A 57,671-nucleotide genomic window follows, 5' to 3' on the forward strand; every position below is an offset into this window, starting at 1 on the left:
GTCAGCCAAGTTCGTCATCGTGTAGTTAATCGGACTGCTTAGTAAGTACTGGCAGTAATCCAGTTTGGTGAAGCTCATGCCTCTAGTTTATGTCTGTCTCTGCGTAAGTCCTGCTAACGTTGCCCATCACCCGCCGCAGATGCCCTCTACATCAAACTGATACTTTTTTGGCGGCCGGTGTGCATGGGCGTTATCAGCCTGCGATCGCTTCATAGCTTTCTATCAATAGCGTCAGAATCACCTCGTTGTACCAGGAACCATCCACCCAAGAACCGTGAACTAATAGGCTACTTTCGATTGTGCCCATAAGTATTTCCACAAACACAGAGTTGGTCACAAAGCATTTTCGATAGAGTCAGCCCTAGTGATCCAATGTTGGCCATTACCCACCCCAGTTATGCTTCCGTTTCCAGTAGATCTCCTTTCAGCGATCGAAGTGTATGGGTTTTGTCACGTAGCATTTTGAGCCAACTGCTTCAATATTTTTTCAACTTCTCGTGGATTACGAACTCCTAGAAATCCTATCTCTTCAGTTCTTTGATCTCCATCATTGTCTCTCCAGTGCCGAATCATAATAACTACATCACCCGTTCCATCTGCTCTTTCCTTCCGATATACATCTGTTAATTGCTTAGGCAGATAGCTTCTAATAGTAGTAGACCAACCACCCTGAATTGAAATAGCCCGTTGATCCGTAACCAAGTAAACTGTTCTTCGTACTGCTTGCCATGTCCATAGGGGAGTAGACAGGATTCCAAAACCAATCAGAACGAAAGGTATACCGAAAAGAGCAAACAGATACTCAGGTTGTAAACCTGCTTGTAAATCGGGGAGTTTAAACCCCAATGCCCCCCACATCCAAAATATGGCAAAGCTAGTCCAGGGAATACCAAACAAAACACTCACGATTAGAGATGCTGTGATCAATTGAGGCACAGGCTGATCAACCCATCTTATAAATTCTCCGGGCTGAAGCTCGTCATCTATTTTTCTGCGGACTTCTTTTGGTATACGTAAGTTGCTTAGCATAACGGGTTCTTTGCTTGTTAGGAACCTTTGCGAGAAACTAACTTTTTAACTAACGTTCCCGTTTATCCGCTGCTATTAACTTTTAGAACTCGACTACTATCTCTATACAGTTCGTGTGCAACGGAATTGCGATGCAGCGACCTCGTACCGATGTCACCGATTTTCGTAATACGATCGCAATATAATCTCACTCATCACACATAAAGAGCGATTGGAATCTAACCTTACTCGACACATACTCTGAGCGATCGCAATTCAACTCATCCATCATCTATCTTTTGGCGATCGCTCTACATTTATGCTCTTAAATACTTCTGAATAAACCAACCCTTCATTGCAGTTCCAGCAGAAACGAGCAGAAACAACGCAGGCATAAGACGAGTACCAGAGAAGGTGAATAAAATGCCTGCAAAACCAATTACCCACGATAAAAAACTAATGGCAAACCATCTCAGGTTCAAGTGCTCAGAGTTGAGACTGGCTCTATAGTGATTTCGGATTAAAAAGAATTGAGCTAACCCCAATGGTAGCCCACCTAAAAATGCCAACAACGGCAGGCTAAATATTAGAATAAGTGCTCCTTGGCCGCGCGTGTCAACACCAAGCAGGAGCAGGAATAGATCGTGCAATAGCATTATGAAGCAGCCAACTGCACTAGTTATAAAGAACCATTGATACGCAAATTGTCGCCCTTGGAACTTCCAGAATAAGATTGCTCCTTGTAGAGCTCCCAGTAAAAGCCAATAAGCCAGATAAACTGCAAGCGATCGCCAAATATCAAAATAGGCTGGATACCAATCCAATTGATAAAATCGGAGTACACTTGCTACTAGGCCCAAGCATGCAGGGCTGGCTAAGCCCCAAAAAACTAAAAATCTATTCATTATTAATTTACATTCTGAATTTCAGGCTGGGAATTTGCACTTAGCATGGTCGCACAATAATCGGCATTAAATGAATAGGCAGAGTTTTTTTATATAAATTTAGGCTCAGTACACAAATCAAAAAACGATTCACGATCGCAACCTCTATGCCAAAGTTTTTATAATGTGATCGCTGCTATCCAATCTCATTCAACCCACACTCTAGGCGATCGCTCTTTAAAGTTCTCATCTCTTTCGTTGAGTATTCTTTAGTCTAGGGATAAGGGTCTTTAAAGACCTACTAAATCAACTGAGTCCTTGAACTTTCAGGAGACCAGATCAGAATGGAGAGTCCTGCGAGTCTGCTGAAAACAGAAGTGACAATCGCCTCTGAATCCAGCCGCGATCGCATACTTTTGGCCTCAATGCGTTAGCTCAATGAAGCTACTTTTTCAGTGCAGTTGCCCCATAGATAAAAATTAATTTTCTAGCATCTGTCTAGAGAAGTACTTAACTGCTTCACATAATGACCCATTTAAGTGTTGGGCGCTACGCTCGCCTAGACCTAAACACGATCAAGGTCATACAGACAAGGCTGTGTCTTGGGTCTGATTTTTCTGTTGTTCGATTGTCATAGCGTGGAAGCAATGGCTCAAGCAGTGTGACATCCTGTGGATTAACCACTTGCGGTAGTGCGGATATCTTTTCTAGGATGCTGTTGCCTTTGCTAATGTAGCGAAAGGAGGGAGACATGAGTGCTGAAGAACTGATGCAGAGATATGCAGCGGGAGAAAGAGACTTTAGTGCGATCGCGCTCAGTGAGGCAATACTAGAAGGTGCAGACCTGAGCGGTGTGTTGCTATCTGGAGCATCTTTGGATGGAGCGAATTTACGCCGAGTTAACCTCAGCCATGCCGACCTCAGTGGCGCAGACCTCAACGGCGCAGATTTGACCCAAGCAGACCTGAGCGGTGCAGATTTGAGAGATGCCATTCTTGACGGAGCTACCTTAGAAGGAGCCATTCTAGATGGCGCGAATTTAAGCCAGGCTGATCTAAAAGTTGCCAACATTGTCCAAGCCGACCTCAGCCATGCGCGGCTCAGTCAGGCCAATTTAAGTGGCGCGAATTTAGAGGGAGCTGACTTGAGTGGTGCAGACTTAGCGATCGCCGATCTTCACCAGGCCAACTTGCATCAAGCTGCCTTAGAGGAGGCCAATCTCAGTGGTGCAAATTTGGCAGACACGAACCTAGAAGGCACGATTTTGGAAGGGGGCGATAGCAATTTAGCCACTTAATACAGATGCTCCAGTTGAGGTGGCTTGTTGTCAGAGGGCGATCGCTCGTACGCTAAGGAACGTCCCGCAAGAGCATATTTTCATGGCCGCTCAAATTCGTGAACTCTATCCCGCGATCGCCCCCTATCGCACCGGAACTCTACAAGTTTCTGATCTCCATACCCTTTATTTTGAGGAATCTGGCAACCCAGAAGGCAAGCCTGTCGTGTTTCTGCATGGCGGGCCAGGAGGCGGCAGTATTGCCCGCTATCGTCAATATTTTGATGCCACCCAGTGGCGAATTGTCGTCTTTGATCAACGCGGATGTGGTCGCAGCACACCTCATGCAGACCTACGAGAGAATACCACCTGGGATCTGGTGGAGGATATCGAAAAACTGCGATCGCATTTAAGCATTGAGCAATGGGTTGTCTTCGGTGGCAGTTGGGGCAGTACGCTCTCCTTAGCTTATAGTCAAACCTATCCAGAACGCTGTCTGGGTCTGATTTTGCGCGGTATCTTTATGCTGCGCAAAAAAGAGTTGCAATGGTTTTACCAAGAGGGAGCCAGCTATATCTTTCCGGATGCTTGGGAAGCTTATCTGCAACCCATTCCCCCCGAAGAGCGTCATGACCTGATTGCGGCTTATCATCGGCGCTTAACTAGCCCAGATCTACAGGTGCGTTTAGAGGCGGCTCGCGCCTGGTCGGTTTGGGAGGCAAGCACAAGTAAGCTATATCCCGATCCGGATTTGCAAGCGAGATTTGCGGAGTATGACTTTGCGGATGCCTTTGCCCGGATTGAATGTCATTACTTTGTGAATCGTGGTTTTTTTGAGCCGGAAGACCAACTCCTACAAAATGTTGATCGGATTCGTCATATCCCGTCGGTAATTGTGCAAGGTCGTTATGATGTGGTTTGCCCAATGATCTCAGCTTGGGAATTGCATCGAGCTTGGCCAGAAGCAGAGTTTATTGTCGTGTCGGATGCGGGACACTCGATGATGGAGCCAGGAATTCGTACGGCATTATTAGCAGCCACTGACAAATTTGCTGCTCAACCTTATTAAAGGGTGTCAATTCAAGCAGCAAAAAAGTGAATGCTAGCTCCAAGCGAACTCAACAGCGATCGCTCAAATTTCTTCATCCGGAAAACTTTGTCTTTTTTTGGTAAAAAATCCGGATTCTTCAATTCTCTCTTGTAAAGATTTTGTGAAGCTTTGGAGAAGTGGAAGAGATTTTTTAGGTTGTCCGTCATTTAGATCGCTGCTGTCATGTAGTCATCCGGGAGAGCACTATGTATCGGACAAAATCGTACGCAGCCTACACAGCCCTCTGTGTAGCTCTAATCTCATCCTTCGCACCGTTGGCTCTGCCAATGTCAGCGATCGCCAATTCAGTTAGACCTCCGGTCAAAGATGGCCCAGGAGGTCGCACTTCCGGTGGTTCTCGCCCTGGAGATTGCTTGGGACGCAACTCTATTACGGCTTTGATTCCAGCTGCCCAAACTAAAAGTCTCACCACCGATCGATATCCCACGCTCTTCTTCCACGTTCCGCCGACGACTGCTAAAACGGCTGAATTTGTTTTGCAGAACGAGAACAAGCAACAGGTGTACAGAACTAAATTACGATTGGCTGCACAACCAGGCATTGCCAGCTTTAAGCTGCCAGCGGTTGTCACATCTGGGCTCACAGCAGGTAAAAACTATCGTTGGTTTTTCTCAGTAGTTTGTAATGAAGCGGCACCTGATAAATCAGGCAATCCCTTTGTGATGGGATGGATTAAACATGTGAATCCTAGTCCTGCTCTGGTGCAGCAGTTGCGGCAAGCTAGCCCACGCGATCGCGTTGCTCTGTATAAACAATCGGGGTTCTGGTACGAAGCATTGAGCACCTTGGCTCAGTTGCGTCGCTCCTATCCTCGGGATGCGGCTTTAGCTGCCGACTGGGCTAATTTATTGGGATCTGCGGGTCTCAATCGCGTGGCTCGCGAACCCTTAGTGCAGTTCTCCGCCCTCGAACCCATTGACATCGCTCAGAAGTAACAGCAAGTCTAGAGGCTAGGTTCCTCGCTTCTAACAACCCGTAGAGGCATAGCATTCAGCCATCAAAGTACAACGTTAGTCCTAAATTTTGATCTGAATGCTATGCCCCGTGCAACGTTCATGCCAACAACTAGCCACGCTCTACCTTGAAGGGTTTAGCATTTGGAGCGAGATCTTATGTTTTTGGCATCTCCATTTATGCCCCAATGCTAAACCCCTACGGACCTCTGGAACTTCTCCCTAGGAAAAACGGGTGCGATCGTGGGGGGCATCAAAATCAATAATGGGGCCTTTCGGAACGATGCCTGTAGGATTCACTTTGGGATGGCTTTTGTAGTAGTGCAGCTTGATGTGGTCTAGGTAGCAAGTGGGTTTGACTTCTGGATGCTGATAAATATCTTTGAGGTAGTTCCACAGATTGGGATAGTCTACGATTCGACGCAGATTGCATTTGAAGTGGCTATAGTAAACAGCATCAAACCGCAGCAGTGTGGTGAACATACAAATATCCGCTTCTGTCAGGCGATCGCCGCAGAGATATCGTTGCTGGCTCAATACTTGCTCCCAATGATCGAGCGCGTCAAACAACTCGGTAACGGCTTCTTCGTAGGCTGACTGTTGAGTGGCAAACCCGGCTCGATACACCCCGTTGTTAATTGGTTGGTAAATAGCATCAATGGTTTGGTCAATTTGCGATCGCAGATCTTCAGGATAGAAGCTGGTCTCCTTTTGGGCGATCGCGCCAAACTCTGTATCCAACATGCGAATGATTTCGCGAGACTCGTTATTGACGATAGCGTTGGTGTGCTTATCCCACAACACAGGCACTGTGACTCTTCCCGTGTAATCACGTTCTACCTTAAGATAAATCTCGCGCAAATATTTCGTCTGATTCACCGTGTCAGGGATAGAGCCTGGATAATCGGAAAAAAACCAACCTTCTTCTCCCATCACAGGATCAACAGCGGAGAGAGTGATCACAGACTCTAAGCCTTTCAGTTGGCGCATGATAGCGGTGCGGTGCGCCCAAGGACAAGCCCAACAAACATAGAGATGATAGCGATCGGGTTCGGCCTTAAATCCACTCGAACCATCGGCGGTAATTTGGTGGCGGAACGTTGTGGAGGGCCGTAAGAAGCGGCCTTGCGTATCTTCTTGCTCCCGCTCTGTCATCCATTGGCCTTTCACCAACATGCCCAAACCCATGCTGACCTCCTGCTGCGTCAATTGTAGTGACTCTGGTTCAAGCCACCTCTGCTTCTCCCTCGATTATGAACCACGGCAAAATTTTTGTTGGGTCTTATCTTGAACTGATGTCGTTAGGAGTGAGAGGCAGTTCTACAGTGAAGCAGGTTTGTCTTGCCGCACTCTCTACCTCAATGCTGCCTCCCAAATATTCGGTAAGTTTTTGGACTAAAGCCAGCCCTAAACCTGTTCCGCCTTGCTTCCAGGGATCTGTGCTGGGCACCCGGTAGAACTTCTCAAAAATGTGAGGTAACTCCGCCGCAGGAATTTCGACCCCAAAGTTAGTCACCTTGAGCTGTATCCGCCCCGACGCTGGATGAGCAGAAACGACAATTTCTTCACCGGGTGGGGTGTACTTACAGGCATTGTTCAACAGTTCTGCCAGAATCCGGGTGAGGCTGGAGGAGTGAGAAAGAATGGGGGGTAGACGAGTGGGTAATTCTAGCCGTAAGCGTTGCTCTCGCCCTCGAGCTCGGTCATAAAAGGGTTGGGCGGCTCCCTGAATCCACTCTTGAAGCTGCACAATTTCTAAAGTTAAGGGTTGACTGCCCACCTCCAAGCGCTGCAAATCAAGCAGGTCATTAATTAAGCTGATCTCTCGATTGCACTCATCCTGCAAGACCTGCAAGTAACGAGCGGTTTTACCAGAGGCTGAGTTCAGACAGTTTTCACGATTCAGGCTCAGCTCCAACATCTGAATTGCCATTTTGATGTTGCAAACGGGAGTTCTCAACTCATGAGAAACGGTGCTGAGAAAGTCGTCTTTGAGCCGATTTAGCTTTTCTAGCTCTCGCACTTGCGCCTGAGCTTCTTGATAGAGTCGGGCTTGACGGATGGCGATCGCGCATTGATTCGTCACTTGCTGCACCAAGCGAATCTCTAACTCACTAAAGGCTGCCTCTCTATCTCGAAACAGCCACAGATCCCCGATCGCGCCTTGGTCATCAAAAATGGGGCAGGCCAACATCGATACCCGATCCCGGCAAGGATTCGGTACGATTTCGCAAAATTGAAAATGTTGTCCTTGCAGGAGTTGGCTGTATAGTTCGGGAAAATCTGCCATTTTTAACACTCGTCCCCAAGATGCAGGGAGCGAGGTGGTGTACTCATAGCAGATCGTGGAGGTTGTATAGTTAGCGTCGTAGAGGGCGGTATCGCAGCAGGCGACTTGCAACACTAGCGCTAGTTCTTGCACTGCAGTTTGCAAGATCTGACCTTCGTCCAAGCTATCGCGCACCTTATCTGTAATCCGCTTCAGCATGGCCTCAAAGTTGAGCGCTTGCTGCAATTGGGCGGTACGCTCCATCACTTGAGACTCTAGAGCCGAGTTGAGCCGTTGCACTTGCTGATAGAGTTCCGATTGCTGGATGGCGATCGCCACCTGAGTTGCTAACTCCTCTAGGAAATTTACTTCTTGAGGCAACCACTGCCGAGGCGCAATACAGTGATGAGCAACTAACAAGCCCCACAACTGCTCTCCCTGCATGATGGGCACGACCAAGCTGGCTTTTACTTGCAAAGCCGCCAACATCTGCACATAGCAAGGGTCAACCTCGGCAGCATCTAGATCGGCAATGGCTCTGATTCGAGGATAGGGGGCAGGGCCACTAGGCGGAGTAAAACAGCGATCGTGAATCACCCGACCGAGGATAGGTTGGCAACCCTCTGTTACGGATTCCACACTCACGCATCCACTACCATCCGGGTTAAACCGAAAAATAATGGCTCGGTCAGTCTGGAGAAATTGCCGCACTTCTGCCACGGTTGTATCGAGAATTTCTGCTAGATCCAGTGACTGATGGATGCGTTGAGCAATGAAGCGCATGAGCCGTTCTCGCTCTGTTTGCTTCTGCAAAGCCCGCTCAGCTCGTTTCCGCTCAGTGATGTCCCGTGAGTTGGTAACAATTCCCAAAACTGAGGGATCAGCGAGCAAATTTATCCCTGTGGATTGGATAAAGCGCCAAGTTTCATCTTTGTGCTGAAAACGAAACTCAATCGAAAGCGAAGGTAATATGCCTGCAACTAAATCTTGAAAGGCTTGCGCTACATGTTCCACATCTTCGGGATGAATCAGTTCTAGAGCATTCCTGCCGACTAGTTCCTGAGGCGAGTGCCCCATAATTCGCTCCACCGCTGGGCTCTGGTAGCGCACCGTGCCATCAGCTTCCAGAATGGCAATGATGTCAGAACTGTTTTGAATCAGCGATCGCCACTTAGCTTCACTCTGAGCTAACGCTGCTTCTGCTTGTTGGCGCTGAGTAATGTCCCGGAAGCTCCAAACTCGACCGACAATCTGGTTGCCTAAGCGCTGTGGTTTAGAGTAGCGCTCAACTACTCTGCCATCCTGAAATTCAATCAGGTCGTTCACTTCCGCTTCAGGTTGCGTTTGTAAGGCTTGGATCTTTTTCAAGAAGACATTGGGGTCTTTCATTTGAGCGGCCAAGAATTGCAAGCGCTCCTCACCCCGCGAAGCAGCCATCAATTCATCTGAAATTCCCCACATTTCCACCAGTTTGCGGTTGGCACACAGCACTTGACAATCTGCGCCAATGGCCATGATCCCGTCGGCAGTAGACTCCAAGGTGGCACGGAGCAACGCCAAGGATTGCTCTAAGGCTGCCCCTGCTTGCTTATAAGCTGTAACATCATGAACCACCACACACAAAAATGACCAGTAGTGGTTGCTGACGACATGGGCACTCACTTCCACTTCGATCAACGAGCCATCCTTACGACGATATTGGCGCTCCCCGATGAAATACCGCTTCTGAGTCAGAATGTGTTGAATATTTCGCTCGATGTCCGCGCGATCGTGAGCCACCACATCGTAGAGCGTTAAGGTTGATAGCTCCTCAGCGCTATAACCCAATAAGCTTTGGCAGGCAGCGTTGGTTTCTAACAACCGTTTGGTTTCTACATCGACTAAGAAAATTCCTTCTGCTGCTTGCTCAACTACGGCTCGATAGCGTGCTTCACTCATTTGCAGCGCAATTTCTGCTTGGCGACGCTCAGTAATATCGAGCATAACGCCCCGCAACTGCATAGGCTGAGCATCAGGTACGACCGTGATCATGTCTCGAAACCAGATGACTCGGCCATCCTGAGCGATCATGCGGTATTCCAGCGTGTGGTTGCGTCGAGCTTGGGTTTCTCGTTGGCAAGTCGCCATTACCCAGGCGCGATCGTCTGGATGGATGTGATGGAGCCAAAACTGCGAATCGCTCAGCCACTCAGCCAGCGGATAGCCCAAAATTCGCTCAGCTTTAGGGCTGACAAAGGAGAACTGAAGGCTCTCGGCCTCGCCTTCCCAGACAATCCCTTCGACTGAGTCTACGAGGTGTTGGTATTGCTGCTGCTGCGATCGCTGCAATGCCAATTCTGTCTGTCGCCGCTCTGTAATATCCAGGCCAGTACCAACGACGTATTCGACTTTGCCTTCTTTACCTACAATAGCTGTGTTAGACCAAGCAATTAAGCGAGCGGAGCCTGCTTTTGTGATCCAATAGTTTTCATACTCGTTGGGAAATAATCCTGATCGTAATTGGCTAAATGCAGCTTTGACACCTGCAATCTCCTCTGGCAAAAGCAGAACATCCCAGAAAGGAATGCCCTTGACTTCTGCAAACGTGTATCCAGTCATTTGCTCACAGGCACGATTGAAGCGAACGATACGTCCCTGAGGATCCAGAACCACAATTAAGTTAACGACGGTATCAAGCACAGCCGCCACAAAGTTGCGTTCTTGCTGGAGTCCTGCCTCTACTTGCTTCCACTCAGTAATGTCTTCACACAATAGCCGCACTGCCGTTACGGGTGAATTGCTAGAGCGGCTATCGTTGAGGTTAGTGGTTGGTTCGAGGTTTGGTTGCATAAAAGCGTCTGGTTGCACAAAAGCTTTCACCCATATCACCCTGCCATCCTTACAAACCTGGCGCAATTCCCAGTATTGATACTGAGTCATTTCTGTCTTTGCCCCTGCTTGCAGAGGTATGACATTTTGTAAGTACTCATTTAAATTTATTCGGAGGAAATCTTGGTCATCCGGATGGAACAAAGTAAAAACTGAGTTGCCGATTAGCTCCTGCACGCTGTAACCCAGACATGCTGCTCCCAGGAGATTCACCGTTGCAATTGTGCCTGTGGCATCTAAATCAAGCTGAATCGAGCTGCTTTGTTGGTAGAACGAGCGATATGGCTGCACTTCCCCGCGAGTCAGGTGTGAACTGGTTGAAAATACCTGATACTTATCACCTAAGTTCGGCGGTGGCAACTCATCTGAAGCGGCGGATTTAGCCAAAAACTGGTACCAACGCGGTTGTTGATTAGAAGTCATTAGGTCAACTAACAGATGAGGTGCAGACTGAATGAGGATGCAAGATTAAGGTGACAGAGCTCCCACTAGCCACTCAGTCGGCTAATCAGGTTCACAAGTTGTGGTTGTCAGTCATATCAGTATGCCGAAATCCCGGAATAGCAGGTCCAAGACTGAGTTTTTATAAAACAGTTTAACGATATTTTCACGGATACCCTATTGTATCTATTCAACTGCCGACCTTGGTTTGCAGTTAATTAAGTTTTGATCGAGGAAAGCAAAGCTGTTGTAAGCTCGCTTGCTCTGGTGGAGTCAGATCCCGCCATTGACCTGGCTCTAGACCGACTAATTGGAGATGGGCGATCGCGACTCGTACCAAGCGTAAAGTCGGGAATCCGACAGCAGCGGTCATGCGCCGCACTTGGCGATTTTTCCCCTCGGTTAAAGTGATCTCCAACCAAGCGGTTGGCACATTTTTACGAAACCGAATGGGTGGCTCGCGAGGCGGCAAAGTAGGTTCTGTGGGTAGCAATTGTACCTGAGCCGGGCGGGTACGATAGCCTTGAATCACGACACCCTGGCGCAACTGGGTCAGAGCTGCTGCATCGGGAACTCGCTCTACCTGTACCCAGTAAGTCCGGGGGTGCTGAAACTGCGGATCGCTTAAGCGGTGCTGGAGTTGACCGTGGTTGGTGAGTAACAACAAGCCCTCGCTATCTCGATCCAATCGGCCTACCGGATAAATCTCTGGCACTGGAATGTAATCTTTTAGCGTTGACCGAGGCGCTACAGAGCTATTGTCTGTAAATTGCGTTAATACGTCGTACGGCTTGTAGAACAGAAGGTAGCGATAAGGCACGAAAATTAAGCCCAAAACCCAGACCAACTATTGTGCCTGATCATGTACCCGATCATTTGCCCAATCATTTGCCTGCTCAGGCTCGCACTTGTTGCCGTTCTGCTTGCAAAGCTACTTCTACTTTCTGGTATTCTGCCTCCAACTGCGCCAACCATTCATTCTGAATCGCGATCGCCACCTCTGGATTTAGAGATTCTATGGTTTGGCAAATCTGACAGAGCGTGATGGCACCTAAAGTAGTGCTGGTGATTCTAAGGGTGTGGAGGGCATGCTTCAAGGCTGTGGTGTCTTGGATGGTCCAAGCGGCGGCGATCGCTTGCAAGAGTTTAGGAGTGTCTTCCAAGTAGGTGTCGATCACCTCTTGCAACAAAGCTTCTGCTTCTTCTCCGCCTAATTCGCGGAGTTCCTCTAGGGCTTTTGGATCGATTACGACTGTAGATTCTACGGTTGAGTGATGTGTTTTCAATCCTGCTTGAGGTGGACAACGGAGTAACGCCTGAATTAGTTCTTCGGTCCGAATCGGTTTAGTGATATAGTCGTCCATTCCTGCCCGGAGACAGGCTTCGCGATCGCCCTGCATGGCATTAGCGGTCATGGCGACTAGTCGCGGTCGCTGGCTCGGTGACCATAATCGACAGATATGCCGAGTCGCGGTCAAACCATCCATTTCAGGCATTTGCACATCCATCAGCACGACATCGTAGGTTTGACGATGCAGCGCGTCTAGCACTTCCAAGCCATTGCCAGCGACATCGGCGCGGTAACCCATTTTTTCGAGCAGACGTAAGGCTACTTTCTGATTTACTACATTGTCCTCAGCCAGGAGTAGACGGAGGGGATGGCGATCGCCTAATCCGCGATCAAAAGTAGGAGCCGCCTGAGTACCGCTAATCGGAATCGGTTGGGCTCCCATCACTTGCAAAAGCGCATTGTAAAGCTGCGTTTGTTTTACTGGCTTTGTTAAAAAGGCAGCAAACTGGGCGGCGATCGTCTGAGCGTTACCTTCTGGGCGACCCAAAGATGTAAGCATCACCAACGGTAGGTATTGGCATCCGGGTAGCTTGCGGATTTCTCCTGCCAACGTGACACCATCCATCTCTGGCATCTGCATATCTAAAATGACCAGATCAAATACTTCTTGCCGTAGGCGATCGAGCGTGGCCGCTCCAGACTCAACTGTTTCAGGCAACATCTCCCAAGACTGCGCTTGCAAGGACAAAATCTGGCGATTGGTCGCGTTGTCATCCACAATCAGCAATCGCTTGCCAGCCAACTGATCTGGAGCGGATGCCACTTGGCTGGGAACTAGCTCTGGTACTGCTTGGGCTAAAAAGGTGAAATAGAATGTTGAACCTTGGTTTAACTGAGTTTCTACCCACATGCGCCCCCCCATCATCTGGGTGAGCCGTTGACTGATCACGAGACCTAGCCCAGTGCCACCATATTGGCGCGTGGTAGAAGAGTCTGCTTGGCTGAAGGACTTGAATAAGCGATCGAGGCGATCGGGCGGAATGCCAATGCCTGTATCTTTGACCGCAAAGCAGATCTCATATTTTTTGCTGTTGTCTTTTGGGGGCTGTCGCCGATCAATCCGCTGCAATCGTGAATGGGTGACTACCCCCGCCTTAACTGAAACCACGACTTCTCCAGCGTGAGTAAACTTGACTGCGTTACTCAGCAAATTAACCAAGATCTGCCGAATACGGGTGATGTCGCCGACCAAGTACTGAGGCACTTCTAGATCAATCCAGTAGGCTAGCTCTACATTTTTCTCCGAAGCTCTGGGAGCAAGCAGATCCAGGCACTCTTCAATGCAGGTGCGTAGTTGGAATGGTTGCTCCTCTAGCTCTAACTTGCCTGACTCAATCTTAGAGAAGTCCAGAATGTCGTTAATAATGGTCAGGAGGGCGTCGCCACTGCTGCGGATCGTTTCCACAAAGTCCCGCTGTTGCTCGGTCAATGGCGTATCCAGCAACAAACCTGTCATCCCAATCACGGCATTCATCGGTGTCCGAATTTCGTGGCTCATCGTTGCCAGAAACTCACTTCTTGCTTTTAGCAAGGAGTTAACCCTGAGGCGATCGTGCAGGACGACCGCTCCTGTGGTTACCGTAGCTAGGACCAAAGGAGCCGCTACTGGCACCCAGTAACCTGCTTCAAACAATAGCAGGCTGACCATACCCCAGCTCAAACAAGCACCGATCCAGATGCCAATTTGCTGACTGGTATTCCCACGACTCAGGATCCAACTGAGGCCAGGTCCAGCAACTAGTAACAACCAACTCCAGTCTTGAGCTGGACGGTGTAGCCAATTTTGCTGCAAAAGATTACTGACCACAGCAGCATGGAGATGGACACCACTAGCAGAGGGATTGCGATTGAAGGGCGTGGGCAGGGGATCAAAGCCGATCGCAGTCATGCCGACTAAGACAATTTTGCCCTGGAAAGCCGTGTCAGGCACTTGTCCCGCTAAGACGGCTGCATAGGAGTAGTGCTTGAGGCCACGCACTGAACCAGGCCAATTGACCCAAAGTGGTTGGTCTAAAGGTGGGAGGCGGACAGGTTCCTGAACTAAGGAATATACTTGCACCGTCGCTAAACCCAGAGCTAGCACTCCTCTGACTTGGGGTTTAATACTGCGAGTGACACCGTCGGCATCTTCTTGTTTGAGTACATGGCCGACATCAAGTGCAGCAGTCTTTAAAGGGGGACTAATGTGCAAGAGAGCGCCAAGATAGTCCCAACCTTGGGCTAACAGAACTTGGCCTTGATCCTGCATTGCAGCTGCTAATTGGGCATCTTGTGGGCTGGGTTCTGACAAAACTACGTCAAAGGCGATCGCGCTGGGTTCGGCTTTCGTTAATCGCTGCAATAACTGCGTGTGGTACTGGCGAGGCCAAGGAAAGAGACCAAATTTTTTGATACTAGGTTCATCGATCGCGACGATGACCACGCGCTCATCCCAGGCTTGGTCCCCCCGCAAGCGAAATAACAACCGATAGGATAATTGCTCTAAAGGCTGCCAAGCTCCTACTTCTAGTAGACCAACCACAATGAGAGCAGTGATGCCACCAGGTGACAGTCGCAACCCCCATTCACGGAACTGCCAATTCATAAATTTGCTGTTTCCCCAAGGGAGTTCTGACTACGGCCCGAATCCGGCGCTCTCGCGGCAGTGCAACTCTGACATCAAACTGACCTTCGCGATCGAGGCTCAGGGGTTGATCATTCACTAATACCAGATTAACAACATCCACCTGACCAGCAATTTGAGCTTGGTTGTTGCCAACGGCCTCTAGAACTTGGAGTTGCAACCGCGTGTCTTCCCGCAAAGGAGTCGGGGGTAAGGGGGCTTCTCCAGGAATGACTAAACTTTGAAACCCAGCTTGGATCGGCACGCTGGCTCCTTGAGCGATCGCTGCGACTTTACCTTCTAAGGTGGCAACCCCAGTTTTACCGTCTGGCTGCACACTCACCCCGAATTCCGTGCCACGAACTGCGCTTAAACCAGCGGGAGAAAGGATTTCTAGGCGGGACGCTGGATTGGTAAACTTTCTCACTTGGAGGCGGGCTTGTCCTCCAGTCACTTGCAGCTTGGTGACTTGTCCGCCAGTCGCTAGCCGCTCTAGCTGTAGTACGCGGATGTTTGTATTTTCTGCAACTTTAATGAAACCAATGCCAGTATCTACGGCTAAAACTGCACTAGACTTCGCGCCAGTTTGAATACCCTCTCCTACCGCTTGAATGCGACTGCCATTGCGAGCGGGTTGAGATTTTTGGCCTTGGTAGAGGCTGACTGTCCCTTGAATCTGCCGCACCTCCAACCAACGATTCACCCGCACCTTTAAGGATTGGGCGATCGCCAAGTCAGCAATGGTCAGCAGGCTAATTCCTAATACGAATAGGAGAAGTAATTGCACCCAAGTCCGTTTCAAAGCCAGTTCCTCAGTGTTCAGCTTATTGACGTGATTGACGACGTAGACACAAGCAATGGTCCCACAGGCTGTCTAGGTTAGTAATATGCTCAGGCTGGTGTAGCTCAATTTCGCGAGTGCAGAAGTGAGGACTAACCATCTTTTAATCATGCCCAGTCGTTACCGTACGGCTACATTTAAGCTGTTATATTCTTTACCTAATCTGTAAAGAAATACATACATCAAGCATTTGGATGAATGTTTTGGTTGGGCGATCGCTACCGATGCTTAATCAATCCTGACCCGGAAGCGCACAAAGCCAAAGTTTTGGCCAGGAGTATTAGAGATTTCTCCTAAGTTGACAATGACAGAGCCGTTGGTATTGCCCTGCGCATTAGCCGGGCAAGCATTGCCATTGGGTAAAGGTGCTAAAGGGGTAAAGAAATTTCCCTCATCAGTGTCAGCATTATTCGTCAGCGATTTCTCGGCGCTGGCTCGGTTCAGCTGTAACCCACTACCTGTACCAAAGCGATCGCGGGCAAAGGTGGTTCTGTTAGGAATGGGATCGCAGAGGCTGGCAGCGGTTGCAGGAGTTGTGCCATCAGACAGAAAGTAAAGCGTATATTCAACTGAATCTCCACTGCGTAAAGACAGCGAAGTTGGTAGATTGACCTCGCCAACCGGAGACAGTTGAGCCCAGCCAGGAGCCGTATCGGTGGTATCAGTAGGATCATCCACAAAGCGATCGAACGTTTGAGTTCTGCCTCCTTGTTCTACGGCTGTAATTCGTTTGAGTAAGCGCAGTTGGGGCTCTCCTACAGGAAGTGGTTCTGGCTGAACGGGGGTTGGTTGGTCTTCATCAGGATTAGTATCACCGTTGGGGTCAGGGTTGGTGCCATTGGTAGATTGATCCGTAATTATCGTTCCTCCTGGGCTAGTACCCCTACCTGTGACCGTATTGCTAAAGGAGCCAGGCTGACCATTCGTTGTCACCTGAACACTAAAAGTTACGGTGGCTGTTTGTCCTACCGCTAAATTAGTAGTGCCTACTAAGAGATTGGGGTCGCTGTTGCCGTTAAAAGCAGAGTTAACCGCTAGAGTGGGGCTGGTGGGAGCCGCAGCAATGGTGAAGGTAGTGGGAGGCCCAAACGTGCTGGTGAGGTTTTCGACGAGTTGTAGATTATTGATGGGGACATTGCCCAGGTTGCTGACGGTGACGGTGTAAGGCACAGTAAACACGCCGTTACCGCTGTTAACCACTGCGCCTGCTTGTTTCGCAACACCAAGCTTGGGAGTTTCGCCAAAGCTAACCACAGTTGGTTGTCTTTCCTCGGGGATGGTATCACCATTGGGGTCAGGATTTGTGCCATTGGTGGATTCATCTTGAGCTGGTATCCCTCCTGGCCCAGTACCGGTGCCTACAACTGTGTTGTTGAAAGGACCTAGCTGACCATTCGCTGTAACCTGAACACTAAAAGTCACGGTAGCACTCTGCCCAACTGCCAAAGTTTGATTGGCAGCTAAGAGATTGGAGTCACTGTTGCCGTTAAAAGCAGGGTTGACTGCCAAGGTAGAACTCGTTGGGGCAGCGGCAACCGTGAAAGTGCTAGGAGGTCCAAATGTTTCCGTCAGGTTCTCGGCTAATAGCAGACTATTGATTGGTACATTGCCCAGGTTACTGACTGTGACGGTATAGGGAACGGTGAAAACCCCATTGCCATTGTCAACTACTGTCCCTGCTTGCTTAGCAACGCCAAGCTTTGGTGCGGCAATAAGAGTCACTGGAGTTGGGTCATTTTCTCCGGGCTCATTTGGGATACCATTGCCATTCGGGTCAGGGTTGGTGCCTGCATCAGACGTATCTTGCACAGTGGTGTTGCCTGCATTCCCAGTGGCGATCGCGCTGTTGTTGAAAGGACCCAATCCTTGGGGACCTGCTCCGGGCGTGATAGTGACATTAAATGTAATTGTGGCAGTGTCACCGGGTTGCCCAGTGGCGGCTAACGTATTGCCAGGCGCGAGAATGTTGCGATCGCTACTGCCATTAAAGTTGGGGTTGACGCTTAACGTTGGGCTTTGCGCTCCAGAAACGACAAAGCCAGCTGCGTTGGCAAAAGTTGTAGCTAGGTCGTCTGTAACTTGCAAATTGGTAATGGCATCGGTTCCATAGTTACGGACGGTGAGGCTGTAGGGCACGGTAAAAGTGCCATCGGGATTGCTAACCGCTGTGCCCGCTGCTTTGGCTATGCCGATGTTCGGAAGGCACTGTCGCAGCCCGATCGCGGTATGACCGAAATCATCCCCATTCACGGTATTGGCACGATCGACGATCGCCAGAGTGATGCTGGTATCCGTCGGCAGCGTCGTAAACGAGAATTGCACAGGCAGCCATTCACCCCCTAACCCATTAGGCACGCTGCGAGGCACAGAAATTTGCGGACCCAGGTCAGAGGCAGTGTTCCCCCGTTTAATCTGTAATTGAATTTGTGGGTTAGCTGCTTCGGCGTTAGCGGTAGCGCTCAGTAGATTATCAAAGTAGGCAATAAAGTTATAGGTCGTGTTGGGAGTAACCGTTACTGTTTGCTGCCAAATAGTCGGATTTATGAATTGTCCCCGTCCCGGTGTACGTTCGATACGGTTTCCCTGTAAATCTTCGTTGGGATTGGAATAAAGAAATGTGTTGGATGGTGGTGCACCATTCTCAAGGTCGCCTGGAAAAACCGGAGTTGCTTGCCTACTGACTACAACGCCATTGGCATAGATAACTGGCCCAGTCTGAATGGAGATGCCGCCTAGTGGCCCCCTTGGTCCCAAAGGACCATTCACTCCTCGGTCGTCGGGATAAACCGCATCGCCTCGATAGGGCAAATCACTCGTAAAGCCTGCGGCGGGGTTAATGTTTGGCTCAGAGCCCCCGCCTAGGATGTTGTAGTTACCATTAAAAACTAAGTTATCAGAACTCAGAATGGTACCGGCTGGACATTTGGATCCAAGGGAAGTTGCTTGGGCGGAAGCTTTTTCTGTAAAAGGTTCGAGACTAGCTACAACGAAAGGAATGACGAGGGCTACACGAGTTAGGCGACGCAGTGCGGGTACGGCAGACATAGCTAAATTAATTCACTCCTCTGACTGGTTGCTGGCGGTGCTATGGGTTGGTGTTTGGCATGGGTGCAACGGGAGCCAAGGCTGTCGGGTTCACTTGGGATTCCTGCTGCTGACGGGGAGTAGTTTTTTGCAGACCAAAGCCATCAAACAGTTCATTTAGTTTTAGGTTTAAGCCCAAGTACAGGCCACCGCGAGAGCGATCGCCGTTGAAGTCGCGATCGTCTACATCACCGAAACTATATCCGGCGGCCAGTCGTAGATTTGGGGTGAGATAGTAGCCCGCTTCCACCACCCAACCCAGTTCGCTGTAGTCGGTGGCAGGCTGAGTGAGCCAACGGACTTCTCCAACTACATCCATGCGATAGCCCAAGCGGTAAGTGGTGCGTAATTGCGCCAAAGAAATGGTGTTGGTGTTGGATAAGTCTTGGGCGCGGTAGGAGGTGCTGTTTCGTAGCGCGTACTTACCGTAGAACTCCCAGCGCCAATCGGGAGCGTAAATGGCTTCTGCGGCAAATAAGTGATCAGTGGCGTCATCATCGCGTCGCCCAAACAGAAAGGTTTCTGGGGAAGTAGCAGGGTTAAGGCGGTACTCATAGCGCAGCAGAGCATTAAAGCGATCGCTCCGAGGATCGCGGTAGGCCAGACCCAGCTTCAGATTGGCTGTATCTCCTAAAACTGCTAGGAGTTGATTGGAAGCGCTGGCTTGCTGGTAACGCGCCAAGGCTGTAAGAGCAGGAGAAACTTTCCCGGCGGCAGCGGCGGAAATCACTGTATTGCTTCCGGCTGACGAGGTGCGATGCTCAAAGCGGGCGCTGGCTTTGAGATTGGGGTTGTCGGTGTATTCCAGTCCCACGCCATAACTATCGCCAGAGAGCAACCCTAATGCCGCAGCACCCTGACCTGTAGCAAAGGGTTGGGCAAAGCGTTCTCCGGCGGCAGTACGTCCAAACAAATTGCTAAAGATATGCTCATAGCTCAAGTTCAGGCGCAAGCCAGGAGCGATCGCCCAGCGATGATTTAAGCCAACTGCCCCTTGTCCAGTAAAGCCATTGAACCCACTCAGGACGGAGTAGCGTCCAGTGATGCTGGTGTTTTCTGAGAAGTAATGCTCCAGAATCGTATCAAGGCTGGTAATGGAGGTATCTCCTAGCAAGCCACCGGAAGAGAATTGATGCGCTAAGCGAACTGTCACACCCGGATAAGCCGCCCAATCTAAGCCGAAGGTGGTGCGATCGGGATAAAGGGGGTCAATGTCGCCTAGATTCAGTTCATTTTGGGCTTTGAAAGTTAAGCTTTCCGTTAAGGGCAGACCGAAGCGAGAGACCAGTTGGCTAGCGTCACCCTCAAAGAGTTCGGGGGTAGCGCGGTCTTCACGATCGCGGTTCAACCACTCCAGACTTAAATCTGCTGAGCCGAGCTTTTGCTGAATACCTGCACTGAAAGTGGTTAAGGTATTGTTGACGGCGCTCCCTGGAATTGGCTCAGGCGCAGGGTTAAACAAATCTGGAATGGTCGTGCGTACCAGCGGCGCAATCCCGTAGTTAGTCTCGCGATCGAACAAGAAGCTGAGTTTTGTGGTCTCACTCAAGGCTGTGGCTAATGCCGCACCGTAGCGAGTTTGTCCAGGAGTAAAGCTAACGGTGGCATTGTTATTGAAGCCTTCATCCACCGAGCGATAGTAAGCTTGACCTGCGATCGCGGAGGTGATCTTGCCGGAAAGTTCTAGGCGATAGGCCGATCCTGTGAGGTTGCCGCGAAATAGCGAGTCATAATTAGAGCGCGCCACCTCACCCACCAGTTGCCCATCAGTGCCGAGGGGAAAGAAGAAATCCAGGCCGTACAGTTCAAAGTCTTGTGCCCCTTGGTCTTCGCGTAGATAGCTAAACCCTGTCCAACTTTCGCGATCGAACTCCCGTGAGAAGTTGTACTGGAGCCGTCCGGCGTAGAGATTGGTATCGCCGTCACCAGCGGTTTCGTGCTGGTAAGTGACGACAATGCGACGGACTAAGCTCTGGCCTAGCGGGTTGAGTTCTACCGCCAGAATCGGACGACGGAATATCAAAGAGCCGCGATCGTAGTCAATTTCGTAGTCAGGGCCGCGATTTAGAGATTTGCGCTCTAGGACGGTGCCCGGACGATTAATTTCTTCGGTTTCGAGAAAAACGTTTTCGCTACCAGGGATGACTAAGCGACGAGACAAGAAGTAGTAACCACTGGTCCCATCTGGCACCAAAGTATCTCGCTGAAACCCTTGAATGTTGTTGCCATACAACAGCGTAGCTTGCAAATTGCCCAGGTTGTAGTTGCCCTTAAAGCCATGCAACTGCCGGTTCGTCGCGGTGAACAACTGCGAAGTTCGAGCAAACTCTAGGGTGTTGTAATCGCCCCACATGCCGTAGTCTGGCTCTGCCCCTGCCACGGGAGACGTGCGCTCAAAGCGGAGATACACACTATCGGTAGAAGGCGTGAGATAAGTCGAGGTAGAACTGTCGCCGTAAACTGGGTAGTTCTGCTCACAAAACTGGATATCTCGGAACAGTCGATTAGTGCCATCGCAAGTTTCGTTCAGCGATCGCTGGCTATTATAGGCTCCGGTAAACAACCACTCCCCGACTGCACCAATGCCAAACACCGCCACATTCACATCAACGCGGGTGTCGTCATCGAGCAGTTCTGGGTCTAAAAAGTCGCGGAAACTGTCGTAGAAGTCGGTGCCCCCTGGCCCAATTCGCAGATTGACCGAACCCGTGACCAAGGAGGGACGTAGGTTCGTAATGAACTCAACTTGGGTATAGGCTTCAACTTCTTCTGGTTGCCAAGTAGAAGTGACAAGTCCTCCAGTCGGTTGCAGTAAAGCTTCGGTTTCTGGCGATCGCTCCGACTCGTCTTCTAGGTCTACAGCTGCTCGGACTCTAACTTTTTGAGCTTCTAAGCTGGACTGTAGTTGGGCCGTAAACTGCCCTTGTTGCACCACAACCTGAAAACCAGGGCGATCGCGGTCTTGATCGGCTCCGACAAACTGACCCGCGCTAGCCGTGAGCGTGGCGATCGCGTTGATCGAAATTAATTCACCTTGCTCATTTAAGAGGCGACCTTGCAGCGTCACGGTAGAACGACCATCAGCAATCACACGAGGATCATCAACCGAAGCGATTTCTAGGCGAATCGCGCTGGTTTTGTCAGAGCTAACTGCTGGCAGAGTGGGGACTGTAGCGTCAGGGGAGCTGCTGGCTGGACTCGTTGGGCCGTTACTAGCTGGGTTTTCTGATGCCTCAGGACTTTGGGATTCTGGGGAATTTTCAGTCGTCTGCGCGGTGAGTGGCGGTAACTCTACGCTAGGTACAGGAGCAATCAAACCTGAGGGCTTAGCGTCACCGATGTTTGAGCTAGGTTCGCTTTGAAACTCTGCTAATTCAGAAGAATTCGCGATCGCAAAACCAGTTTTGTCCGGATCAAACTGGATCGAGTCTGTAGAGATAAATGAAACTGCAGCAGGCTGCCCTGGAGGCTCTGGTAGCTGTAAGGATTGAGATTGTATTGAGGGCTGAAGCACCTCAGTGCCGTGCACAGGAGCCGTAATGCCCAGCGCTCCTACAGCAGTGGTCAATAAACTTAGACGAATGATCGCCTTGCTCGAAAGAGCTGTCCCTCTCATATATTTGGTCCGCCAATAGTAGAGCGAATCGCTAAAAATGCTGCTCCTAAAACCCAGAGCCGAGCATGAAATGAAGGAACACCCGATGGCAATCAGCAAAAACAGTTAAGCAGTCTAGCTAAGACAGCGCTCCTGTTCCAGTACATCTACTGAGAGATGCAGCAAGGGCAATAGACTATCAGTCTCTGTGTACTGCTGTCAAACCTTGTAAGGGTTTGCTCCGCAACTGGGCTGCGAAAGATTGAGGCAAAACTTGGCTACCGAGTGGATTGTTCGCCAAAGGCTGGAGTGACCGCAAAATTCATGCGAGCTAAGCCACCGGGTGACAAGCGAACCAGCCGAGATTGGCTATTGGCCTCAATTCGGTAAAGATTGGGCGCGAGCGTATAGCCTGGTAAGCTGCTCAAATCAATGGCTCCGGTGCGGTTGCCAGCGATCACATTAGCGACTGAAAATAAGCCGTTTGGGTCGGTGACAATGCGATTGCCATCATCCATAAAAACGACCGCATTGGGAACTCCTGGTTCTCCTGGTTGCTGTTCGCCATCAAAGTTTTTATCCACAAAGACTCGTCCTAGAATTGTGCCGCAATCGGACAGGATACCAGGGCGAATTCTGACCAGGAAACTGGCAGTGTTGCTCTGGATCTCACGGGTACCCGTGTTGCCGATCGCGGAAGCTAGGTTACGACCACTGCCTCGAATCGCGTCAGGGGTCAAGACTACTGAGTAGGTGAGGTTAAGAGTTTGCTGGGGCGCGAGACCATTGGGAACGGCGATCGCGATAGTGCGATTGTTAGTAGTTGGTTCTGGCAGAGCGACTGGGGTCGTAGTTGTGCCACTGCCCACTGTGCCTTGCAGAGACTTACCAACGAATTGCATACCCAGCGGCAACACGTCTTGCACAACTAAATTGTTAACAGCGGCTGTACCTGTATTGCGAACTAGCAAACGGTAGGTGACAGTGTCTCCGGGTTCGGCGGCAGAGCGATCGCCTGTTTTCACCACTTCTAGATCTGCGACATCCGTTACAGCGGTGAACGTCGTGGAATTGGACGGCACCGTTCTAGGCGTGTCGCTATTGGGCGCTCTGAAGATGACAGAACCTGTGTTAGAAATTTGTAGCGTTTCCTGAGTCACGCCTGGTAGAACCTGAAGTAGCGCTACTCCGGGTAGAAGCATGGTCAAAAGCCAATGCCTGTGTTGCCACAGCGGTATCAACCCTTTCATTCGATTTGTTCTAACTCGTAGATGTTGAAGTGATTTCCCTAGCAGAGCCCCTGATGGCGGGAAGGCGATCGCTACAAATCTCCTCAACCTACCGCAAGATCACAGTAGGTGCAAGCTAGCGCCTCTCTAAGGTCATACTTACCTCCGATCGCTTGCCAAATTAAGGGTTCTGAAAGTATTACTTCTCTAATCAGAACTAATAACTATCTTTAAGCTTCGACAAAATTCCTCAATGGCTCGCAAACCTTGAGCGGGAGTGCCATCGGCTAAACGCTTGACGAAGGCGCTGCCGACAATTACTGCATCTGCGCCCCAATCCATGACTTGCCGCGCATGTTCTGGCTGGGAAATCCCAAACCCAACGCCAATCGGTTTGTCGGTAATGGTGCGCAAATCCATCAAGATATCTTGGGCGCGAGACTCCAGTTCGGTGCGGATTCCGGTCACACCTGTGACGCTCACCAGATAAATAAAGCCTTGCGCTTGTCGCGCGATCGCCTCAATCCGCTCTCTAGGGCTAGTAGGAGCCACCAACAACACCACTTCAACTCCTAGATTGGCTGCTGTTTGAATTAGTATCTCCGATTCTTCTAACGGTAAATCTGGCACCACCAAGCCTTTGACCCCAGCAGCCGCAATCTGCTTGAGGAAGTTCTCGATACCTTGGTTCAGGATCGGGTTGTAATAAGTAAATAAAACGATTGGCGATCGCAGTTCTGGGCTGACTTGCCGCACCATTTCCAAGACTGCCTCTAACCGGGTGCCCCGCTGTAAGGCGCGAGTTGCAGCCGCCTGGATGACAGGTCCATCCGCCAGAGGGTCAGAATACGGCACGCCCAACTCAATTAAGTCGGCACCGCTGCGGTCCAAGACCCGGAGCGCTTCCGCCGTTGTGGCTAAATCAGGGTCTCCAGCTGTGATGAAGGGGATCAGAGCACATTGACCGCGATCGCGGAGGGATTCAAAACACTGAGAAACCGATGTCATCCGAATAAATTTGCTTACAGGTTAACCAACTATCAAAGCTAGCTGATTTTAGGATAAGTTACCTAATTCGATCAGCCAGTAAGTTTCCCAGCGCCTGTGAGGGTTTAGATCTGCGTTTGGGCTGAATCCTGAGTTGAGGATTGCTGTTCTTGCTCAATCTCTGCCTGGATTTGCGCCAGTTCTTCTGGAGTTAGTTCTTCCAAGCGCTTTTGCAAGACTGCTTCTCGATAGTCCTTGACCTGCTGATTGAACGTCATCTTGTGCGTCAGTGCTCTTGACAGATAAGTCAGCAACCAACCCACCAGTCCAGCCACCAGCACTGCTTGGCTCCAAATGCCTGCCTCTACACTATCTAGCCCGATGAACTGTAGTAACAAGTACACCAGTCCACCCGCCACAAAAATGGCTAGACCAATCCCAAGAACGTCAATGCGCCGCATCTATGCCTGCCAATAAAAACCCATTTATGCTTCAATCTGCCGCTTCTGGGGCCGAAAGTTGAGGAACGGCGCTAAAACCAAAAGGCCAGGGAAGAAGAAGAAAACTAGAAAGTACATAAAAGCCCGCTCAAAAGAGCTTGCGACATGCCAGCGTTTTTGCAGGTAAAAGAACAAAGCTAACGGGGCAACAACCAAGTAAGCGCCGCCTAAAGCTGCGTACAAAGACAAAGTCAGGATGGAGTCCGAAGAAAGTGCACTCAACATAGAGGTTGGAAGCTACTAAACAATAGGGGTCTCGCTAGTCGTCTCAGCTAGTTACCTGACTGAGCGGTGTCAGCTCAACGAAAGCTGCTTGCAATCTTTTTCATTATCCTACGTGGATTTGACGTTTGCTGTCGATCTCATGGCTGATCTGACTTCTGCCTATTGGACTGGTTCGGCGATCGCCTCATTGTTAGTCCGAGTGAGTCCAACGAGTTATTAGCGGCGCAATCGCTCTAACCACCCGTAATTGGAGAAACTTCTGCAATTTTGCTCGTAAATCTTGCATAAATTCCCCATTTGATGTCCAATAAACAAGGTGCCCTGCAAAAACAATTGTAGGTCTGCTGAGGTGGAACATGCTATCCACAACACTTAGCAGTGCTTTACTGACTTTCAGTGAGCTAAAGGCGCATCAAACGGGGGTGTGGCGGAATGGCAGACGCTACGGACTTAAAAAATTGAGCCTTATCAGAGAAATTTGATAAGTGGATGCTCTCAAACTCAGGGAAACCTAAATCTAGCTGTAATAACGGTAGACATGGCAATCCTGAGCCAAGCCGATTAAATTGCAATGAGTGGCAACTTAACCTTGTTCTCATCTGTCAAATCTAATCGGAAGGTGCAGAGGCCCGACGGGAGCTACCCTAACGTTAAGTCGAGGGTAAAGGGAGGGTCCAATTCTCAAAGCCAATCTCTGTAGAAACTTAGTTTTTATAGAAGGTAGTAGTGAAAACTACAGGAGAATGAAAATCCGTTGACCGCAAGGTCGTGAGGGTTCAAGTCCCTCCACCCCCATCAAAAAAAGTTGTTACTCGTGGCCAAGCAGCTACGGCTGCTAGAGCGAACTTAGCAGTTTCACCGAACTACGAATTTAAGTGTTCCACTTTTTTGCAGGTGAATTGTAAAGTCGCGATCGCCCTGGAAGAATGGGCTGCACTGCCCGTAATTCTGGCGGCTTACAGGCATTCGTTGGTATCCTTTAAGCCCTAGATGCTACACCTGAAGTTAGTCAGGTTGAACGTACTGCACTTAGTCCGAAGGGGTGAACTACTTTCAGTAGGCTCTCCTTTATCATGGCTAATGAATTAAATAACTTTACCTCTACTGACAGCAGGCTGTTCTAAAAAACACATCATCCAGAGTGAAGCGGGTAGACTGGATTGATAGGGGCTTCACTGCTGACAACTCAAGAGCCACTTTTTTAGGCTCAAACTTACAGGTTGCACTACTTTGGCGGAAATAATGGGCAAACAAAAGACTTTAGAGTAAGCTGATATCTTCTTATACAAGGTGCCAATAGTGCACTCTTAGCAACTATTCCTTCACCTCGAATCGTATTTGAGTTCTGTAATAATGACTGGGGACGTTTTGACAAGCGATCGCCACAATGACTCTTCTGGCAAGCTTCATAAATCCAAGCGCAGCACGCAACAAGCTCAGGAAGTTTTGTTCAACTTTTTGCTGGAAATCGTCAATGCGCGCCCCCCGGAAGATGTTCTTTTAGAATTTCAGCGTCTCTTCATTCATCACGCCGATTCCAGTAGTTCTGCGGTTGTTCCGGCTTTATACGAAATTGTTTTTGCCAATAACGAAGAAGAGTTTAGAAATACTCTAAAGCGCTCTTGCTACATTCTGGTTAACAACTGGGGTACGAAGCGGCAGCACAAAGCAATTCAAGATTTAATTCAAGTTTTTTCTGATCCATCAATTACTCGACACACAGTTTCTCCAACTTTAAAGCGGTTGAGAACCTGGACTTTAAACTTTGTTAATAGCCAAGATTTTGAAGAGCTTAAGTTATTTGTCTCTCGGTATGATGATCAGGACGGTCACTGGACACAAAGATATACCGCGTTTCTTCTAGTGCCTCAATTCGTTGACTTGAAAAACCCTATTGAGCAACGAGAAGCAGCCAGAGCCCTTTCCAGGCAGTTAAAGGACCGCTTTAAGTTTGATTTGGCGATGTATATTGCTAGATCGCAGTCATCTACTTTAGGCAGTAAAGCTCCCAAAAATCCCACCGCTTTAGGGGATGAAGTAATCCGTTTAACGAAAGCGATTGTTGCCAGACGGGGGCCTTTTAATTATGCTAATGTTGCTAACATTTTTCTCAAGCAAACTCAGCAATCAACTTATAAAGAATTTAAGGCTAGCTTACAAGAGTATTTAGCTTTTGCAGTTGAGAATCAAGACTTTGTGGATACACTACGAAAAAAGTTATCTGAGAAGTTTGATTCTCTTTACGAAAACTATCATGATGAAGTTTTAAGCAGCGCGCTCTTGCTCAGAACCTGCAATCGAGTCATTGAGTATTTAACAATTGAACAAAAAGGAGAACCCTCTCCCCTATTTGCCTTATTACTATCTCAGGGGAATCCTCTCACATTAGTCATTGTCTTACTGAAGTTGATTTTGATTTGTAGTCATGCTCGAACTCACCTAGAAGCTTGTATTGCTGAGCTAGTGCGTTACTACGAAGGTTTCTCGGAAGAAGAGTGCCAGTGGGTGATTACTTTCATGGAAGTATTTAATATCACCTTTGCTATTTATGCCGAGAATGTTGAGTATAACCTGATTAAAATGAACCATAAAAAGCAAGATACCTATGAAATATCTCACACTGATTTAGACACTTACAAAATTTTCTCCCAGCTCAAGAGTGACAACTCTTTAGAACTAGCTGTTGAGCTTGAATTCCTGCCCGAAGCATCGGAAATCGAAAATAATAAACTCGATTTGCCAGACGGAAAGTAGAGCGCAGCCTTGAATTGAGCTTAGTCATACTATTGATTGTTTTTATTTCTGAGGAGTGCTTAACCAAGCAAGCCCAGCGCCAATAGACTCAGCCAGAATGCTAATCAGGCGATACAAGGCAACTACGCTCAAAAGCAAACCTGGAGAAAATTGCCGCCCTAATAAAGCGATCGCCGTGGCTTCAAAAACCCCAATTCCTCCAGGGGCTCCGGGCACGACCAACCCTAATAGCCAAGCTAGAGCAAAGGCGCTGAAGAGGGGAGGAATTTGGCTGGTATTCAAAGGACTAATGGCGAGGAAAGTCAGAAGGAAACCAGCGCCTCGGATGCCCACAAAGCCCATCTCTCCTAGTAAAGGTCGGATGGGGTAGCGAGCAATGCGAAGGTTGGAGGAATTGTCAGGGGCATCAGTCGCCTTACCCTTCAAGCGGCTGAGTAATTGAATGCCGAAATTGAGAATTTTAGGATGAACACTCGCCAGCACTACTAATAAGCTGACAATCTGCCAACCCCAACTAGCGCTGCGATTCCCGACCAAAGCAATCAGTAAGGCTGCCGCTGCCATTAATAGAGGTTCTAGTAGCACGCTTAAAGTGGCTGCACCCAGCGAAATACCTACAGCGGTAGCGGCTTGAGTGCGTCCATAAAAGTGCCAGATGTTGCCTGGAAGGTATTTGGCAATGTTGGTTCTGAGGTAGACCGCTACTGCCCAGAAGCCGCTGACGGGTTGGTTAAGTTCTCGCAAAATCCAACCCCAAACCCAACCTGACCAAACATGGGCAATCAACGTCACACCCAGCGCGATCGCCAAATAAAGCCAACCTGTTGCTTCTAGGCGAATGGCAACCACGTCCTCCCAATGATCTTTTAGCGCTTTTGCTAAAAAAATCAGGGTGCCACCCAGGACAACCCATCGTAGATAAGGCTTGAGGCGGGCACCAATTTGCTTCATGATGTATGACTTGGGTGGAGAGGGGCGATCGCCAGATACTGCTAAATGCAATCAGCCATATCTTAATCGTTGCTCCCCTGCCTAGTCACCTTCATCTCTTGCATTTCTTCCCTCATCCTTCTCTTGGATTTCCGATAAATCATAAATTAATCAGTTCTTCAGCGATCGAGGGATGTAGACCCATCGTTTGATTGAGTTGGGGTTTCGTGACACCCAGCCGCATGGCGATCGCTAGGCATTGAATAATTTCGGTCGCATGTTCACCGATTAGATGTGCTCCTACCACCCGTTGCGATTGAGCTTCAACCACTAATTTCAGCAGCCCTGGTTCATGGCGGGGAGTCAACTTTTGCGAGAGAGGCCGAATCTCAGTTCGGTAGCACTGCACTGCTTCACCAAATTGCGTACGTGCCTGAGCCTCACTGAGACCTACCGTTGCTGCCTCTGGCTGAAAACCTACTGAAACCGGAATTAAGTTGTAATCGACTGCGTGGGGTTGGGGGCCAAATTCCGTATCTGCCATGGCTCGACCAGAGGCGATCGCCACGGGTGTGAGGCTAGTGCGAGAGGTACAATCTCCGATCGCGAAAATATTGGGTTGGGTCGTGCGGCTATATTCATCCGCCGCGACCGTGCCTTGAGCTGTAAGCTGAACTCCAGCTTTTTCTAGCTTCAAACCTTGAGTTTTGGGGTGGCGCTGAGTGGCCGCAACCACAACATCAACGGTTAGAGTCTCATCGCGATCGGAGAGCGTCAGCTCTAAACCTGCCGCACTGCGCTCTACTTTTAATAACTGGCTGTGACAGCGAAAGCTGACTCCGCGTCGGGCTAGACCTGCCTGCACAGCACTGGCTAGCTCATGGTCACAGTCAGCCAAGATGGAGTCGGATGGAATTACTTGAAACACTTGGGAACCTAAGCTGTTTAAGCTGCTAGCCGATTTCACGCCAATATAATTGTCTCCAATGATGGCAAGGCGTTGAGGCAACTCAGGTAAGTTAAACAGCTCACGGGAAGTTATCAAATGTTCTGCGCCTGGGATGGGCAGTTGATCCCACTCAGCTCCCGCGGAGATCAAAATTTTGGCGGCTGTTACTGACTGCTCTCCCACCTGTAAGGTATGAGCATCTACAAAGACCGCTTGACCTGAAATGACAGCTATTTTGCCAGAGTCGAGATGCCGCTGATGAACTTGGTGCAGCTTTTCAATTTGCTGGTTTTTGGCTTGCACAAACTTGGCCCAACTAAATGAACTGGGTGCAGTGTTCCAGCCATATCCTGCTGCATCCGAGCAAACATCGGCAAAACTAGCGGCGTAGTTCAGTAGTCTTTCTGGGACACAGCCATGATTGACGCAAGTGCCTCCGACTGCGGCTAATTCTGCGATCGCCACTCGCGCTCCGTAAGTCGTTGCCCGCTCAGCCGCTGCTAAGCCACCAGAACCCGCCCCGATGACAAGTAGATCGTAGTCAAAGGCCATGATCCAGAATTACTCCGATCCGTTTGCACAATGCTTGTGACTGTGACCAGCTTGTGACTGGGACCAGTCACAACAGCATAAAAACCTTCTGTGGCCGAGTCTTCACCCCAGCGAGTCAGGTCTTGAATGTGTTAATCAATACGTTGATTTGCGATCGCTTCCTAATCGCTCTCTCTAGGGTTAGAGAAAAATAGCTGAGATCGGATGTGGAGAATGTGACCTCGGCTAGAGGATGCGATCGAACCCTCTGCGTAAGCTGAACAGGTATCAGTGAAAAAGTTTCTAGCTCAACTCCTACTGCCCCTGTGATGATCCTACAGCAACAGCCCGTAGGAATTTTGAGCTGTCATTTCTCTGTAAGAGGGCCACTTTTAATTAAGCATGAGCCCTTATGCACTGAGCTAATAAGGAGTCTTCTGTGAAGAATTTAATCGCTTTTCTCGAAAAAGTACGAATACGTCAAATTTTAACTGTCTTTATAGCAGGCGTGCTACTGGTAATCAGTACTGCTTGTAACAGTGGAGATGTGAATGGCGCTCGTCCCCAAAATCCTCCTGTGCAAATGGGTGGTAACAACAACCCGCACAAGGGTGGTGGAGACGGCTATACCAACTACAAAGCCTCTACTGATGCTAAAGCGGTTCGCGGTAATCGGGCTGATCTGCAACTCGTTGCTCCTCAATTGATCGCTGCTAGCAATATCGGTGATATTCAGAGCAATTCGGACGATGTACTTTACCCTAGCGCTAATGCTGGCAGTACTAACAATCCCGCGATCGGAACTAGAGCACAAAAAGAACTGCAAGCGCAAGTCAAACAGTTTCCTAAAGAGCGCCAACCTGTGATCGATCGCAGTGATCCGGGCGAAAAGATTATGGAAAGAATTGGCGAGCAGTTCAAAGACGCTTCTGCTTTTGTGAAAGAAACGGGTGATTCTGCTCTAGAGAAGCCAGAATTGGCCCCCGATCCTGCCAAGCGACGCTATTAATTCTTCTTTTAGGACTTCAACTTCAACGCGATAGCAGTGCAGAACTAATTGCAGGAAGCATAATTTTTCCTTAAAAAAAGACAATGCTTTCGTATCAATAAAGCTGCCCAAGTTGTGCTGAAACGTGACTTTAAGCGCACCTAAAAGCCTATCTAAGAAATCGTTGAGTTGCTAGTTGGAGTCCTTGAAATTTAGTGTCAATTCACTCAAGAAAATACAACGGAGTACTTCGTATGAAAAGATTGGTTTCTGCACTTAAAAAGATTCGCCTGAGCCAAGTTCTTGCGGTATTTTTGGCAGGCGTTCTGATGATTTCTACTGCCGCTTGCTCAGGTGGTGCCCAAGCTAGAGAGAGCAGCGGTACTCAAGGCCGAGATAGCAACAGCCCTGCTCAAGGCATCCCTGGACATCGCCAGCAAAACTACCAAGGTGGCATGAACGGCTACAGTGATACGGATGCTCGCTACAACAAGGGTGTGCAATCCAGAACTTCTACTCAAGCCAAAGGTTTGGTTGATAACGCTGAGCGCAATGTGATTGACCAAACTGACGATATTGGCACCAATAGCAAGCGGATCCTTGACAAAAAAGGCGAGAACTTAGAACAGCTAGGTGACAACCTCAAGCGAGACAGCAAATCTTTTGACAAGAAAGCTGACCGGGTCACCAGCAATGTGAAAGACCAAGCAGATAATATCCGTGATGATGCCAAGAGTGCTAGCAAAGGCCTGAGCAAAGTCGCAGACCAGGATCTAGTTGGTAACGCAAAGCAAGCAGTAAACAAGACTTCTAGCTACGTTCAAGACAAAGCTAGCGAAGCGGCTCGTAATACCCAACGAGCGATCGATAAGGCTAGCTAGTGCTGCTAGTCGCCACAATAGGATTTAATTTCCTCTAGCTACTTTTCATTCTTCAATTCAGCGATAAGGTCGGTCAGGTGAGGTATGGATTGTGCCACCTGATGCGGCCTTCTTTTGTTGGAGATACCAAGCTTGCAGCGCGACTCGGTGAACTTCTCGCCAGGGCAGATTCTGCTGTTGAGCAATCTGGGCGCAGTCTTCGTATTCAGGTTGAACATTAGCGATCGCCCCTTCCTTCCCTGGTCCTGCCCACGCAACTTTGACTCGAACTGATCCATAATCCGTTTCAATTTGCTGAATTTCGCGAGCCAAAATCCGGCGTTGCTGGGTGGAGCGGCGAATGCCCAAGGTGCTGGTTTCTCGAAACATTATTGCTTCACAATCAGCCACTTGCTCTGGGTGGCAAATTGCGGTTAATAGCACTCCGGGCCGTGATTTCTTCATCGCGATCGCCTGAGTAAATACATCCAAGGCACCCGCTGCCAACAAAGCATTAAAGACATAACCGATCGCCTGGGGATTCAGGTCATCAATCTGAGTTTCTAGCACTTCCACGGTTTCTAGCGGAGGCCCTGACCTCTCCCCGCTTGCGGCACCCCTCTCCCTAGGGAGAGAGGCTGGGGGTGAGGTGTTATTTTTATTGAGTTCGGGTTCCTGAGCGAGATGGCTAGGGCGATCGCCAGAATGCCAGTGCTGCTGTGCTTCTGTAGAACTTGCTTCTCCTTCTCCTAGCCACAGACGCACCATATTAGGAATGGATAAATCACGAGAACCAGCGCCTAAGCCCACTTTTTGAAGTGTCATCGTCGGCGGTGGTCCAAACTTTGTAGCCAGAGTCACGGCGATCGCGGCTCCAGTGGGGGTGACCAGTTCGCGATCGATGCCATTGCTGTAAATCGGGACTTGACGCATTTCCCACAACTTCAGTACGGCTGGAGTGGGCACAGGCAAGCGACCATGAGCCGCGCTAATAATGCCCCCACCCGTCGGCATGGGTGAGCAGTAAAGGTGGTCAATGTTGAGCCAATCTAGGCCCAGACAAGTGCCAACAATGTCCACAATGGCATCGGTCGCGCCCACTTCGTGAAAATGCACTTGCTCGGGAGCAATTCCATGTACCGCCCCCTCCGCTACGGCCAAGCACTGAAACACGGCTAAACTCCAAGCTTCGGCCCGCGTAGGCAACTGAGCGGCTTTAATTAGGTGTTCGATTTCTGGTAAGTGGCGAGCCTGCCTGTGGTGGTTTTTTGTTTGAGGTTCGCCACCGTCAGGCTGGCTGGGTTGCGAGTTGGGGTGAGGATGAGGATGCTCAGAGTGAGCATGATGAGTGTGAACATGGTCAGCGTGAGCATAGCCAGAATCAGCGTGATGATGCGTAGCAGCTTGAGCAGGTTCTGTAGCAGAATGGGAATGGACGAACGTAGTGTACGGTTGCTCAACTGGTTCAGAAACAAACTCTGAACTGGAGTTGGGCCTCAAATCGACATGAACTTTGGTTGCTTGCTGTCCATTTCGTTGCACTGACTCTGTCCGCAACCGATATTCATCTGAAATTCCCAAACGGTTAAGTTGCTCGATCAAGTACTCCAAGGGCACGCCTGCGTGGATTAGCGCTCCTAAGCACATATCCCCCGCAATTCCGGTCGGGCATTCCAGGTAAGCCAGCTTACTCATACACCAATCCAATTTCCATCGGTTAAGTCAAGCCAAATTAGCAAAATTATTAAAACTCAGTCTTGATTCAGCATCAAGCTGTCTTAAGTGTGGGGTTTGAGGGAGAAAAATTTTTATGGCCACAATCTACAACGTCCATCCGGATACACCTCAAGTGAGGCGAATAGAAGAAATTAGGGAGGCGTTACAACGAGGGGCAGTCGTGCTGTACCCTACCGACACAGTCTATGCAATTGGCTGTGATTTGAACGCAAAATCGGCAGTGGAACGAGTGAGACGCATCAAGCAGTTATCCAACGATAAGCCTTTGACCTTTTTGTGTTCTTCTCTCTCCAATATTGCTGACTATGCGTATGTGAGTGATCCGGCTTACCGCATGATGCGGCGTTTGATTCCTGGGCCTTACACCTTCTTGCTTCCGGCGACCAAGTTGGTGCCCCGACTAGTCATGAATCCTAAGCGCAAGACTACAGGAATTCGAGTGCCCGACCATCCGGTTTGTTCTGCGATGCTCAAGGCGCTGGGCAACCCGATTATTTCCACCTCTGCTCACTTGGTTGATGAGGAAACGGACGGTCAGCCTAAAACCAAGACTAACCCAGGGATTTCGCGGTTTGAGCTATTTGATCAACTCGACAAGTTGGTCGATGTCATTGTCGATGATAGGTCGGAACCAGGGTATCAGGTTTCCAGCATTTTGGATTTGACATCAGAGGAACCAATCCTAGTGCGTAAAGGTCTGGGATGGGAAGCGGTAACTGCTTGGGCAGCGGAAGTTAATTAGAGTTTTCCTTCAGCTTCGGCGAACCAGTTAACGAATTGTCCACCGGATGCAGTAGATGACACTCTTCGGCATCCAAGGCGATCGCCACAGCTCAAAATCCCTCTATTGCTGATGGAGTCAGGGCTCGCACGCATGGACTAGACAACCGCTGCTATATCAGGGTGCAAGACAGCAAGCAGTTACTTGAAAGAGTGACACATTCATCTATCTACGGCTCACTGTGACTTCTTAAAGTCAAGGTGTAGACAACGTTGAGACGCGATTGGGACACAAGCTATCTAGAAGCTATCCCCAGTTGCTCTTAGAGTTGGGCTACATTTCGCTGCTGTGCATCACCAGGGTCAAATCCATGAACGCCGAATCTACAAATTCCTTCAGCCCCTTCAGTCAACCTGCCTCCAGAACTTATTACGCTTCAGAGAAATTTACTAACTCTCATCTCCATGCCGACTCTAACGGCTTACAGGCCGAGTCTGATGCTTTGGGTGAGATGGATACTCAAAGCTTGTCTCACTTGCTACTGAAAGAACTGCGGCCTGAAATTAAGACGGCTAGTACTACAGCCCAAGCGGTAGTGGATCGGATTGTCCGCGAGGCAGAACGCATTTGCCAAAAGAGCGATCGCATTCAAACATCCGGTCGAGTGCAGTCTTGGCAAGTGGCGCTGGCGCAACATCGTCTGCGTAAGTGCCTTTCTTACTATCGTTTAGGCTCTCGGCAGGGTCGGGTAGAGCTGCACGGAACGCTGAGTGCGATGGTATATCGTCATGTGGCGGCAGCTAGAACTCAGCTAGGCTTTCAAGCCCGCTACAACTTAATTGAAGATTTTCTTCAACAGTTTTATATCGAATCGCTCAAAGCGTTTCGGCGGGAAAACGAGTTGCCAGCAGACTACACTCCCCGCACCCAGTTGGAACTAGCCGAGTATATGGCGTTCAGTGAGCAGTATGCCAAGCGGCGGATTACGCTCCCTGGTCGGCGGAATCAGCAATTGATTGTGTTGCGGGCTCAAGGCTTTGCGAAGCGGCAACCCCCTGAAACGGCTCTGGACATTGAGATGGCGGTGGAGTCAGCCAAGGGTGAAGAAGCAGAAGCTTACAGCCGTTCGGCAGCGATGCAGCAGGTGCGCGAGCAAATGGTAGCAGATACCGTAGACCCCTCAGAAGCGGTATTGCGCGATCGCGTAATTGCTGAGCTGGTGGAGTATTTGGATGCTCAAGGTCAATCGGATTGTGTGGATTACCTAGTACTGAAACTGCAAGATATGTCAGTGCCCGAAATTGATGAGGTGCTAGGCCTGACTCCGCGTCAACGTGATTATCTGCAACAGCGCTTCAAGTATCATCTGGAAAAGTTCTCTCGCTCCAACAACTGGCAACTGGTGCATCAGTGGTTAGGTGCTGACCTGGATGCCAACTTGGGTTTGTCCTCGCAACAGTGGGAAGCGTTTACGGCGCAACTCTCAGCTGAGCAACAGCAAATTCTGCAACTCAAGCGCAACCAAGCCAACGACCAAGCGATCGCCCAATCGCTCAAGTGCACGCTCAAGCAAGTGCAAAAGCGCTGGTACCAAATGCTAGAGCTAGCGTGGCAGATGCGGAATCGCAATCCAGAGGGCCAAGCTTAAGCCGCGATCGCGATAGGTCGCCCAAGCTAAGGCTTGCAAGATATGACTCAAATCCCAATTATTGGCTGCATGAGTTCCGCAACTCATCTCTTTCGATGCCACCGTCTATGGCAACTCACCCTGACGTAGGAGGCACATGTTCTTGTGCCTTTCTACTTAAACTAAACTTTTATTGCTAACTGCAACAGTTTTAATGAAGCGCTGATGGGCCTTAGTTAGAACTGGACATAGAAAAACAACTAAGCATCAATAGTACAAGTATCCTAACTCAAGTTGTGGCTACTTGCTGGGCGCACCTCCAACCGTAGACAATGCTTGCTACGATTTGGGAGAGTGCTTGAATGCCTCAGTGAGTCCAGCGCCTTGACTAAACTGATGGCAGTTTAACTTCGTTGCGATTTTACGTTTCTGCGGCTGTATGCTCGACTGTGCTCAAGCGATGCCTCAAACCGATTCACCTCAGCCCGATTCACCTCAGCCCTCTCCCCTGTGTTTGTTAATTATGGAGGATGAGAGGGCAGATCTGCAGCTGATCGTCCGTACTTTGAAATCGGCAGGAATTATCTTTACTTACGAGGCCGCTGACACTCTTGAGGTTTGTCAGCAGCTGCTGAATACTCAACCCTTTGACGCCCTGCTCTCCGACTATCGCATGCCCGGTTTCACGGCTTATCAGGTGTTGCCAATCTGGCAACAAGTTCAGCCAGAAATCCCGTTTATTTTGGTCACAGGCAGCTTGGGTGAAGAAGCTGCGGTGGCCTGCATCAAGTCAGGCATGACGGATTATGTGTTGAAGGAGCGTTTGTTTCGCTTGCCAACTGTGCTGATGCGATCGTTACAAGAATTTGCCCTCCGGCGACAGCAGCAAGCTGCAATGGCCCAGATTCAGCAGCAAGCTCAGCAGGAAGCCATGATTAATCGCATTGTGCAGGCGATGCGGGGGACGCTCGTGCTAGAAGAGGTGCTGCAAACCACCGCAGACCAATTGCACACAGCTCTCAAGGCCGATCGTTGCGTGATTGTGCAACCCAAGGCTGACGGTGCCATGACCGCCCAATATGTCAGCGCTGCTACGGTTCATCGAGCAGAAATCCTAGGCTATACCTGTCCGATCTCCACCTCTTATCGGGAGTCTATCGACCAGGGACAAACGCTGCAAGTCGAGTGCATGGGTCAAATCTCACGGCCTGAGCCTCGCACTTTAGCGCAACAGTTTGGGATCCAATCGCTGTTGATGATGCCCCTGCTTTACCAAGAGGAATGCTTGGGCGCTATTTCTCTACATCAGTGCGATCGCGAACGATCTTGGACTGTCAATGAAGTGTCTTTGGTGCGAGCGGTTGCAGATCAATGTGCGATCGCCATTCACCAAGCGCAACTCTTCCAACAAATTCAGCAGCAAGCCCAGCGCGAACAGTTGTTGAATCAAATCAGCCGTGACCTCAACTCCAGCCGCGATCCAAACTACATTTTGCAGGAGATTGTGGAATGCACCGGGGAGTGCTTTGGGGTTGATCGCGTCACCATTTTTGCCTTAGATCCAAAGTATGTTCATGTGCTCAATGAATGGCGAGCGCATGAACAAATCGTTTCTGTGCTAGATTTCAAGGCTCCTCTATCTACTTGGGCCGATCGCTTAGATCCAAACTCGGATGTGTTCTGGGGCAGAGTTTTACATGCGCCTCGCTTTGCCGATACCGTTAAACCGTCTACTTACCGAGATCAAGTAGAGCCAAGCCAAACGCTTTCGGTTTTGCGAGTGCCAATCTTCATTCGCGACCAGTTATTTGGAGGCTTAGTCCTACAAACCACGACCTGCTACCGCACCTTTGCAGACGACGAAATCCGCTTGGTTGAACGAATTGCGGATCAAGCCGCGATCGCCCTCTACAATGCTAAGAGCTATGAAAACTTGGAGCAGCTAGTGCAAGTACGGACCCGAGAGCTAAAGGAAGAAAAAATAATTTCGGAGGCAGCCAACCATGCTAAAAGTGAGTTCCTCGCGACCATGAGCCACGAACTTCGCACGCCTTTAACCGGAATTTTAGGATTCTCCAATCTCTTAATCAAACAAATTTTTGGCCCCTTAAACGAGAAGCAACAACAGTACGTTATGGGCATTGCCTCTTGCGGCGAACATTTGTTAGAGCTGATTAACGATTTGCTGGATCTCTCTAAAATTGAAGCGGGCAAAGAAGAATTAGCCTTAGAAACCATGGTGGTTGAGGATGTTTGTCAGGCTTGTCTGTCTCTGATTCAAGAACGAGCGCACAATCGTCAACTCCAACTAATTTTGGCGATCGCTCCAGATGTCAGCACTTGTGTGGCTGACCATCGTCGCCTAAAGCAAATCTTATTTAATCTGCTCTCCAATGCCGTCAAGTTTACTGAGGCTGGCTCCATTACCTTGCAGGTCCAGAAGCAACTAATGGAAACGGAAGCAGGCGATCGCGCTATGCTCCAGTTTTCCGTAATCGATACCGGAATCGGTATTTCAGCCACAGACCAAGCTTTACTCTTTCAACCTTTCCAACAATTAGACGCAGGGTTAGATCGTAAATACGAAGGCACAGGTCTCGGTCTGGCCTTATCCAGAAAATTGGCGCAACTACACGATGGGGATCTGACGCTGCAATCCGAAGTCGGCAAGGGCAGCTGCTTTACGCTTTGCCTGCCGGAAAAACTGCCTCAAGCGCTAGCTTCCGGGCCAGAGATGGAGTCACGCAATAAGAGTTAGGAGAAGTACACCCTGAGCCCCCGCCTTTTAGAGTGCAACGAACCAAGGCTCAAAAGTTAGGTGAGTCACAAGTTGGTGATGCGTGCTCCTCTGATACTCGGCTGATAGTGGGTGGCGCTTAAGCACTTCCAGCTTGCTTCTCGGCCAGCGGTGCTTCAAACTTGTAGCCCACACCCCGCACTGTCTGAATCAAATTTGGCTGGCTGGTATCTACCTCGATTTTTTTGCGGATCTGACCAATATGGACATCAACGACCCGCTGATCCCCCACATATTCGTAGTCCCAAACTTCTTGAATCAGTTCTGCTCGCCGCCAAACCCGACCGGGATGAGCGGCTAAAAAATGTAGCAAGTCGAATTCCAGAGCCGTGAGCGGCACAATATCGCTGTTGAGGGTGACTTCGCGCCGTACGGGGTCAATCACCAGTTTGTCGAACACTAGACATTGTTGCTCTGCTGGGGTGCGCTCTCGAATTCGTCGTAAGAGTGCCTCGACTCGTACGCCTAGCTCACCCAAGCTAAAAGGCTTGGTGATGTAGTCGTCGGCCCCTTGAGAAAAGCCTCTAATTTTATCGGCTTCATCTGTGCGACTTGTCAGCATCAAGACAAACACATTCGTGCGGCCCTGCATTTCCTGGCACAGGTTGTAGCCGTTTGCATCGGGCAGATTGACATCCAGAATCACTAAGTCAGGGTCAAACTGTTCAAAGAGAGTGAGGGCAGTCTTACCATCTTCTGCCGACTCCATTTGGTAGTTCTGTTTGGCTAAGAAGCGGTGAATCAAATTACGAACCGCAGGATCATCATCAACAACCAGAATTTTATTGGCGGGGGCCATGGCCATAACTTTGCACTAAAACTGTAGATCTACAGAGAACAAATTACTGGAACAATTAGGATAGGAAGTGGGGCACTACTCGGGACTTTAGATTGACAATAAAGTCGCACTAGGATGATGCAACTAGCATTTTAGACAATTATCTACAGGGAATGGCTGACTGCCAATCGTTTGGGCGAAATCAGCAGTCGTGGGACACCTCAAATTAACTGATCTTTTTGCCTTCTGGGGTTCATGTTTTAATTTGTGACATTTTTTGGAGATTTTTCTGCTAATTGATTAAGTCTGCGCGTTACTTTGGCCCGATTAATGCCCGATTAATGAAGTTAAAGTGATGAATTGTCAGTGGCCGCTGTGAGACTCTAGCCAGAGAATAGGGATTGGCGGTTACACTTGTTTCTAGAAGTTCCGACGGGGGCGATCGAGGCTTGCACTGGCTGCTCGCTAATTTTATTTTTCCTGTTGCCGATCATAATTGAGTATAGTGGGGGTCTCGGAGGTTTGAGATGAGTGATCACAATCCCTACGAAACGCTTGGGTTGAATGAGAGCGCTTCGTTTGATGAAATCCAAGATGCTCGTAATCGCTTGGTAGAAGAGCATGCTAGCGATCGCAAGCGAGTAGAAATGATTGAGGCATCCTATGATGCGATTTTGATGGATCGCCTACGGATGCGCCAAGAGGGTCGGATCAAGGTGCCCGATCGGATTCGGTTTCCTGAGAAGATTACGCCTGCTCCTCCTGCGGTAGCGCCTGCGCCTGCTTCCAAAGCGCCAGCCTGGTTACAGAATCTTCTAGTTTTAGATACTCCTAGCCGCTCGGATGTGCTCTGGCCTGCCACTTTGTTTGCGGGTTTGGGTGCGTTGAGTTTGTACGCTCCTGGTTTGGCCTTAGCTCTAGGTGTTGGGGTAAGTTTGTACTTCCTGAACCGCAAGGAGCACAAGTTTTTTCGGGTCTTCTTGCTGACGTTGGTTGGTTCTACTTTAGGGATTGTTATAGGTCTACAGCTATTTCCTTTCCTGGCAGCGCCACTGGCTGCACTCAGCATTGATAGCAATGCTTTTGCGTCTTGGGTTACTTTGTTGCTGCTCTGGCTGATTAGTAGCTTTTTGCGTTAGGCAATGTTCATTTGCCCCGTTTGTTGCCAAAACTGATCAAGCATCACTTCTACAGCTTCACTCAGGTTGTTGACAATCAAGGTGGGCTGATATAGCTCAAGCTGGGCGCGATCGCGGATGCCACTCAGGACAGCAATCACCTTGACTCCATAGGTCTGAGCCGCCACAATATCTGCTTCAGTATCGCCGACCATCCAGGTTTCGCTAGCGGGGGGTAACTCCTGGATCGCTTGGGCCATAAGTAGTGGCTTTTCTTTGACATCGCTGTTCTTGATGTAGTTGTCGCTGAGGCAGTAGCAGCGATCAGTAGGAAAGAATCGCTCTAAGTCATAGCGCTGAAAGACATACTTCAGCTCCCAGGTGCGGCGCATGGTCATGATGGCAATGTCAGCGCCTGCTTGTTGAACGCGCTCCAAGGCAGCAACGGAACCGGGGATCAAGCTGTCATAAGCTAAGTAAGGCAAAGTATGAATGGTGGTACGACGCAACCTAGCAAACTCGACGGCTTGGACTGCGTCTAACCCGGAGCGTAAACCAATTTGTGGTTCGGGGACGCGCGATCGCTTGAGCCGCCAAAATTCTGCTTTGGAAAGTGTCTGAACTGTTTGTCCAGAGCGTTTTGCCTGATTTAAGCAATATTGATAAACGAGGTAGTACCGATCGGAAACATCCATGATCGGACCGTCGAAGTCGGTAATGAGCCTTAGCATTGGCGAAGGTGAAAAGATTCTATTAACTTTTTGTATACAGTACTGCAAACCTCATCACCTGCCTACGGCTGCCTAGGAAGGTCTCCCTAAGGAACGATTTAAGGCTAAGAGAGGCGTTTCAACTGTTCCCGCTCTACCGCTTCAAATAAGGCACGAAAATTGCCTTCGCCAAACCCCTGAGCTTGTTGTACTTGGCCGTTCCGGCTGTAAACCTGTCGCTCAATCAGCTCAAAAAAGAAAGTGGGTTGCCTAAAAATCGGTTGGGTAAAAGTTTGTAGCAGTAGAGCCGGAGAGACTTCCGATTGCCAATCCACTAGAATTTGCTGCCTAGTAATCGCTTGCCAATCCGTGGCAGCTAGATCAAATCCGGGACGCTGCTGGAGCTGGGTATAGTAAGTTTTGGGCACTGACAGCAGGGATAGCTCCCTTTGTCGCAGTTGGGCGATCGCCGCCACAATATCATCGGTTTGCAAAGCAATGTGTTGGATGCCAGGGCCACGATTCAGGTCAAGAAACTCTTGAATTTGTGAACTGGCAGAGGTGGGTTCATTAATCGGCAGTTGTGCTCCCCCCTCCGGGTGCACCAATACTTGGCTGCGTAATCCGGAATACTCGGTTTGGATGGCGAATTGCTGTTGGGGTTGGAATCCTAAAACTCTTTCATACCAAGCGATCGCGGGTTCTAGCTCACCCAAGCCTACGTTCAAAACAGCGTGATCAATTTGGGTAAAAGTTAAAGTGACTGGCTCACAGTTTCCCGATTCATTTCCTAGCGGCAATAGCGGAGTTAAACCAGATCGCTGCAACAAGGTGTGTTTCAGACTGCCCCAAGCCGCAATTTGGCTCCACTGAAGACAACCTTGTGTTTGTTGCTGCTGTTGCACAGGTTCTAGTACTTGAGCACCCTGGGCGATCGCCCGTGACATGACCTCCGCCAAATCCTGAACCAGAAAGGCGACATCCACGACACCAGGAGGATGCTGCTGTAAAAATTGAGCTACGGGGCTAGTGTCACTCAGGGGAGAAGACAGCACAAAGTAAATCGAACCATGCTGTACCACTTCTGTAAGGGTGTCTGACTGAGCGATCGCAGCTACAGATTGAAATCCTAACTTTTGTTCAAACCAGTCCCGTGAGGCTGTAGCATCTTCCACGTAAAAATGGACATGATCGATTTTCATAAACCTGAAATCCCAGTCCCCAAGCTTGCCTGTAAATTCTCCCTTTGTTTACAGAAATCAGCGTTCTCTCTCAAGAAATAATTCTGTTTGTTGTTTGGGCTAAGACTGGTTTGGGCCAAATACAGTCAAATCCAGTGAGGCCTTAGCAGTTGTGTTTCCTTTAATCCCTCAGACTGGTATCCTGCTGGAGAAAGGTCAGTGATGAGTCGCTCGAATTCTCGATTACCAGCAGTGTGTAGTCCTGGGTAGGAAAATCCGGTGAATCCTTTAGATCCAAATCAGGTTGAAAAGCTGCAAGCCATTAGCACCCAGTTGCGCCAAGCGCGGGAAGCCCAGGGGATTACCCTAGAACAAGTGGCGGCTAAAACTTATATCCCTTTGCGGCTGCTACGGGCATTAGATGCAGGTGAGACGGATCTGTTGCCCGAACCTGTGTTTATTCAAGGATTTATTCGTCGCTATGGCGATCTAGTCGGTTTAGATGGTACCGCTTTAGCTCAGACCTTCCCTTTAGAAGCCGCTCCCCCACCGCCGCCAGAAGTTTCGGAACCAGAGCCTCAGACAAAACTATCTGGACAATCTGTGCTCTCTAGGCTGGAAAAGCTGCCCCGCTCCACAGTTTTGGCAGGAAGTGCGGGGTTAGCGATCGCAGTGCTAGTCCTGGGTGCAATCTCGCTGCTGAACCGACCCAAACCCGCGACACCCAATTTGCCAGCGCAGAAACCAGGACAAGTCCAAAGTCAAAAGCTAGGGCAAAAACCGGAGCAAAAGCCAGCAGCCTTGCAGTCAGCCAAAAAAGCAATTCAGCCTGCAACAGCGGCTAAGTCACCCACAACTCCTCGCACTGCTGCACCCATTGAAGCGGCTGTGAACCTAACCCAGGATTCCTGGGTGGAAGTGACTGTGGATGGCAAAATAGCCTTTGAGGGCACTTTACCCCAAGGGACTCAGAAAACTTGGACTGCTCAAAAACAATTCACCTTGCTAGCGGGAAATGCTGGGGGAGTGGTCCTGACAATGAATCGCGGCCCCGCTCAGCCATTGGGCAAAGTGGGTGAAGTCAAGCAGGTAACAGTTACGCCCAGTTCTCTAGCTGAACCGACACGGCTTTAAGGTGAGATTAAACCTTGATCGCTAAGGCTTGATCGGCACAGGTAGCTTTGTAGGTACCCGCTACGTATTGATCAAGATGTCGGAAGATAGCCACCGGAGGCACAACTCGACAGGTAAAGAACTCAACGGCGACCCGACCATCTGGGAAGCTTGCCACTTTAGGTATTAGATCTTTGGGAGCTGCCTTACGCCACTGCCATTTGATCTGAAGCGGAATCGTATTGATCAGATGGTGATGGCTCCATTCACAGTATTTTCCGAGGACGCCAAACTCTTGGAGTTCTCGTCTGAGGATGGAAGCCACTAGATAAGACGAAGGCGAGCGATCGCCCTCCACGGCCTCCATAAAATCTACTAGAGCACCGCTAGGTTGAGGTGGCTGAGCGCGATCGCCACTAGCGGCCAAAGCTTGTTCTAGTTGGGCGGTCGTACTAAACTCCTCTGGCAAAGCCCAAATCGACCCAGCTCCCCCTTCTGGGACTCGATACAGATAACCAGCTAAGCGAAAGTTTGGTTTTAGCTTTAATCCTGGCAGCTTTAGCAAGGTTGAGCCTGGATTGACAGCGCTCACAAACCAATGCCCCTCTGTATTGGGTGAAGGGGTTTCTTCTTCAGGAAGACTGGCAAACTTAAACAAATCGCCCAGCGCGTCTAGAGACTCTGGCTCTGGCGGTTCCTCGCTGGTATCAAACAAAGTTTGAGGCTTGGGGTAGTTCTCTGATTCTGGAAGTGCCAGGTTACTTTTGATGTACTGCCTGACTTTCTGTACGGCTTCGAGCGGAAGTTTTTGAATGGTCATAACGAACGTCGCACTTGCCAGAGGGGAACCTAAAGCGCTCAATCAGGCGCACGAATCTGGCACTATGCTACCCATCACGCAGTCTGGCACGGCATTAGAGAGACATAATTTATCATTAAACGCTCAATTCCCTCTCTCGGCGAATAGTAGCCAGGTTTCGCCGCATAATGAGAGAGGACGGTTTACACATCTTAATCATGGCGCGAGACCTGCGGGGATTCTTAAAACAGTTAGAGCAGCGAGGGCAACTCAAACGCATTTCTGCCCTGGTTGACCCAGACCTAGAAATTGCTGAAATTTCTAACCGAATGTTGCAGCAAGGCGGGCCAGCCCTACTGTTTGAGAACGTCAAAGGTTCTCCTTATTCGGTCGCTGTCAACACAATGGGGACGGTGGAGCGCATCTGCTGGGCCATGAACATGGAGCAACCTGAGGAACTAGAAGCTTTGGGTAAAAAGCTCAGTATGTTGCAACAACCCAAGCCGCCCAAGAAGATTGCTCAAGCGGTGGAGTTTGGCAAAGTTCTGTTTGATGTGCTGCGGGCCAAACCAGGGCGAGATTTGTTTCCGCCTTGTCAGCAAGTGGTGCTCCACGAAGATGAATTAGACCTCAACCAAATCCCGATGATTCGCCCCTATTGTGGGGATGCAGGCAAGATCATCACGCTGGGCTTGGTGATTACCAAAGACTGCGAAACGGGGACTCCCAATGTCGGCGTGTATCGGCTGCAACTGCAATCGAATAAAACGATGACGGTGCATTGGCTGTCGGTCCGGGGTGGGGCGCGGCACTTACGCAAAGCCGCAGAGCGAGGCAAAAAGCTGGAAGTGGCGATCGCCCTAGGTGTCGATCCACTCATCATCATGGCAGCAGCTACGCCAATCCCAGTAGACCTGTCAGAATGGCTGTTTGCAGGGTTGTATGGCGGCTCTGGGGTGAATCTGGCGAAGTGTAAAACTGTTGATCTCGAAGTTCCGGCAGATTCTGAATTTGTCTTAGAAGGCACGATTACCCCTGGCGAAATGCTGCCGGATGGGCCTTTTGGGGATCACATGGGGTATTACGGCGGGGTGGAAGATTCCCCCCTAGTTCGCTTCCACTGTGTCACCCAGCGTAAAGACCCGATCTACCTCACCACGTTTAGTGGTCGCCCACCCAAAGAAGAAGCAATGATGGCGATCGCGTTGAACCGGATTTACACCCCGATTCTGCGACAACAAGTTTCTGAAATTGTCGATTTCTTCTTGCCGATGGAAGCCCTCAGCTACAAAGCGGCGATCATTTCCATTGACAAAGCCTACCCAGGTCAGGCGCGGCGGGCAGCATTGGCGTTTTGGAGTGCGCTCCCCCAGTTCACCTACACCAAATTTGTGATTGTGGTGGACAAGAGCATCAATATTCGTGATCCGCGCCAAGTGGTTTGGGCGATTACTTCTAAAGTTGATCCGGTGCGGGATGTGTTTATCTTGCCGGAAACGCCTTTCGATACGCTCGATTTTGCTAGCGAAAAGATTGGGCTTGGGGGCCGTATGGGCATTGATGCCACAACCAAGATCCCGCCAGAAACCAATCACGAATGGGGCGCAGCGTTGGAGTCTGACCCAGATACCGCAGCCATGGTCGATCGCCGTTGGGCAGAATATGGTCTCGCAAATTTGCAATTGGGCGAGGTGAATCCGAACTTGTTCGGTTACGATATGCGCTAGCTACTCTCTATTCGGTCTAGATTTGCGATCGCTGAGACCCCTGAGCATGGATTGGAAAACATTGCTGAGATCCCAACAGGCTGACTTTATTAAGCGGTTCAAGTCTGGGACAGAAAATCTGCTATTTTGCGAGGTCGAAAATCAGTTTAGTGAATTAGCGTTTGTCAGTAGTCAAAAGCTTAAGCAACTCCGAGATGCCTCCTGGCTGTTGGCTGAGCGTTATAAAAACACCGCTCCAGTACACGATGTTTTTATTAAGCATTTAACGGGGAAGCTGGGTGAATCTGTCATTAAAAGACAGTTGAGTAATTTAGTCGCGAAAGGTAGCTATCGCGATATCACAGGTAATGATACGAGTGAGGCTTTTGATGCTCGGCAATGGAAGCTATTTATTACTTATATTCGCAGTTATCAATATCTCAGCCGTTATTTGACGGGGGATTTATTTCCCATTGGGTATTTGCGTTTAGCCGCCAATCCAGCAATTAGTATTCAGGTCAAAGCTTGCCACACCAAAGCCAACAAAATTCAGTGGGTGGTTAGTAAAGCCGAAGTTGAAAAAAACTCTGTAGTAGTTTGTATTTGGATTCGGGAAGAAGTGAACGAAGCCCAACCCGAATACCATTTGTTTTTAGCGGGTTTCTTGCCCACCGGGATGGTCCAATTACAAGACGGACAAGCAGTTCTGGGTTTAGAAGACCTGCTGTATAGTGGGGGACTACGCAGTTTTATCGAGTTTATTCAAGCTCAGTCGTTACAGTTCAACTCTTCCAAAACTCAATTGGATTACACCTCGGAATCCGCTAATTCTTCACTCTCCATCCAAATTGGTTCGTGGCAATGTCCTCTATCTTGGGAACAACTAACCAGTTTAGAAGCAGCGATTCAAGAGCTAAAAGCCCAGCAACAAGAGCCTCAGATTCCTGTATTGCCTCCCCACTCATCAGCAGAACTACCTTTAGATTTAAATCAACTCTGGCAAAAAGTTCTAGGCCAGCTACGGCCTCCTAGTACTCAATCTTTGCTACGTCAGCAAAGCCGCCTCTTATCTTTTGATGGTCATCAAGCCAGAATTGGTATTAGCTCTAGTGCCTTATTTCGGGTGAATCAACGCTGGTTACCCAAGATTGAAGAAGCTTTTAATAAAACTTGCCAGCATCAAGTCAAAGTTAGTTTAGAAGTGATTGCAGAATAGTTTCTTATAAGAAAACGATCGCTTTTTCTCAGCCCTTGAAAAAAGCGATCGCAGGGACTTTTAGTTGCTTGGAAGATCAATCTTGACCTTTCTTCTAGCTTACTGAGCGAAAAAACAATCGCCCTCCTGCGGCTAGCTCATCCAGTAAGGTGAGGCGAGCGCCACCAGTAGGATCTCTACTCAAATAAGCCCGCTACTTGGGCTGAGCAATGCATTCTCCAAAAAATCAGCGATCGCCAATTCCATCAATTAGTGATGGCGAGTATGGCGATCGCAGGGGTGCTGATGATGTGGGAGCAGCGCGATTTAATGACTTTTTGGCAGGCAATCCATTAATCAGCGATTCAATATCAGCGATTAATAGGAGCCGCGATAAATCCGGTGCGCTTGCTCGCGGGGTAGCCAGCTATAAGCAGACAATTCATCTTCTGGAAAATTACGACTAGGCTTGGGCTCTGGAGGCGCAGGCTTTGATTCGGTAACCGCAAAGTTGGGCCAAGTTCTCGACGAGATTTTGCTGTGAGGCGGCAGAAATTCGTGTTCCTCCGGATCGTAAGACAAGACTTCTCCAGTTTCGATGCTGTAGACCCACCCGTGGAGGGCCAGCTTGCCTTCGTGGAGTTTAGAGTGGATCACTGGGTAGGTTTTCAGATTTTCCAGTTGGGTAATCACGTTTTCTGCGATCGCCGATTCTAAAAGTTCTTCGCCTTCGCGATCGCTGTAATGCTCTCGGAGCAGACGGCGAGTGGCTTCGGCATGCTTGAGCCATTCGTATACCAGGGGCATCTCTTCCTCTAAGCTGCTGAGCTTGAGTAAGCCTTTCATAGCTCCGCAGTGCGAGTGACCACACACAATGACCTGCTCGATTCCCAAGGCGTGAATTGCATACTCTACGGCTGCGCCCTCTCCACCATTCGCGGCCCCAAAGGGAGGAATTAAGTTACCTGCATTGCGGATAACAAACAATTCCCCCAGTTGGGCTTGAGTAATCAAATTGGGGTCAATCCGGGAATCGGAGCAAGCGATAAACAGCACTCTCGGTTTCTGACCATGTGCGAGTTGTTCAAACAGGTCTTGGTGTTGGCTGAAATATCCGGCCTGAAACTCCCGCAGACCTTTGATCAATTTCTTCATAAAGGCGGCTCGATTCCCATCATAGGTAATTAATTTTAGTTGGTTTCTGCCCCAACTCTGATTAATGTTCCTAATGAAAGGCTTTAATGAATTAGAACGCTGAGCAGTTTTAGCCAGGGAGGTGTGGTGAGGCGATCGCTCCCGTTCTCAATTGGCTTTCGAGTCAACTATTTACTGAAGCTACTACTTAAATACAAATTGACTAATGATTCACCAAAAAACCAGTATAACCAGAAACATAGATGAACCGCAGTGATGGCGCAAAAGGTAGATTGATAGGAAGCTTTAATACTTTTGTGACGCAACTTCCGCTGAGCAATGAATGCTCCCAACCATCCGCCCATCAATTCACACAGGTGTAAAGTCTTTTCCGGTATTCGCCATCGCCCTTGTTGGGCACGAGATTTGTCATCGGCATATAGAGCAAAGGTAATTCCACTCATGAGTGGGTAAAGAATTAGCGGGATTGGGTTAGCGGTTTTCAGCATGAAGTGAATCGATCCCAGTCCAGGTAGCAAAGATAACAGGGACATCTGTAAGGTCAGGGAAGAAGACCAGCGAGTTAGCTTTGGCGTCGTCTTTACCTTTGTCGTAGAAACTGAGGAAGGGGGTGATTGCTTGGGCGCTACTCCTTGAATAGAAGCATGTGAAGCACGGGCTTTTCCGTTTTGCTCAACGCTGAGCTGATAGTAAATGACATCCCCTACTTGAGGTCGGTGGCTGGGGTCTTTCAAGGCAGTGATATGTAGGAAAACCTGCTTGTCACTATCACTTGCTTGGATGAAGCCAAAGCCTCGATCATCCTTCCATGTTACTAACTGACCTTTACGCAAAACGGGTTTCATTAATTAGCAGCAAATGTATAACTGCTTGTAATGTGCCCATCTTTCAGGTGCGATCGCCACCTCAAAACTCCAGACATAAGAGAGGTAAGATGCGTGAATCTTGGGCCACGCACCAAATCTTTAAAACTCATGCGTTACGGCTGCGCCTAACACACGCTACGTTTTGGCTTGGCTTAAGTTGAGAATATTTAGTACAATTGAACTGTAGAGTTGATAGTTTTGGCTGGGCTGAGAAGGCTATGGAGCAGCGATCGCGGTTTCCGAGCTCTCCCAGAATTGCTGCACTCGCTGCCAAATCTGTTCTACCAAATCAGGGGCATCAGAATCGAACCAGGTAATGGTGGGATCAGCATGAAACCAGGTGCGTTGGCGCTTGGCAAACTGTCGAGTATGCAACACCGTTAAATCTCGCGCTGCTGAAAGTGAGATTTCTCCTGCCAAATACTGCTTGATCTCTTGGTAGCCCAGAGTATTGAGCAAAGGTAGGTCAGGGCCGTATTTATTGCACAAGGTTGCCACCTCCTCAACAAAGCCAGCGGCGAGCATTTGCTCAGTGCGTTGCTCAATCCGACGAGTTAGGCGATCGCCCTCGGCATCTAGCCCAATCTGCAAGATCGGATAACTGGGCGGATTTTCACCCTGTTGGGCGGATATGGGTTGGCCTGTGGTGTACAACACTTCTAGCGCTCGCAAAGTCCGCACTTGGTCATTGGCGTGAATTCGGGCTGCTGAAGCAGGATCAACTTGCTGTAAGAAGCTGTAGATCTGGCGCTGACCCAACGCTTGAAGCTGCAATCGCAATTCTGGTTGCGGCGGTACGCGAGGAATAATTAACCCTTGCACCACCGAGCGAATGTAGAGTCCGGTGCCACCGACAAGAAAAGGGATAGGAAGAGATCTGTGAAACTGAGCAATCAAGCCCTGGGCCTGTTCCTGGTAGTCTGCCAGGGTTAAGGTTTCAGTTGGGGCACAAACGTCTATTAAATAGTGGGGAATTTGTTGTTGCTCAGCTATGGTGGGTTTGGCGGTGCCAATGTCGAATTCCCGGTAGACTTGGCGGGAGTCAGCACTGAGGATGGCTGCGGATTCTAGGCGTTGGGCTAGGGCGATCGCCAGCCCCGATTTACCTGAGGCAGTAGGGCCACAAATCACAACTAAACTAGGTACCTGTATCGCCTTTTGATCCATCCCTACCATAAAGCTCGCTGGAAACGCCTCTAAAATCGCTTATAACCCTTTTGTGCTATAATTTTGATAGATTTTGGTGTCTTGAGGCTTGATCGAGCTTCAGACCTAATTATTGGAGCGCTTCATTCATGACAAGCAATTACGGTGCCGATCAGATTCAAGTCCTTGAGGGTCTTGAGCCAGTCCGTAAACGACCGGGTATGTATATCGGCAGTACGGGACCGCGAGGACTCCATCATTTAGTTTACGAGGTCGTTGATAATTCTGTTGATGAAGCGCTGGCAGGTTACTGTAAGCACATCCGGATTGATATTAATGCTGACGGCTCAGTCACTGTAGAAGACGATGGCCGAGGCATTCCGACCGACGTTCACCCCCGCACGGGTAAGTCGGCATTAGAGACGGTCATGACCGTACTGCACGCAGGCGGTAAGTTTGGTGGTGGTGGCTATAAGGTCTCTGGCGGCTTACATGGGGTGGGCATTTCAGTTGTGAATGCTCTGTCAGAGTGGGTAGAGGTGGTAGTTCGGCGAGACAAAAAGGTTCACACCCAGCGCTTTGAACGTGGCGTGGCAATGACAGAATTGACTGTCAAGCCTACGTCTGAAGCTCGTACCGGAACAATGGTTAGCTTTAGGCCAGATGAGACCATCTTCACGACTGGCATTGAGTTTGACTACATGACGCTCTCCGGTCGGCTTCGGGAACTGGCCTACCTGAATGCAGGTGTAGAAATTACGTTCACGGACTATCGCCTGGAACTGGTTAAAGGCAATGAACCTCGATCGGAAACCTACTTCTATGAAGGCGGCATCCGGGAATACATCAGCTACATGAACCGGGACAAGCAACCGCTGCATGAAGAGATTATCTATGTGCAAGGCGAGCGCAACAATGTGCAGGTAGAGGTTTCTCTGCAATGGTGTACCGATGCTTATACCGACAGTTTGCTAGGCTTTGCGAACAATATTCGCACCATCGACGGGGGAACTCACCTCGAAGGTCTCAAGGCGGTGCTGACTCGCACGCTAAACAACTTGGCGCGTAAGCGTAACAAGCTGAAGGATAATGACCCCAACTTGGCAGGTGAGAACATCCGGGAAGGTTTGACGGCTGTAATCTCTGTTAAGGTGCCAGACCCAGAGTTTGAGGGCCAAACCAAGACTAAGCTGGGCAACACAGAAGTCCGAGGAATTGTGGACTCTCTGGTCGGAGAAGTCCTGACTGAGTATTTAGAGTTTCGTCCGGGGGTTACGGACAGCATTTTAGAGAAGGCAATTCAGGCGTTCAACGCTGCGGAAGCGGCTCGTCGGGCTAGGGAACTCGTGCGGCGGAAGTCGGTGCTAGAGTCCTCAACGCTTCCCGGTAAGCTAGCGGATTGCAGTTCTCGTGACCCTAGCGAATCTGAAATCTTTATTGTGGAAGGGGACTCTGCGGGTGGTTCTGCCAAGCAGGGACGCGATCGCCGTTTCCAAGCGATTCTGCCGTTGCGAGGCAAGATCCTCAACATTGAGAAAACCGATGATGCCAAGATCTACAAGAACACTGAGATTCAGGCATTAATTACGGCGCTGGGTCTGGGAATTAAGGGCGAAGAATTTGATTCCTCTCAACTGCGCTACCACCGCATCGTGATTATGACGGACGCGGACGTAGATGGTGCACACATCCGGACGCTGTTACTCACCTTCTTCTACCGCTATCAGCGATCGCTCGTGGAGCAAGGGTTCATCTATATTGCTTGCCCTCCCCTCTACAAAGTGGAACGGGGCCGCAGCCACTACTACTGCTATAGCGATCGCGAGATGACTAACCTAGTACAGCATGAGTTTCCCGCGAATGCTAACTACACGATCCAGCGGTTTAAGGGTTTGGGCGAAATGATGCCGACCCAGCTTTGGGAAACCACCATGAACCCAGAAAGCCGTACCTTGAAGCGCGTGGAGATCGAAGATGCGGCTGAAGCTGACCGGATCTTTACGGTTCTGATGGGCGATCGCGTGGCACCTCGTCGGGAATTTATCGAGACCTATGGGCCAAAGCTCAACCTGATCGACTTAGATATTTAGGTAAGTATTGGTTATCTTTTGGCAGAGGCGGAGAGGCAACTCATTGGCTTACCCCTAATCATTAGTTAGAGGGATTGACTTAACCAACGACAGACGAACAGTCTGACTCAAATGGTCTAACTTGTAAGAGAACCTAAAGGTTCCAAGCTATTAATGTTCATTCTCTTGTAGCTTCTACCGTGCTTTAAGTCGATAGAAGCTACATTTCTTATAAGCCTCTAGACAACAAAAAGCCTCTGGGTTTAACAGAGGCTTTTTGCTTAGGAAGGGTTGAAAGAAATTATTTCGTTTGAAGCTTTAGCTTTACAGCTTAGTGAACACTACGACGGCTGGTAACAGCGTAGTAGATGAACAGAGCGACGATTGCACCCAAGACGGAAACGAGGATACCACCAATGCTTAGGCCAGCCGCACCCAAGGCTAACGTGCCTGTGGTCAAGAAGCTGTAGAGGGTTCCACCCAGAAAAGCACCGATAATTCCTAACAGCATGGTGCCAAGAATACCGCCACCTTGACGACCAGGGTAAATAGCTTTTGCGATAGCACCTGCAATCAAACCTAATACGATCCAAGCCAAAATATTCATTGTTATTTCCTCAAAATCAATAAACTAAATATTCAACAACCGCACAAAGTGTTCTAAATTTCGCGATGCGCGTTCTTTAATGTATATAGATTAGCGAGTTACTCAGGGTTGGAGGCACTACCGGAAGAGGGAAACCCCTTCATGCTTGAGTAATAGTCTTAAATTTTTTAAGCTCTACCCATACATAGAGTGGATTGAAGAATATTTAGGCTTCGCCCGAGATCTGGCATAAGACTGTGCGATCGCGAGGACCGTCTAACTCGAACAATAGTATTGATTGGTAAGTTCCTAAAGCTAGTTCGCCGTTGATCACTGGAATTACTTCACTCGTGCTTAGGGTTATTGCCATGAGGTGGGAGTGAGCGTTCATGGGTTCGTCTTCGGGAATGTTGGGTCTGAGGTGCAGATCATTATGTAAGTAGCGATCGCTTTCGGGTGCTAGTTTTTCAAGATATTTTTTGATGTCTTGCAGGAGTCGTTCTTCGTGTTCGTTGATGGCTAAAGCGGTGGTGGTGTGGCGGGAGAACACGAGTACCTGCCCGTTTTGAATGGAACTTGTAGCAAGTACTGTTTCTATTTGTGGGGTAATGTTGTGGATATTGATGCCTTGGCTGGTTTTTATTTCGATTAGTTTGTGGACGATTGGCATTTTTCTGGTTGGGTTTAACTGTTTTGTGGAAGACTCTTGGGGGCACTCACCCCCAAACCCCCGCTGAAGGATTTGCGTCCTCCAGACCTCCTCCAGCGGTAACCTTGGGTTGCTCAGTTTTGCTCTAGGTGTTGAGACATTTATAGAGGTAGCTATAGAGGCAGCTTAGGACAAAATGCTTTGCAAACCTTTTACTAGCCGCTCGATCCCTGCGGTGGCTGTCTCTTTTTGCAAGGCTCCATAACCTATGCGGAGGTAACATCCTTCTGTCATGCCGAAGGTGTCTCCTGGTAGGACGGCTACTCGATGTTCGCGAATGAGGCGTTCGATTAATTGCATTGCTGGTAGGTCTGTATGAACTTTGAGGAAGCAGTAGAAGGCTCCTTCTGTCGGTGCAACGGTACACAGGTGATCCAAATGCTGGAGTTCGCTGAGAACTAGGTGGCGGACTTCGGCGATCGCGTGCAAATGCTCTCGGCAGTAGGCAATTCCTGTCTGTAAGGCTCCGACAGCAGCGTACTGGGAGATGACGGGGGGACAAATCAGGATGGTGTCCTGCACCTTTTTTACAGCTACGGAAAGTGATGCTGGGATCACCATGTAGCCGATGCGCCAACTGGCAAAGCCATAAGCCTTAGAGAGGCTGAAGAGAGAAATGGTGTGGGGATCGCTGCCTGCAAAGGAACCTGGAGAGATGTGCGGCACACCGTTGTAGGTGAAGTATTCGTAAGCTTCGTCGCTGATGTGATAAATACCGCGATCGCGACAGAGCTGATTCACTGCTTGTAAAGCCGCTTTGGGGTACACGACACCTGTGGGATTGTTAGGAGAAATGGTGACGACTGCACGAGTGCGTTCTGTAATCGCTTGAGCAATCGCTTCTGGACGCAACTGGTAATTCTCATCGGTGGGCACAAAGACAGGGCGGCACCCAGCGATCGTAATCGCCATGTCGTGGTTGAAGTAGTAGGGCATTTGCAGAATGACTTCATCGCCTACGGAAGTAATGGCCAGAAGGGCGTGCATAAATGCCATATTGCTACCCGCTGTCACCACTACAGCGTTTTGCTCGTTGATCTCAATGCGATTGAAGCGATGAAGCTTAGCCGCGATCGCCTCTAGTAACGGTGGGATTCCCTCATTTGCTTTATATAAATGATTCGTTGGGTCAGCTAGAAACTGAGGTATCTGCGCGATCGCTTCCGGTGGAGGCCCATAGTAAACCACTCCTTGCCCCAAGGAAATCGTGCCAGGATATTGACGAATCAGTTCCCCCACAATTGGAATGATGGGAGACTGGACTGCCTGCATACGAGAGATCAAATTTTCCATGTGAATATGAGCGGATATGAGCAAATGTGGTGCGATCGCTGGCTTCAATTGTCTCCTAAAAACCTTTTGCAGGAGTCTAGGGGATGCAAACGTGCTTCAGTAGGGGTTTTTGCAGGTGCCTCCAAGCTTTTGGTTCTCGCTTCCAAAGTGGCAACCATCACAACTAGAAGATCTCTCTTTCGGCACTAGCCTCAATAGTTTCCCTCCCAGCACAATTCCTAGTTGAGCCAGCTTTATTCATGTTTTTATTCATCTGCGATCGCACCGCTGCTTAGAGCTGTGCGCTAGTTTTTAACGTTTTCAGGGAGGACATTGAGCGTGAGACTTGGGGCGCAATATCTAGGGAATGGTCAATGTGAATTTATCTTGTGGGCACCTACTGCCGCTACCGTCTCCTTGCAACTACTGGCTCCTAATCAACAGCAAATTGCGATGGAGCAACAGGAGAGTGGGTATTGGCGGGTAGTAGTCTCTGACGTGCAGCCAGGCACTCTTTACCAGTACCAATTAAATGACGGCGAAACTCGCCCTGATCCTGCTTCAAATCTACAGCCACAAGGTGTACATGGTCCTTCGCAAGTTGTTGAGCCCCAGTTTAATTGGAGCGATCGCAACTGGAGCGGTGTTCCTCTAGAGGCAATGATCCTCTACGAATTGCATGTCGGCACCTTTACCCAGGAAGGTACGTTTGAAGCTGCCATCTCCCGATTGCCTGACTTAAAAGATCTGGGGATCAACGCGATCGAAATCATGCCAGTGGCGCAGTTCCCAGGCGATCGCAACTGGGGTTATGACGGAGTTTATCCTTTTGCCGTCCAAGACTCTTACGGTGGACCAGAAGGCTTAAAAAAATTAGTCGATGCTTGCCATCAGCAAGGAATAGCTGTCGTGCTGGACGTGGTTTACAACCACTTTGGCCCAGAAGGGAACTATCTCAGCCACTTTGGTCCTTACTTTACGAACACCTACCGGACCCCCTGGGGCAGCGCCATTAATTTCGATGACGCCTATAGCCCTGGAGTTCGCAATTATTTCATTGAAAACACCTTGTATTGGCTGCGAGATTATCACATTGATGCCTTGCGCCTGGATGCTGTCCATGCCATCTACGACCTTGGTGCCAAGCATTTTCTCCAAGAACTAGGCGAGAATGTAGCAACTCTATCCAGGCAAGTGGGTCGCGAGCTATATCTGATTGCTGAAAGTGACCTTAACGATCCCCGTGTGATTCGTTCGGTGGAGCAGGGAGGATATGGATTGGATGCTCAGTGGAGTGATGACTTTCACCATGCTCTCCATGCCCTAGTGAGCAGCGATCGCCAAGGCTACTACCAAGACTACGGTGAATGTGAACAACTAGCCAAAGCTTATAGTGATACCTTTGTCTACGACTGGAAGTACTCACCCCATCGCCACCGCTTTCATGGCAATGTCGTCACCGATCGCCCCTGCTCCCAGTTCGTAATTTGCAGCCAAAACCACGACCAGATTGGCAACCGCATGTTGGGTGAGCGGCTCTCCCATATGATCCCCTACGAAGCGGCTAAACTGACGGCAGCTGCGGTTCTACTATCTCCTTACATTCCGTTGCTGTTTATGGGCGAGGAATATGACGAACCAGCGCCTTTTGTTTACTTCGTCAGCCACTCCGATCCTGATTTGATCAAAGCGGTACGGGAAGGCCGTAAGCAGGAATTTGCCGCTTTCCACTGCGAAGGCGAACCCGACGACCCAGAAGCTCCGGAAACTTTTAACAAGTGCAAGCTGAACTGGGAAAAGCGCCACGAAGGCAAAAACAAAACCATGTTGGATTGGTACAAACATTTGATCCAACTGCGGAAAACCGTTCCTGCCCTGACTCAGCTCAGCCGCGATCGCCTCAGTGCTACCAGTACTGAAACCTTGGTCGTGCTACGACGCTGGAGCGAAACTGAGCAAATTGCGATCTTAATGAACTTCAGCGACCAGCCTATTACTTGCCAACCAGAGATCCCAACTGCTGAGTGGCGCAAGATCCTCGACTCAGCCGATTCAAAATGGCAAGGCTCTGCTGCCTCTGCCTCCGACGCTTTAGCATCTCAGCAATCCGTGACATTGCAACCGTGGAATTGTGTGGTTTACCAAGCGAT

Annotated in this window: 42 protein-coding genes (1 of these 42 running past the window's edge); 16 read left to right on the forward strand and 26 right to left on the reverse strand. The window is 49.5% G+C overall.

Features of this window, described 5'->3' with window-relative positions; genetic code table 11:
* Positions 1 to 450: 450 nt before the first annotated feature.
* Together H6F90_RS15695 and H6F90_RS15700 are read right to left on the reverse strand one after the other, a co-directional pair.
* Complete coding sequence (locus H6F90_RS15695) at positions 451 to 1,029, reverse strand: hypothetical protein (protein ID WP_190553343.1); 579 nt, start codon at positions 1,027 to 1,029, stop codon at positions 451 to 453.
* Positions 1,030 to 1,325: 296 nt separating this feature from the next.
* Positions 1,326 to 1,913 (reverse strand): hypothetical protein, encoded by a 588-nt coding sequence (locus tag H6F90_RS15700; protein WP_190553344.1) that lies wholly within the window; start codon positions 1,911 to 1,913, stop codon positions 1,326 to 1,328.
* A gap of 730 nt (positions 1,914 to 2,643) precedes the next feature.
* Between H6F90_RS15700 and H6F90_RS15705 the strand changes: the two genes are divergently transcribed.
* The 3 genes from H6F90_RS15705 to H6F90_RS15715 all read left to right on the forward strand — a co-directional run bounded on the left by H6F90_RS15705 (position 2,644) and on the right by H6F90_RS15715 (position 5,214).
* Complete coding sequence (locus H6F90_RS15705) at positions 2,644 to 3,189, forward strand: pentapeptide repeat-containing protein (protein WP_190441062.1); 546 nt, start codon at positions 2,644 to 2,646, stop codon at positions 3,187 to 3,189.
* An 82-nt stretch (positions 3,190 to 3,271) separates the two neighbouring features.
* A complete protein-coding gene (pip, locus tag H6F90_RS15710; RefSeq protein WP_199295957.1) occupies positions 3,272 to 4,237 on the forward strand; it encodes a prolyl aminopeptidase in 966 nt (321 codons plus the stop codon).
* A gap of 227 nt (positions 4,238 to 4,464) precedes the next feature.
* Complete coding sequence (locus tag H6F90_RS15715; RefSeq protein ID WP_190553345.1) at positions 4,465 to 5,214, forward strand: DUF928 domain-containing protein; 750 nt, start codon at positions 4,465 to 4,467, stop codon at positions 5,212 to 5,214.
* Between the two features lie 240 nt (positions 5,215 to 5,454).
* On the opposite strand, the gene H6F90_RS15720 is transcribed toward H6F90_RS15715, so the two are convergent.
* The 11 genes from H6F90_RS15720 to ndhL all read right to left on the reverse strand — a co-directional run bounded on the left by H6F90_RS15720 (position 5,455) and on the right by ndhL (position 25,224).
* A complete protein-coding gene (locus tag H6F90_RS15720) occupies positions 5,455 to 6,420 on the reverse strand; it encodes a glutathione S-transferase family protein (protein WP_304941006.1) in 966 nt (321 codons plus the stop codon).
* A gap of 94 nt (positions 6,421 to 6,514) precedes the next feature.
* Positions 6,515 to 10,792 (reverse strand): PAS domain S-box protein, encoded by a 4,278-nt coding sequence (locus H6F90_RS15725; protein ID WP_190553346.1) that lies wholly within the window; start codon positions 10,790 to 10,792, stop codon positions 6,515 to 6,517.
* A 232-nt stretch (positions 10,793 to 11,024) separates the two neighbouring features.
* A complete protein-coding gene (locus H6F90_RS15730) occupies positions 11,025 to 11,630 on the reverse strand; it encodes a pseudouridine synthase (protein ID WP_190553418.1) in 606 nt (201 codons plus the stop codon).
* A gap of 76 nt (positions 11,631 to 11,706) precedes the next feature.
* The gene (locus H6F90_RS15735; RefSeq protein WP_190553347.1) at positions 11,707 to 14,745 is read right to left on the reverse strand and encodes a CHASE2 domain-containing protein; all 3,039 of its coding nucleotides are present in this window, start codon (positions 14,743 to 14,745) and stop codon (positions 11,707 to 11,709) included.
* Positions 14,726 to 15,565 carry a FecR domain-containing protein gene (locus H6F90_RS15740; RefSeq protein WP_190441050.1) on the reverse strand — a complete coding sequence of 280 codons (840 nt, stop codon included), beginning with the start codon at positions 15,563 to 15,565 and terminating at the stop codon, positions 14,726 to 14,728. The genes H6F90_RS15735 and H6F90_RS15740 overlap by 20 nt, the downstream gene beginning before the upstream one ends.
* 267 nt (positions 15,566 to 15,832) lie before the next feature.
* On the reverse strand, positions 15,833 to 18,649 hold the full coding sequence (locus tag H6F90_RS15745; protein ID WP_190553348.1) for a hypothetical protein: 2,817 nt from the start codon (positions 18,647 to 18,649) through the stop codon (positions 15,833 to 15,835).
* A 40-nt stretch (positions 18,650 to 18,689) separates the two neighbouring features.
* A complete protein-coding gene (locus H6F90_RS15750) occupies positions 18,690 to 22,304 on the reverse strand; it encodes a hypothetical protein (RefSeq protein WP_190553349.1) in 3,615 nt (1,204 codons plus the stop codon).
* Positions 22,305 to 22,561: 257 nt separating this feature from the next.
* Complete coding sequence (locus tag H6F90_RS15755; RefSeq protein ID WP_190553350.1) at positions 22,562 to 23,533, reverse strand: DUF11 domain-containing protein; 972 nt, start codon at positions 23,531 to 23,533, stop codon at positions 22,562 to 22,564.
* A 186-nt stretch (positions 23,534 to 23,719) separates the two neighbouring features.
* Entirely contained in the window at positions 23,720 to 24,520 is an 801-nt protein-coding gene (gene trpA, locus H6F90_RS15760) for a tryptophan synthase subunit alpha (protein WP_190553351.1), read from the reverse strand.
* Positions 24,521 to 24,624: 104 nt separating this feature from the next.
* Positions 24,625 to 24,960 carry a DUF3007 family protein gene (locus H6F90_RS15765; protein WP_190553352.1) on the reverse strand — a complete coding sequence of 112 codons (336 nt, stop codon included), beginning with the start codon at positions 24,958 to 24,960 and terminating at the stop codon, positions 24,625 to 24,627.
* 24 nt (positions 24,961 to 24,984) lie between these two features.
* Positions 24,985 to 25,224: an NAD(P)H-quinone oxidoreductase subunit L gene (ndhL, locus tag H6F90_RS15770; protein ID WP_190441027.1), complete on the reverse strand. Its 240-nt coding sequence runs from the start codon at positions 25,222 to 25,224 to the stop codon at positions 24,985 to 24,987.
* 768 nt (positions 25,225 to 25,992) lie between these two features.
* Here ndhL and H6F90_RS15775 point away from each other — a divergent pair.
* Both H6F90_RS15775 and H6F90_RS15780 read left to right on the forward strand, forming a co-directional pair.
* On the forward strand, positions 25,993 to 26,214 hold the full coding sequence (locus H6F90_RS15775) for a hypothetical protein (RefSeq protein ID WP_190553353.1): 222 nt from the start codon (positions 25,993 to 25,995) through the stop codon (positions 26,212 to 26,214).
* A 363-nt stretch (positions 26,215 to 26,577) separates the two neighbouring features.
* A complete protein-coding gene (locus H6F90_RS15780) occupies positions 26,578 to 27,978 on the forward strand; it encodes a hypothetical protein (protein WP_190553354.1) in 1,401 nt (466 codons plus the stop codon).
* Between the two features lie 42 nt (positions 27,979 to 28,020).
* Here H6F90_RS15780 and H6F90_RS15785 read toward each other — a convergent pair whose 3' ends face one another.
* Together H6F90_RS15785 and gorA are read right to left on the reverse strand one after the other, a co-directional pair.
* Positions 28,021 to 28,980 carry a YbhN family protein gene (locus H6F90_RS15785; RefSeq protein ID WP_242024496.1) on the reverse strand — a complete coding sequence of 320 codons (960 nt, stop codon included), beginning with the start codon at positions 28,978 to 28,980 and terminating at the stop codon, positions 28,021 to 28,023.
* Positions 28,981 to 29,068: 88 nt separating this feature from the next.
* Positions 29,069 to 30,409, reverse strand: coding sequence for a glutathione-disulfide reductase (gene gorA, locus H6F90_RS15790; protein WP_190553355.1), 1,341 nt, complete (start codon positions 30,407 to 30,409; stop codon positions 29,069 to 29,071).
* A gap of 418 nt (positions 30,410 to 30,827) precedes the next feature.
* Here gorA and H6F90_RS15795 point away from each other — a divergent pair, with 418 nt between their 5' ends.
* On the forward strand, positions 30,828 to 31,397 hold the full coding sequence (locus H6F90_RS15795; protein ID WP_190441017.1) for a DUF6658 family protein: 570 nt from the start codon (positions 30,828 to 30,830) through the stop codon (positions 31,395 to 31,397).
* 233 nt (positions 31,398 to 31,630) lie between these two features.
* A complete protein-coding gene (locus tag H6F90_RS15800) occupies positions 31,631 to 32,257 on the forward strand; it encodes a DUF6658 family protein (protein ID WP_190441014.1) in 627 nt (208 codons plus the stop codon).
* A gap of 57 nt (positions 32,258 to 32,314) precedes the next feature.
* On the opposite strand, the gene larC is transcribed toward H6F90_RS15800, so the two are convergent.
* Positions 32,315 to 33,931 carry a nickel pincer cofactor biosynthesis protein LarC gene (larC, locus tag H6F90_RS15805; protein WP_190553356.1) on the reverse strand — a complete coding sequence of 539 codons (1,617 nt, stop codon included), beginning with the start codon at positions 33,929 to 33,931 and terminating at the stop codon, positions 32,315 to 32,317.
* 115 nt (positions 33,932 to 34,046) lie between these two features.
* Between larC and H6F90_RS15810 the strand changes: the two genes are divergently transcribed.
* The 3 genes from H6F90_RS15810 to H6F90_RS15820 all read left to right on the forward strand — a co-directional run bounded on the left by H6F90_RS15810 (position 34,047) and on the right by H6F90_RS15820 (position 39,079).
* Positions 34,047 to 34,715, forward strand: coding sequence for an L-threonylcarbamoyladenylate synthase (locus tag H6F90_RS15810; RefSeq protein WP_190553357.1), 669 nt, complete (start codon positions 34,047 to 34,049; stop codon positions 34,713 to 34,715).
* Between the two features lie 349 nt (positions 34,716 to 35,064).
* Positions 35,065 to 36,342, forward strand: a complete 1,278-nt coding sequence (locus H6F90_RS15815; RefSeq protein WP_190553358.1) for a HetZ-related protein — start codon at positions 35,065 to 35,067, stop codon at positions 36,340 to 36,342.
* A gap of 418 nt (positions 36,343 to 36,760) precedes the next feature.
* A complete protein-coding gene (locus tag H6F90_RS15820; RefSeq protein WP_242024497.1) occupies positions 36,761 to 39,079 on the forward strand; it encodes a GAF domain-containing protein in 2,319 nt (772 codons plus the stop codon).
* A gap of 118 nt (positions 39,080 to 39,197) precedes the next feature.
* On the opposite strand, the gene H6F90_RS15825 is transcribed toward H6F90_RS15820, so the two are convergent.
* Complete coding sequence (locus tag H6F90_RS15825; RefSeq protein ID WP_190440994.1) at positions 39,198 to 39,917, reverse strand: response regulator transcription factor; 720 nt, start codon at positions 39,915 to 39,917, stop codon at positions 39,198 to 39,200.
* 506 nt (positions 39,918 to 40,423) lie between these two features.
* On the opposite strand from H6F90_RS15825, the gene H6F90_RS15830 reads away from it, so the two are divergent.
* Positions 40,424 to 41,035, forward strand: coding sequence for a CPP1-like family protein (locus tag H6F90_RS15830; protein ID WP_190553359.1), 612 nt, complete (start codon positions 40,424 to 40,426; stop codon positions 41,033 to 41,035).
* Here H6F90_RS15830 and H6F90_RS15835 read toward each other — a convergent pair.
* Together H6F90_RS15835 and hppD are read right to left on the reverse strand one after the other, a co-directional pair.
* A complete protein-coding gene (locus tag H6F90_RS15835) occupies positions 41,032 to 41,745 on the reverse strand; it encodes an HAD family hydrolase (protein ID WP_190553360.1) in 714 nt (237 codons plus the stop codon). The two genes, H6F90_RS15830 and H6F90_RS15835, sit on opposite strands and share 4 nt — an antisense overlap.
* 104 nt (positions 41,746 to 41,849) lie before the next feature.
* The gene (gene hppD / locus H6F90_RS15840) at positions 41,850 to 42,926 is read right to left on the reverse strand and encodes a 4-hydroxyphenylpyruvate dioxygenase (protein WP_190553361.1); all 1,077 of its coding nucleotides are present in this window, start codon (positions 42,924 to 42,926) and stop codon (positions 41,850 to 41,852) included.
* Between the two features lie 258 nt (positions 42,927 to 43,184).
* Between hppD and H6F90_RS15845 the strand changes: the two genes are divergently transcribed.
* Entirely contained in the window at positions 43,185 to 44,039 is an 855-nt protein-coding gene (locus H6F90_RS15845; protein ID WP_190553362.1) for a RodZ domain-containing protein, read from the forward strand.
* Positions 44,040 to 44,046: 7 nt separating this feature from the next.
* On the opposite strand, the gene H6F90_RS15850 is transcribed toward H6F90_RS15845, so the two are convergent.
* On the reverse strand, positions 44,047 to 44,838 hold the full coding sequence (locus tag H6F90_RS15850) for a hypothetical protein (protein WP_190553363.1): 792 nt from the start codon (positions 44,836 to 44,838) through the stop codon (positions 44,047 to 44,049).
* A 197-nt stretch (positions 44,839 to 45,035) separates the two neighbouring features.
* Between H6F90_RS15850 and H6F90_RS15855 the strand changes: the two genes are divergently transcribed.
* Entirely contained in the window at positions 45,036 to 46,544 is a 1,509-nt protein-coding gene (locus H6F90_RS15855) for a UbiD family decarboxylase (RefSeq protein WP_190553364.1), read from the forward strand.
* Positions 46,545 to 46,590: 46 nt separating this feature from the next.
* Positions 46,591 to 47,739 carry a hypothetical protein gene (locus tag H6F90_RS15860; protein WP_190553365.1) on the forward strand — a complete coding sequence of 383 codons (1,149 nt, stop codon included), beginning with the start codon at positions 46,591 to 46,593 and terminating at the stop codon, positions 47,737 to 47,739.
* Between the two features lie 357 nt (positions 47,740 to 48,096).
* Here H6F90_RS15860 and H6F90_RS15865 read toward each other — a convergent pair whose 3' ends face one another.
* The 3 genes from H6F90_RS15865 to miaA all read right to left on the reverse strand — a co-directional run bounded on the left by H6F90_RS15865 (position 48,097) and on the right by miaA (position 50,915).
* A complete protein-coding gene (locus H6F90_RS15865; RefSeq protein ID WP_190440972.1) occupies positions 48,097 to 48,873 on the reverse strand; it encodes a carbonic anhydrase in 777 nt (258 codons plus the stop codon).
* 167 nt (positions 48,874 to 49,040) lie between these two features.
* Positions 49,041 to 49,718 (reverse strand): DUF1294 domain-containing protein, encoded by a 678-nt coding sequence (locus tag H6F90_RS15870; protein ID WP_190553366.1) that lies wholly within the window; start codon positions 49,716 to 49,718, stop codon positions 49,041 to 49,043.
* Between the two features lie 237 nt (positions 49,719 to 49,955).
* Positions 49,956 to 50,915 (reverse strand): tRNA (adenosine(37)-N6)-dimethylallyltransferase MiaA, encoded by a 960-nt coding sequence (miaA, locus tag H6F90_RS15875; RefSeq protein ID WP_370588026.1) that lies wholly within the window; start codon positions 50,913 to 50,915, stop codon positions 49,956 to 49,958.
* 119 nt (positions 50,916 to 51,034) lie between these two features.
* Between miaA and gyrB the strand changes: the two genes are divergently transcribed.
* Positions 51,035 to 52,975: a DNA topoisomerase (ATP-hydrolyzing) subunit B gene (gene gyrB, locus H6F90_RS15880; protein WP_190553367.1), complete on the forward strand. Its 1,941-nt coding sequence runs from the start codon at positions 51,035 to 51,037 to the stop codon at positions 52,973 to 52,975.
* Positions 52,976 to 53,285: 310 nt separating this feature from the next.
* Here the strand turns inward: gyrB and H6F90_RS15885 are convergent, their stop codons facing one another.
* From H6F90_RS15885 to H6F90_RS15895, 3 genes are all read right to left on the reverse strand, one after another.
* The gene (locus tag H6F90_RS15885) at positions 53,286 to 53,561 is read right to left on the reverse strand and encodes a GlsB/YeaQ/YmgE family stress response membrane protein (protein WP_190440964.1); all 276 of its coding nucleotides are present in this window, start codon (positions 53,559 to 53,561) and stop codon (positions 53,286 to 53,288) included.
* A gap of 205 nt (positions 53,562 to 53,766) precedes the next feature.
* Positions 53,767 to 54,210, reverse strand: coding sequence for a secondary thiamine-phosphate synthase enzyme YjbQ (locus tag H6F90_RS15890; protein ID WP_190553368.1), 444 nt, complete (start codon positions 54,208 to 54,210; stop codon positions 53,767 to 53,769).
* Positions 54,211 to 54,375: 165 nt separating this feature from the next.
* On the reverse strand, positions 54,376 to 55,542 hold the full coding sequence (locus tag H6F90_RS15895; protein WP_190553369.1) for a pyridoxal phosphate-dependent aminotransferase: 1,167 nt from the start codon (positions 55,540 to 55,542) through the stop codon (positions 54,376 to 54,378).
* 318 nt (positions 55,543 to 55,860) lie between these two features.
* Here H6F90_RS15895 and treZ point away from each other — a divergent pair, with 318 nt between their 5' ends.
* Positions 55,861 to 57,671 carry the 5' portion of a malto-oligosyltrehalose trehalohydrolase gene (gene treZ / locus H6F90_RS15900; protein ID WP_190553370.1) on the forward strand. The gene runs 7 nt beyond the window's last position, so 1,811 of the gene's 1,818 nt are visible here — the first part of the coding sequence; the start codon lies at positions 55,861 to 55,863; the stop codon falls past the right edge of the window.

This window comes from Trichocoleus sp. FACHB-591, assembly GCF_014695845.1.
In the GTDB taxonomy this organism is placed as follows: domain Bacteria; phylum Cyanobacteriota; class Cyanobacteriia; order FACHB-46; family FACHB-46; genus Trichocoleus.

Excerpts from the sequence above, each read along its gene's own strand:
- trpA (WP_190553351.1), bottom strand. The coding sequence starts at position 24,520 with ATGACATCGGTTTCTCAGTGTTTTGAATCCCTCCGCGATCGCGGTCAA.
- hppD (WP_190553361.1), bottom strand. The coding sequence starts at position 42,926 with ATGAAAATCGATCATGTCCATTTTTACGTGGAAGATGCTACAGCCTCA.
- H6F90_RS15810 (WP_190553357.1), top strand. The coding sequence starts at position 34,047 with ATGGCCACAATCTACAACGTCCATCCGGATACACCTCAAGTGAGGCGA.
- H6F90_RS15885 (WP_190440964.1), bottom strand. The coding sequence starts at position 53,561 with ATGAATATTTTGGCTTGGATCGTATTAGGTTTGATTGCAGGTGCTATC.
- H6F90_RS15700 (WP_190553344.1), bottom strand. The coding sequence starts at position 1,913 with ATGAATAGATTTTTAGTTTTTTGGGGCTTAGCCAGCCCTGCATGCTTG.
- H6F90_RS15695 (WP_190553343.1), bottom strand. The coding sequence starts at position 1,029 with ATGCTAAGCAACTTACGTATACCAAAAGAAGTCCGCAGAAAAATAGAT.
- H6F90_RS15820 (WP_242024497.1), top strand. The coding sequence starts at position 36,761 with ATGCTCGACTGTGCTCAAGCGATGCCTCAAACCGATTCACCTCAGCCC.
- H6F90_RS15890 (WP_190553368.1), bottom strand. The coding sequence starts at position 54,210 with ATGCCAATCGTCCACAAACTAATCGAAATAAAAACCAGCCAAGGCATC.
- H6F90_RS15735 (WP_190553347.1), bottom strand. The coding sequence starts at position 14,745 with ATGAATTGGCAGTTCCGTGAATGGGGGTTGCGACTGTCACCTGGTGGC.
- gyrB (WP_190553367.1), top strand. The coding sequence starts at position 51,035 with ATGACAAGCAATTACGGTGCCGATCAGATTCAAGTCCTTGAGGGTCTT.
- H6F90_RS15800 (WP_190441014.1), top strand. The coding sequence starts at position 31,631 with ATGAAAAGATTGGTTTCTGCACTTAAAAAGATTCGCCTGAGCCAAGTT.
- H6F90_RS15895 (WP_190553369.1), bottom strand. The coding sequence starts at position 55,542 with ATGGAAAATTTGATCTCTCGTATGCAGGCAGTCCAGTCTCCCATCATT.
- H6F90_RS15715 (WP_190553345.1), top strand. The coding sequence starts at position 4,465 with ATGTATCGGACAAAATCGTACGCAGCCTACACAGCCCTCTGTGTAGCT.
- miaA (WP_370588026.1), bottom strand. The coding sequence starts at position 50,915 with ATGGTAGGGATGGATCAAAAGGCGATACAGGTACCTAGTTTAGTTGTG.
- H6F90_RS15865 (WP_190440972.1), bottom strand. The coding sequence starts at position 48,873 with ATGAAGAAATTGATCAAAGGTCTGCGGGAGTTTCAGGCCGGATATTTC.
- H6F90_RS15705 (WP_190441062.1), top strand. The coding sequence starts at position 2,644 with ATGAGTGCTGAAGAACTGATGCAGAGATATGCAGCGGGAGAAAGAGAC.
- H6F90_RS15725 (WP_190553346.1), bottom strand. The coding sequence starts at position 10,792 with ATGACTTCTAATCAACAACCGCGTTGGTACCAGTTTTTGGCTAAATCC.
- H6F90_RS15850 (WP_190553363.1), bottom strand. The coding sequence starts at position 44,838 with ATGACCATTCAAAAACTTCCGCTCGAAGCCGTACAGAAAGTCAGGCAG.
- H6F90_RS15780 (WP_190553354.1), top strand. The coding sequence starts at position 26,578 with ATGACTGGGGACGTTTTGACAAGCGATCGCCACAATGACTCTTCTGGC.
- H6F90_RS15855 (WP_190553364.1), top strand. The coding sequence starts at position 45,036 with ATGGCGCGAGACCTGCGGGGATTCTTAAAACAGTTAGAGCAGCGAGGG.
- gorA (WP_190553355.1), bottom strand. The coding sequence starts at position 30,409 with ATGGCCTTTGACTACGATCTACTTGTCATCGGGGCGGGTTCTGGTGGC.
- H6F90_RS15860 (WP_190553365.1), top strand. The coding sequence starts at position 46,591 with ATGGATTGGAAAACATTGCTGAGATCCCAACAGGCTGACTTTATTAAG.
- ndhL (WP_190441027.1), bottom strand. The coding sequence starts at position 25,224 with ATGTTGAGTGCACTTTCTTCGGACTCCATCCTGACTTTGTCTTTGTAC.
- pip (WP_199295957.1), top strand. The coding sequence starts at position 3,272 with ATGGCCGCTCAAATTCGTGAACTCTATCCCGCGATCGCCCCCTATCGC.
- H6F90_RS15720 (WP_304941006.1), bottom strand. The coding sequence starts at position 6,420 with ATGGGTTTGGGCATGTTGGTGAAAGGCCAATGGATGACAGAGCGGGAG.
- H6F90_RS15765 (WP_190553352.1), bottom strand. The coding sequence starts at position 24,960 with ATGCGGCGCATTGACGTTCTTGGGATTGGTCTAGCCATTTTTGTGGCG.
- H6F90_RS15835 (WP_190553360.1), bottom strand. The coding sequence starts at position 41,745 with ATGCTAAGGCTCATTACCGACTTCGACGGTCCGATCATGGATGTTTCC.
- larC (WP_190553356.1), bottom strand. The coding sequence starts at position 33,931 with ATGAGTAAGCTGGCTTACCTGGAATGCCCGACCGGAATTGCGGGGGAT.
- H6F90_RS15750 (WP_190553349.1), bottom strand. The coding sequence starts at position 22,304 with ATGAGAGGGACAGCTCTTTCGAGCAAGGCGATCATTCGTCTAAGTTTA.
- H6F90_RS15745 (WP_190553348.1), bottom strand. The coding sequence starts at position 18,649 with ATGTCTGCCGTACCCGCACTGCGTCGCCTAACTCGTGTAGCCCTCGTC.
- H6F90_RS15755 (WP_190553350.1), bottom strand. The coding sequence starts at position 23,533 with ATGAAAGGGTTGATACCGCTGTGGCAACACAGGCATTGGCTTTTGACC.
- H6F90_RS15825 (WP_190440994.1), bottom strand. The coding sequence starts at position 39,917 with ATGGCCCCCGCCAATAAAATTCTGGTTGTTGATGATGATCCTGCGGTT.
- H6F90_RS15815 (WP_190553358.1), top strand. The coding sequence starts at position 35,065 with ATGAACGCCGAATCTACAAATTCCTTCAGCCCCTTCAGTCAACCTGCC.
- H6F90_RS15870 (WP_190553366.1), bottom strand. The coding sequence starts at position 49,718 with ATGAAACCCGTTTTGCGTAAAGGTCAGTTAGTAACATGGAAGGATGAT.
- H6F90_RS15830 (WP_190553359.1), top strand. The coding sequence starts at position 40,424 with ATGAGTGATCACAATCCCTACGAAACGCTTGGGTTGAATGAGAGCGCT.